The organism is Halorubrum sp. ASP1 (assembly GCF_005435135.1).
Lineage (GTDB): Archaea > Halobacteriota > Halobacteria > Halobacteriales > Haloferacaceae > Halorubrum > Halorubrum tropicale.
Genome location: NZ_SGUA01000001.1, coordinates 272,605 through 327,482, shown reverse-complemented (window position 1 = coordinate 327,482; position 54,878 = coordinate 272,605). Strand labels below are relative to the sequence as shown.

At 71.2% G+C, this 54,878-nt stretch carries 54 protein-coding genes, 1 other RNA gene and 1 pseudogene (2 of these 56 only partly in view); 14 read left to right on the top strand and 42 right to left on the bottom strand.

What is annotated here, in order from left to right; translation table 11 throughout:
- On the bottom strand, nt 1-253 hold the 5' portion of the coding sequence (locus tag EXE48_RS01670) for an NAD(P)/FAD-dependent oxidoreductase (protein WP_137710637.1). Its footprint begins 929 nt before the window's first position; 253 of the gene's 1,182 nt are visible here — the first part of the coding sequence; it begins with the start codon at nt 251-253; its stop codon lies beyond the left edge, outside the window.
- A gap of 80 nt (nt 254-333) precedes the next feature.
- Nucleotides 334-1,152, bottom strand: a complete 819-nt coding sequence (locus tag EXE48_RS01665; RefSeq protein WP_053771538.1) for a nucleoside phosphorylase — start codon at nt 1,150-1,152, stop codon at nt 334-336.
- Between the two features lie 91 nt (nt 1,153-1,243).
- On the opposite strand from EXE48_RS01665, the gene EXE48_RS01660 reads away from it, so the two are divergent.
- Nucleotides 1,244-1,882: an IS6 family transposase gene (locus tag EXE48_RS01660; protein WP_137710699.1), complete on the top strand. Its 639-nt coding sequence runs from the start codon at nt 1,244-1,246 to the stop codon at nt 1,880-1,882.
- Between the two features lie 26 nt (nt 1,883-1,908).
- Here EXE48_RS01660 and cdd read toward each other — a convergent pair whose 3' ends face one another.
- The 5 genes from cdd to ligA all read right to left on the bottom strand — a co-directional run bounded on the left by cdd (nt 1,909) and on the right by ligA (nt 7,663).
- On the bottom strand, nt 1,909-2,313 hold the full coding sequence (gene cdd, locus EXE48_RS01655) for a cytidine deaminase (RefSeq protein WP_053771539.1): 405 nt from the start codon (nt 2,311-2,313) through the stop codon (nt 1,909-1,911).
- A 67-nt stretch (nt 2,314-2,380) separates the two neighbouring features.
- Nucleotides 2,381-3,976, bottom strand: a complete 1,596-nt coding sequence (locus tag EXE48_RS01650) for a glutamate-cysteine ligase family protein (RefSeq protein WP_053771540.1) — start codon at nt 3,974-3,976, stop codon at nt 2,381-2,383.
- A 93-nt stretch (nt 3,977-4,069) separates the two neighbouring features.
- A complete protein-coding gene (locus EXE48_RS01645) occupies nt 4,070-4,804 on the bottom strand; it encodes an MBL fold metallo-hydrolase (RefSeq protein WP_137710636.1) in 735 nt (244 codons plus the stop codon).
- Between the two features lie 35 nt (nt 4,805-4,839).
- Nucleotides 4,840-5,706, bottom strand: coding sequence for a hypothetical protein (locus tag EXE48_RS01640; RefSeq protein ID WP_137710635.1), 867 nt, complete (start codon nt 5,704-5,706; stop codon nt 4,840-4,842).
- A gap of 88 nt (nt 5,707-5,794) precedes the next feature.
- Nucleotides 5,795-7,663 carry an ATP-dependent DNA ligase LigA gene (ligA, locus tag EXE48_RS01635; RefSeq protein WP_137710634.1) on the bottom strand — a complete coding sequence of 623 codons (1,869 nt, stop codon included), beginning with the start codon at nt 7,661-7,663 and terminating at the stop codon, nt 5,795-5,797.
- Between the two features lie 153 nt (nt 7,664-7,816).
- On the opposite strand from ligA, the gene EXE48_RS01630 reads away from it, so the two are divergent.
- Nucleotides 7,817-8,401, top strand: a complete 585-nt coding sequence (locus EXE48_RS01630) for a GNAT family N-acetyltransferase (protein ID WP_053771544.1) — start codon at nt 7,817-7,819, stop codon at nt 8,399-8,401.
- 406 nt (nt 8,402-8,807) lie between these two features.
- Here EXE48_RS01630 and ffs read toward each other — a convergent pair.
- Nucleotides 8,808-9,119, bottom strand: an RNA gene (gene ffs / locus EXE48_RS01625) — signal recognition particle sRNA.
- 100 nt (nt 9,120-9,219) lie between these two features.
- The gene (locus EXE48_RS01620) at nt 9,220-9,633 is read right to left on the bottom strand and encodes a DUF7548 family protein (RefSeq protein ID WP_053771545.1); all 414 of its coding nucleotides are present in this window, start codon (nt 9,631-9,633) and stop codon (nt 9,220-9,222) included.
- Between the two features lie 148 nt (nt 9,634-9,781).
- Between EXE48_RS01620 and EXE48_RS01615 the strand changes: the two genes are divergently transcribed.
- Complete coding sequence (locus EXE48_RS01615) at nt 9,782-10,240, top strand: DUF7992 family protein (protein ID WP_137710633.1); 459 nt, start codon at nt 9,782-9,784, stop codon at nt 10,238-10,240.
- A gap of 82 nt (nt 10,241-10,322) precedes the next feature.
- Here EXE48_RS01615 and EXE48_RS01610 read toward each other — a convergent pair whose 3' ends face one another.
- Nucleotides 10,323-10,967 carry an FAD-dependent oxidoreductase gene (locus EXE48_RS01610; protein ID WP_137710632.1) on the bottom strand — a complete coding sequence of 215 codons (645 nt, stop codon included), beginning with the start codon at nt 10,965-10,967 and terminating at the stop codon, nt 10,323-10,325.
- 426 nt (nt 10,968-11,393) lie between these two features.
- Here EXE48_RS01610 and EXE48_RS01605 point away from each other — a divergent pair, with 426 nt between their 5' ends.
- From EXE48_RS01605 to EXE48_RS01595, 3 genes are all read left to right on the top strand, one after another.
- Nucleotides 11,394-13,151, top strand: coding sequence for a 2-oxoacid:acceptor oxidoreductase subunit alpha (locus EXE48_RS01605; RefSeq protein WP_053771548.1), 1,758 nt, complete (start codon nt 11,394-11,396; stop codon nt 13,149-13,151).
- 3 nt (nt 13,152-13,154) lie between these two features.
- Nucleotides 13,155-14,018 carry a 2-oxoacid:ferredoxin oxidoreductase subunit beta gene (locus tag EXE48_RS01600; protein ID WP_137704822.1) on the top strand — a complete coding sequence of 288 codons (864 nt, stop codon included), beginning with the start codon at nt 13,155-13,157 and terminating at the stop codon, nt 14,016-14,018.
- A 217-nt stretch (nt 14,019-14,235) separates the two neighbouring features.
- A complete protein-coding gene (locus EXE48_RS01595) occupies nt 14,236-15,471 on the top strand; it encodes a digeranylgeranylglycerophospholipid reductase (RefSeq protein ID WP_121599130.1) in 1,236 nt (411 codons plus the stop codon).
- Nucleotides 15,472-15,542: 71 nt separating this feature from the next.
- Here EXE48_RS01595 and citZ read toward each other — a convergent pair whose 3' ends face one another.
- The 5 genes from citZ to alaS all read right to left on the bottom strand — a co-directional run bounded on the left by citZ (nt 15,543) and on the right by alaS (nt 23,225).
- Nucleotides 15,543-16,685: a citrate synthase gene (gene citZ / locus EXE48_RS01590; RefSeq protein WP_137710631.1), complete on the bottom strand. Its 1,143-nt coding sequence runs from the start codon at nt 16,683-16,685 to the stop codon at nt 15,543-15,545.
- Nucleotides 16,686-16,832: 147 nt separating this feature from the next.
- Complete coding sequence (locus EXE48_RS01585) at nt 16,833-18,713, bottom strand: PINc/VapC family ATPase (RefSeq protein ID WP_137710630.1); 1,881 nt, start codon at nt 18,711-18,713, stop codon at nt 16,833-16,835.
- 94 nt (nt 18,714-18,807) lie between these two features.
- The gene (locus tag EXE48_RS01580; protein ID WP_053771553.1) at nt 18,808-19,524 is read right to left on the bottom strand and encodes a type 1 glutamine amidotransferase; all 717 of its coding nucleotides are present in this window, start codon (nt 19,522-19,524) and stop codon (nt 18,808-18,810) included.
- A gap of 95 nt (nt 19,525-19,619) precedes the next feature.
- Complete coding sequence (locus EXE48_RS01575; RefSeq protein WP_121599132.1) at nt 19,620-20,423, bottom strand: alpha/beta fold hydrolase; 804 nt, start codon at nt 20,421-20,423, stop codon at nt 19,620-19,622.
- A gap of 21 nt (nt 20,424-20,444) precedes the next feature.
- Nucleotides 20,445-23,225 carry an alanine--tRNA ligase gene (gene alaS, locus EXE48_RS01570; RefSeq protein WP_137710629.1) on the bottom strand — a complete coding sequence of 927 codons (2,781 nt, stop codon included), beginning with the start codon at nt 23,223-23,225 and terminating at the stop codon, nt 20,445-20,447.
- Nucleotides 23,226-23,426: 201 nt separating this feature from the next.
- Here alaS and EXE48_RS01565 point away from each other — a divergent pair, with 201 nt between their 5' ends.
- The 3 genes from EXE48_RS01565 to EXE48_RS01555 are packed head-to-tail and all read left to right on the top strand — an operon-like array spanning nt 23,427 to nt 25,920.
- Nucleotides 23,427-25,349 (top strand): PAS domain-containing sensor histidine kinase, encoded by a 1,923-nt coding sequence (locus tag EXE48_RS01565; RefSeq protein WP_137710628.1) that lies wholly within the window; start codon nt 23,427-23,429, stop codon nt 25,347-25,349.
- A gap of 59 nt (nt 25,350-25,408) precedes the next feature.
- Nucleotides 25,409-25,687 carry a signal recognition particle subunit SRP19 gene (gene srp19 / locus EXE48_RS01560; protein WP_053771557.1) on the top strand — a complete coding sequence of 93 codons (279 nt, stop codon included), beginning with the start codon at nt 25,409-25,411 and terminating at the stop codon, nt 25,685-25,687.
- 2 nt (nt 25,688-25,689) lie between these two features.
- A complete protein-coding gene (locus tag EXE48_RS01555; protein ID WP_137710627.1) occupies nt 25,690-25,920 on the top strand; it encodes an H/ACA ribonucleoprotein complex subunit GAR1 in 231 nt (76 codons plus the stop codon).
- A 14-nt stretch (nt 25,921-25,934) separates the two neighbouring features.
- Here the strand turns inward: EXE48_RS01555 and EXE48_RS01550 are convergent, their stop codons facing one another.
- The 14 genes and pseudogenes from EXE48_RS01550 to EXE48_RS01485 form a co-directional block, all read right to left on the bottom strand.
- Nucleotides 25,935-26,219, bottom strand: coding sequence for a hypothetical protein (locus EXE48_RS01550; protein ID WP_137704816.1), 285 nt, complete (start codon nt 26,217-26,219; stop codon nt 25,935-25,937).
- Nucleotides 26,220-26,371: 152 nt separating this feature from the next.
- A complete protein-coding gene (locus EXE48_RS01545) occupies nt 26,372-27,874 on the bottom strand; it encodes an NADH-quinone oxidoreductase subunit N (RefSeq protein WP_137710626.1) in 1,503 nt (500 codons plus the stop codon).
- A complete protein-coding gene (locus EXE48_RS01540; protein ID WP_121599304.1) occupies nt 27,867-29,381 on the bottom strand; it encodes a complex I subunit 4 family protein in 1,515 nt (504 codons plus the stop codon). The genes EXE48_RS01545 and EXE48_RS01540 overlap by 8 nt, the downstream gene beginning before the upstream one ends.
- Nucleotides 29,382-29,395: 14 nt before the next feature.
- Complete coding sequence (gene nuoL / locus EXE48_RS01535) at nt 29,396-31,444, bottom strand: NADH-quinone oxidoreductase subunit L (RefSeq protein WP_137710625.1); 2,049 nt, start codon at nt 31,442-31,444, stop codon at nt 29,396-29,398.
- Between the two features lies 1 nt (nt 31,445).
- Complete coding sequence (gene nuoK / locus EXE48_RS01530; protein WP_053771562.1) at nt 31,446-31,766, bottom strand: NADH-quinone oxidoreductase subunit NuoK; 321 nt, start codon at nt 31,764-31,766, stop codon at nt 31,446-31,448.
- The gene (locus EXE48_RS01525; protein ID WP_053771563.1) at nt 31,763-32,122 is read right to left on the bottom strand and encodes a hypothetical protein; all 360 of its coding nucleotides are present in this window, start codon (nt 32,120-32,122) and stop codon (nt 31,763-31,765) included. The genes nuoK and EXE48_RS01525 overlap by 4 nt, the downstream gene beginning before the upstream one ends.
- Nucleotides 32,119-32,385, bottom strand: coding sequence for an NADH-quinone oxidoreductase subunit J (locus EXE48_RS01520; protein WP_017342604.1), 267 nt, complete (start codon nt 32,383-32,385; stop codon nt 32,119-32,121). Before EXE48_RS01520 ends, EXE48_RS01525 begins: the two co-directional genes overlap by 4 nt.
- 49 nt (nt 32,386-32,434) lie before the next feature.
- On the bottom strand, nt 32,435-32,896 hold the full coding sequence (locus EXE48_RS01515) for a NuoI/complex I 23 kDa subunit family protein (protein WP_004596401.1): 462 nt from the start codon (nt 32,894-32,896) through the stop codon (nt 32,435-32,437).
- Nucleotide 32,897: 1 nt separating this feature from the next.
- Nucleotides 32,898-33,971 carry a complex I subunit 1/NuoH family protein gene (locus EXE48_RS01510; protein WP_053771564.1) on the bottom strand — a complete coding sequence of 358 codons (1,074 nt, stop codon included), beginning with the start codon at nt 33,969-33,971 and terminating at the stop codon, nt 32,898-32,900.
- Nucleotides 33,971-35,635: an NADH-quinone oxidoreductase subunit D gene (locus EXE48_RS01505; protein ID WP_053771565.1), complete on the bottom strand. Its 1,665-nt coding sequence runs from the start codon at nt 35,633-35,635 to the stop codon at nt 33,971-33,973. The genes EXE48_RS01510 and EXE48_RS01505 overlap by 1 nt, the downstream gene beginning before the upstream one ends.
- Nucleotides 35,632-36,330 carry an NADH-quinone oxidoreductase subunit B gene (locus EXE48_RS01500; RefSeq protein WP_053771566.1) on the bottom strand — a complete coding sequence of 233 codons (699 nt, stop codon included), beginning with the start codon at nt 36,328-36,330 and terminating at the stop codon, nt 35,632-35,634. The genes EXE48_RS01505 and EXE48_RS01500 overlap by 4 nt, the downstream gene beginning before the upstream one ends.
- On the bottom strand, nt 36,330-36,746 hold the full coding sequence (locus EXE48_RS01495; protein ID WP_053771959.1) for an NADH-quinone oxidoreductase subunit A: 417 nt from the start codon (nt 36,744-36,746) through the stop codon (nt 36,330-36,332). The genes EXE48_RS01500 and EXE48_RS01495 overlap by 1 nt, the downstream gene beginning before the upstream one ends.
- A gap of 198 nt (nt 36,747-36,944) precedes the next feature.
- Complete coding sequence (gene purE / locus EXE48_RS01490) at nt 36,945-37,553, bottom strand: 5-(carboxyamino)imidazole ribonucleotide mutase (RefSeq protein WP_053771567.1); 609 nt, start codon at nt 37,551-37,553, stop codon at nt 36,945-36,947.
- A 76-nt stretch (nt 37,554-37,629) separates the two neighbouring features.
- Nucleotides 37,630-38,120: pseudogene (locus EXE48_RS01485) on the bottom strand (NUDIX hydrolase).
- A gap of 83 nt (nt 38,121-38,203) precedes the next feature.
- Here EXE48_RS01485 and EXE48_RS01480 point away from each other — a divergent pair.
- Both EXE48_RS01480 and EXE48_RS01475 read left to right on the top strand, forming a co-directional pair.
- The gene (locus tag EXE48_RS01480) at nt 38,204-38,473 is read left to right on the top strand and encodes a type II toxin-antitoxin system HicB family antitoxin (protein ID WP_053771568.1); all 270 of its coding nucleotides are present in this window, start codon (nt 38,204-38,206) and stop codon (nt 38,471-38,473) included.
- Between the two features lies 1 nt (nt 38,474).
- On the top strand, nt 38,475-38,726 hold the full coding sequence (locus tag EXE48_RS01475) for a type II toxin-antitoxin system HicA family toxin (RefSeq protein WP_137710624.1): 252 nt from the start codon (nt 38,475-38,477) through the stop codon (nt 38,724-38,726).
- Between the two features lie 18 nt (nt 38,727-38,744).
- Here EXE48_RS01475 and EXE48_RS01470 read toward each other — a convergent pair whose 3' ends face one another.
- Nucleotides 38,745-39,971 carry a 5-(carboxyamino)imidazole ribonucleotide synthase gene (locus tag EXE48_RS01470; protein ID WP_137710623.1) on the bottom strand — a complete coding sequence of 409 codons (1,227 nt, stop codon included), beginning with the start codon at nt 39,969-39,971 and terminating at the stop codon, nt 38,745-38,747.
- A 127-nt stretch (nt 39,972-40,098) separates the two neighbouring features.
- A complete protein-coding gene (locus EXE48_RS01465; RefSeq protein WP_053771571.1) occupies nt 40,099-41,616 on the bottom strand; it encodes a PGF-pre-PGF domain-containing protein in 1,518 nt (505 codons plus the stop codon).
- A gap of 409 nt (nt 41,617-42,025) precedes the next feature.
- On the opposite strand from EXE48_RS01465, the gene EXE48_RS01460 reads away from it, so the two are divergent.
- A complete protein-coding gene (locus EXE48_RS01460; RefSeq protein WP_233561592.1) occupies nt 42,026-42,688 on the top strand; it encodes a DUF7344 domain-containing protein in 663 nt (220 codons plus the stop codon).
- Nucleotides 42,689-42,726: 38 nt separating this feature from the next.
- Here the strand turns inward: EXE48_RS01460 and EXE48_RS01455 are convergent, their stop codons facing one another.
- The 3 genes from EXE48_RS01455 to EXE48_RS01445 all read right to left on the bottom strand — a co-directional run bounded on the left by EXE48_RS01455 (nt 42,727) and on the right by EXE48_RS01445 (nt 45,912).
- Nucleotides 42,727-43,461: a profilin-fold protein gene (locus EXE48_RS01455; protein ID WP_137710622.1), complete on the bottom strand. Its 735-nt coding sequence runs from the start codon at nt 43,459-43,461 to the stop codon at nt 42,727-42,729.
- A 78-nt stretch (nt 43,462-43,539) separates the two neighbouring features.
- Nucleotides 43,540-44,727, bottom strand: coding sequence for an FtsZ/tubulin family protein (locus EXE48_RS01450; RefSeq protein WP_137710621.1), 1,188 nt, complete (start codon nt 44,725-44,727; stop codon nt 43,540-43,542).
- A gap of 81 nt (nt 44,728-44,808) precedes the next feature.
- Nucleotides 44,809-45,912 carry an AI-2E family transporter gene (locus EXE48_RS01445; RefSeq protein ID WP_137710620.1) on the bottom strand — a complete coding sequence of 368 codons (1,104 nt, stop codon included), beginning with the start codon at nt 45,910-45,912 and terminating at the stop codon, nt 44,809-44,811.
- Nucleotides 45,913-46,030: 118 nt separating this feature from the next.
- On the opposite strand from EXE48_RS01445, the gene EXE48_RS01440 reads away from it, so the two are divergent.
- A complete protein-coding gene (locus EXE48_RS01440) occupies nt 46,031-46,528 on the top strand; it encodes a LabA-like NYN domain-containing protein (protein WP_053771576.1) in 498 nt (165 codons plus the stop codon).
- A gap of 52 nt (nt 46,529-46,580) precedes the next feature.
- Here EXE48_RS01440 and EXE48_RS01435 read toward each other — a convergent pair whose 3' ends face one another.
- The 7 genes from EXE48_RS01435 to EXE48_RS19195 all read right to left on the bottom strand — a co-directional run bounded on the left by EXE48_RS01435 (nt 46,581) and on the right by EXE48_RS19195 (nt 53,206).
- Nucleotides 46,581-47,825, bottom strand: a complete 1,245-nt coding sequence (locus EXE48_RS01435) for a M20/M25/M40 family metallo-hydrolase (protein ID WP_137710619.1) — start codon at nt 47,823-47,825, stop codon at nt 46,581-46,583.
- Nucleotides 47,822-48,769, bottom strand: coding sequence for a diaminopimelate epimerase (gene dapF / locus EXE48_RS01430; protein WP_137710618.1), 948 nt, complete (start codon nt 48,767-48,769; stop codon nt 47,822-47,824). Before dapF ends, EXE48_RS01435 begins: the two co-directional genes overlap by 4 nt.
- Nucleotides 48,766-50,133, bottom strand: a complete 1,368-nt coding sequence (gene lysA, locus EXE48_RS01425; protein WP_137710617.1) for a diaminopimelate decarboxylase — start codon at nt 50,131-50,133, stop codon at nt 48,766-48,768. The genes dapF and lysA overlap by 4 nt, the downstream gene beginning before the upstream one ends.
- Nucleotides 50,130-50,969, bottom strand: coding sequence for a 2,3,4,5-tetrahydropyridine-2,6-dicarboxylate N-succinyltransferase (locus tag EXE48_RS01420; RefSeq protein WP_053771580.1), 840 nt, complete (start codon nt 50,967-50,969; stop codon nt 50,130-50,132). Before EXE48_RS01420 ends, lysA begins: the two co-directional genes overlap by 4 nt.
- A 57-nt stretch (nt 50,970-51,026) precedes the next feature.
- Complete coding sequence (gene dapB / locus EXE48_RS01415; protein WP_053771581.1) at nt 51,027-51,845, bottom strand: 4-hydroxy-tetrahydrodipicolinate reductase; 819 nt, start codon at nt 51,843-51,845, stop codon at nt 51,027-51,029.
- Nucleotides 51,842-52,843, bottom strand: a complete 1,002-nt coding sequence (dapA, locus tag EXE48_RS01410) for a 4-hydroxy-tetrahydrodipicolinate synthase (RefSeq protein WP_121599150.1) — start codon at nt 52,841-52,843, stop codon at nt 51,842-51,844. The genes dapB and dapA overlap by 4 nt, the downstream gene beginning before the upstream one ends.
- Before the next feature lie 234 nt (nt 52,844-53,077).
- The gene (locus tag EXE48_RS19195; protein ID WP_274595424.1) at nt 53,078-53,206 is read right to left on the bottom strand and encodes a hypothetical protein; all 129 of its coding nucleotides are present in this window, start codon (nt 53,204-53,206) and stop codon (nt 53,078-53,080) included.
- 113 nt (nt 53,207-53,319) lie between these two features.
- Between EXE48_RS19195 and EXE48_RS01405 the strand changes: the two genes are divergently transcribed.
- Nucleotides 53,320-54,234: an HD domain-containing protein gene (locus EXE48_RS01405; protein ID WP_137710616.1), complete on the top strand. Its 915-nt coding sequence runs from the start codon at nt 53,320-53,322 to the stop codon at nt 54,232-54,234.
- Nucleotides 54,235-54,270: 36 nt separating this feature from the next.
- On the opposite strand, the gene EXE48_RS01400 is transcribed toward EXE48_RS01405, so the two are convergent.
- On the bottom strand, nt 54,271-54,878 hold the final stretch of the coding sequence (locus EXE48_RS01400; RefSeq protein WP_137710615.1) for an aldehyde dehydrogenase family protein. It continues 970 nt past the right edge of the window; 608 of the gene's 1,578 nt are visible here — the last part of the coding sequence; its start codon lies beyond the right edge, outside the window; it ends in the stop codon at nt 54,271-54,273.

The following is a 54,878-nucleotide window of genomic DNA, read 5'->3' as shown; positions in this document are numbered from 1 at the left end:
CGGTGTCGACGTCGACGACCCGGCCCTGAACGAAGTCGGACTCGGGCGACTTGATCTCGTCGACGGGGATCGTGATCTTGTCCTCGACGGCGGGGTTGCGGATCGCGCGGTGGACCTCGTGTAAAACGAGGTGGTAGTCGTGTTCCGAGATCCACGTGAGATCGGCCTCGCCCTCGCCGACCTCGTCTTCGAACGCCTTGACCGCCCCTGCGCCGGCGTATCCCGAGCCGACGACCACGACCTGTGTACTCATGCCTGCCGCTCCGCGGCGCGCGGGTAAAGTCGCTTTGGAACGGTCGCGATCGGCGGTCCGGCCCGCGGCGGGACGGCGCGTTACAGCGAGAGCCCGGCGTGCCAGCGGTCGGCGCCCGCCTCCCGCTTGACCTCGTCCATGCGCGCGAGCAACTTCACCGCGAGGCTCGCCGTCTCGGCCGCGCGCGACTCGCCCTCCGTCCGGAACTCGCCGGTGACGCGGTTGGCGTAGACGGAGCAGACCGCGCCCGCACGGAGCCCGTACACGTTCGCGATCGTCAGGATCGCCGACGCCTCCATCTCGATGTTCTTCACGTTCGCGTCCCGGAGCTCCGCGACGAGTTCGTCCGAGCCGGCGGCCTCGAACCCGTCGAATCCGGGGCGCCCCTGCCCGGCGTAGAAGGAGTCGGCGCTCATCGTCACGCCGGTGTGGTAGTCGTGGCCCAGCCGCTCGGCGGCCGCGACGAGCGCGGAGACGACCTCGCCGTCCGCGGCAGCGGGGTAGTCCTCGCGCACGTACTCGTCGCTCGTCCCCTCCTGTCGGACGGCCCCGGTCGTGATGACGAGGTCGCCCACGTCCATCTCCGGCTGGATCGCGCCGCAGGAGCCGACCCGGATGAACGTGTCGACGCCGACGCGCGCCAGCTCCTCGACGGCGATGGCGGCCGACGGCGAGCCGATGCCGGTGGAGGTCACCGAGATGGGCGCGCCGTCGTAGGTGCCGGTCGCGGTGCGGTACTCGCGGTGGCGCGCGACCTCCTCGTGGCCGTCCCACAGCCCGGTGATCTTGTCGACTCGCTCGGGGTTGCCGGGGAGGAGGACGGCGTCCGCGACGTCCTCGGGCGCGGCCTCGACGTGGTAACCGGCCTCGTCGTTCGGGTCCTCGCTGTCGTCGGTCATGTCTCCGCCCTTCGTCGAGCCGTTTAAAAGTAGTTCCGTCTCGGTCGGTCGCGTTAAGTTAGAGGATGAGGCGCTCGACTTCAGAGTGCTTATGGCCGAAATCGAACGCCTCAGCGAACGTATCACGTGGATCGACTTTTCGTTTGTGGAGCGAGATCGAACGCCACGCTGGGCGATTGAAGTAGGGATCCGCAGTCACTTGGCCGGTATATCACTGCGCGAGGTAAGTAAGCATCTTGAACTGTTTGGAATCAGTCGAAGTCACGTCGCGATCCACAACTGGGTTCATAAGGCCGATCTACAGCCGATCTCGACCGTCTCCGAGGATCAACTCGCGGTTGACGAAAAGATGATCCGCCTCCACGGCCAGAAGTTCTGGCTGTACGCCGCGGTTGATCCACAGACGAACGAGATCCTTCACTTGAGCCTCTATCCGACCGCAAATAAACAGACAACGCGATGGTTTCTCACCGAGCTACACCGGCGCTATCAGCTGAATAACGTCGAGTTCCTCGTCGATGACGCAGACTATCTTGGATCAGTTCTTGCTGAAGACGGGTATCGATTTCAAATCATTCGACATGGAAATCGGAATGCTATCGAACGTGTCTTTTGGGAGATAGAACGACGAACATCATCATTTGCGAATAGTTTCAGCAATGTCGCGCTAGAGACAGCTCGAAACTGGCTCGAAACCTTCGCAGTCTACCACAATTCACGCCAAACTTAACGCGAGCTCTCGGTCGCCCGCCGGCGTCACTCCCGGCTGGCGTCGTCGAGCGTCCCCTCGCTGATCGTGTTCGGGAGGAGTTCGCCCAGCGTGTACTCGGTCACGGCGTCGCCGCCCTCGTCGCAGGCGACGACGAGGTCGTCGGCCGCGAACTCGGCGAGCGTCTGCCGGCACATCCCGCAGGGCGTGACGCCGTCGCGGACGCCCGACGAGACCGCGATCCGGTCGAACTCGCGGTGGCCGTTCTTCACCGCCTCCGCGAGCGCGACCTCCTCGGCGTGGAGGCTGTTGGAGTAGTTGGCGTTCTCGATGTTACAGCCGGTGAACACGGTGCCGTCAGCGGTCCGCAGCGCGGCGCCGACGCGGTACTCGGAGTACGGGACGTGGGCGGCGTCCAAGGCCTCGCGCGCCGCGGCGATCAGGTCGTCCATACCGGCGCGTGACGCGGCGGGCCGATAACTGTACTGTGTCGCGGTCGGGGGCGGGCCCGCGGTCCGGTCAGGCGCGGTCCACCCACGCCGAGAAGCCGCCGTCGATGAGCGTGTCGGCCTGCTGGCGGATGTACTCGCGCTGGGTGTCGACCACGGCCGTCTCGAAGTCGTCGCCGTCGTCGAGGCGGGCGCGGACGCGGTCGCGCTTCCAGCTGGCCGGGGTCGTCCGGTTGGCCACGCGCCACCGGAGCGGCGCGACCCACTCGGCGGCCTCGTCGGCGGCGCAGCCGGCGGTCCGGAGCCCGGCCTCCGCGTGGTCGAGGAGGTCCTCGTACAGCGCGTCCGTGTCCGTGGTGTGCTGGCCGTCCGGACCGATCCACTCCATCTCGGCGTCGAGCCCGTCGGCGACCGCCGCGTAGAAGTTGTCGCGGGCGGTCTCCCAGTCGAGCCCGATGACCGGGTGTTCGCGCTGGGCGAGCGACTGCAGCAGGCCCGCGAACGCCCCCTGGAACGCGATGGAGTCGCGGACCGTGGGCTGGCCGGGGATCGGGCGGAACTCGATGCGCGCGTTCGCCGCCGAGCGGCTCGCCCCCTCGAAGACGGGCCGCACCCACCGCCAGTAGCTGCCGTGTTTGGTCCGGAACGTCGCGAAGTCGTCGTCGAACCGGTCGCTGCCGCCCGGGTCGGGCATCGGGATCAGCGTCTCGTCGGCCGCGATGCGGTCGACCGCGGTCTCGACGTCGCGGAAGTCCCGCGGGAACCGCACCTTGTCCGCGTCGGTGCGGGCGTTGAGGACGGACTCGAACACGTGGACGCGGTTCTCGGTCGCCCCCTCCGCGAGGATCCGCTCGCCGTCCCAGCCGTCGTCGTACAGGTCCGGCGGGAAGAACGGGGAGTTGACGCCGAGCGCGAGCAGGGGGCCGGCGATCCGGAGCGCGTACCGGAAGTGCCGCGGTAGCGTCTCTGCGTGCGCCACCTGGTAGTGCGGCTGGATCGACGTGATGAGGCTCTCGGGCATCACCGTGTCCGCCGCCAGCGACACGCCGGGGGCGGAGAGCTCGACGCGGCTGCCCGCCGACCGCGCGTCGTCGGGTCCGTCCCCGTCCGCCGCGTCGGGGTCCGCGTTCGCCATCGCGTGGTAGCGGACCGCGTCGCTCATGTTGACCGCGACGACGACGCCGTCGACCTCGACGCTGTCGGTGAGGTACCCCTCCGCGGTCTCGCCCGCGGGCGGGATGGTCCAGAGGCCGTCGGAGACGAGCCGCATCCCCTCGACGCCGGCGGTGTTCTCCGCGGCCTCCAGGCGCGCGCGGACCTCGGCGAGCTGCGCTCGGAGCCCGTGGTCGGAGAGCGGCTGCGGGCTCGTACACATCTCGGCGTTGTGGAGCCCGAGCTCCTTCTCGAAGCCCATCAGCTCCAGCAGGCGGCGCGGCACGCGCATCAGCGCGTACTCGCCCGCCCGCGACTCCTCGCTCCACCGCCCGTCGCCGACCGCGTAGAACTCGTACTCGAAGCCGACGATCGACTGGTGGTTGTCGAAGGAGCCGTCGCGGAGCTCCTGTTTGACGATCTCGGCCTCCTCGGCCGCGCGCTCGGCGAACGCCTCGGCGTCGACCGAAAGCGCCTCCCGGACCCCGTCGGCGAGCGCGGACTCGGTGGTCATGCGACCGGGGAAGGAGTCGGCGAGGTAAAAAGGTCACCGGCCGCGAGAGCGTTCGGGTCGAGTTCCCACGACGGCTCCGCCCGGCCCGCGCGCCTACTGGTTCGCCGAGCGCGCGTCGAGCGCGACGGGGATCGAGCGGCTCGCCACGTCGCTCGCGAACGCCTCGCCGTCCGCTTCCAGCAGGTCGAAGGTGTCGTAGTGGACCGGGACGACGAGGTCCGGGGCCATCGCCTCGGCGAGGTCGGCCGCCGCGCGCCGGTCGGCGACGATGCCGCCCCCGCCGATGTTCGCGAGGAAGACGGAGACGTCCAGCTCGGCGAACCCGTCGAGCGCGTCCGAGTCGCCGGGCCAGAAGACGGTGCGGCCCCCGAGCGACAGCAGGTAGCCGCAGCCGAAGCCGGGCGGGTGCGCGACCGAGCCGTCGGCGTCGGCGTTCGGTCCCTCGGGGTCGTTGTGGGCGGGCACGGACCACACCGTGACCTCGCCGACCGGCGTGTCGACGTCGACGCGGTCCTCCTCGCCGACGCGGACCACGTCGTAGTCGGCCGCGAGCGCGTCGATCGGCTCCACGTCGCGGTCGATGCCCGCGGGGTCGACCGCCTCGTAGATGACCACCGTCGCGTCCTCGCTCGCGACCGACCGGATGCCGTCGCTGTCGTAGTGGTGGTCGTGGGTGACGACGACGAGGTCGCCGTCGCGCGCCCAGTAGTCGTCGAGGACGCCGTACCGACCGGGGTCGGTGTAGGCGACCGGCCCCCCGTCCGTCTCCAGCCGCGCCGTCGCGTAGCCGAGCCACTCCACGGTGAGCTCCTCGAATCGGACCGTCATGTCACGGGGTCCGGCCGCGGGCGCCTTGAGGGTGGCTATCGGTCGCGGTCGCCGGCGTCGTCGCCCGCGCCGCGCGTCCCGCCGGCCGCGTCGGGCCCGTCGTCGATCACGACCAGGTCCCACGCCGCGGCGAGCGCGTCGTCCCCGAGCGAGCGCCCCAGCGCGTGCTCGGGGACGAGCGGCATCGGGACCGGGACGTATCCGGCGTCGCGCATCGCCCCGAAGCCGCCGAGCGTCTCGACGACGGCCCCGTCGTCGCCCCGCCGGACCCGGAACCGCTTGTCGTCCGGGTCGCGGCGGTACGCGAACGGGAACGCCTCGTCCGGCGGCGTCCGGAGGCTCTCGACGCCGGCGAGGACCGCGACGGGAGTCCCGTCGACCTCGCAGACGAGCCGCGGGACGACCGGACGGCCCGCCTCGTCGACCGCGGCGGCGTCGACCCCCGAGTCCGCCGTCACCGGGCCGACCGGGGTGTCCGTCTCGCGCCACGCGAACGTCGGGTCGCCGAGCCCCTCGGCGCGAACGCAGGCGTAGCCGCCGCCGGCGACCGGGATCCGGTCCGGACCGAGGTGGAAGGTCCGCCGGCCGTCGCGGCGCGCGGCCAGCAGCGGCGGGTCAGCGAGGAGGTCGCGCACGGCGGCCGCGGTGGCGTCGTCGCGAGCGACGAACAGGACGCTGCGGTTGCGGTCGAGCGCGTGGCCGAGCCGCGAGACGATCACGGTCGGCGTCGCGTCGTCGGGCGCGAGCGGCTCGACCGCGATCCGCTCGTCGCCGCGGGTCGCGACCGCCGGGGGCTCGACGCCGCTCTCCGGGCGGTCGACCGCGAACCCGTCGCCGGCGAGCCGGGCGGCGGCCGCGTCGGTGAGGTCGCGCCGCGTCGCGTCCCCGAACGGGCCTGGCATGGGCGTCACTACGCGCCGAGGGGTCAAGGGGTTTCGCGTGGCGGAACGCCGGGCGCGGTCGCGTCGCCGCCGGCCCGCCGACCGCGGCTCACTCGTCGCCGGCGAGCCGGCGGACCCGCGCGAGCGAATCGGCGTCGCCGACCCCCTTGTCCTCGCGCACGCCGACGAACCGCGGGAACCGGAGGGCGTAGCCGGCCGAGTACGTCGGCGATGTCTGGATCTCCTCGTAGCCGACCTCGACTACCAGTTCGGGGTCGAACGCGACCGTCGTCCCCGTCTCCTCGACGACGTGCGGCGCCAGCCGCTCGGTGAGGTCCGCCAGCGCCTCGTCGGTGATCCCCGTGGCCACCTTGCCGACCGTCGCGTACCCCGCGGGCACGGGGGCGTCGGCGTCGCGGTCGGCCGCGTCACGAGCCGCTGTGTCACGGCCCGCTGCGTCGCTCGCGTCCCCCTCGTCGTCGCGGACGGCGAGGAGGAACGTGCCGAACAGCTCCGCTCGGCGCCCCTCGCCCCACTCGGCGCCGACGACGACGGCGTCGAGCGTCTCCACGTCGGGCTTGCGCTTCAGCCAGTCGCGGCCGCGGTCACCGGGCGTGTACGCCGCCTCCGGGTTCTTCAGCATCACGCCCTCGTGGCCCGCGTCGAGGGCGGTCCGCTCCGCGGCCGCGATCGCGTCGGGGTCGTCCGCGAGCGTGAGCTCCGCGGCCGCGTCCGGCAGGACCCCCCGGAGCCGGTCGTGCCGCTCGCGGAGCGGGCGGTCGAGCAGGTCGTCGCCGGCGGCGTGGAGGCAGTCGAACGCGTGGAGCCGCAGCGAGACCGCCTCGCGCATGCGGTCGACGTCGTGTTTCCGACGGAAGCGGCGCAGCACCTCCTGGAACGGGAGCGGGTCGCCGTCGTCGTCGACCGCGACGACTTCACCGTCGAGGATGACCGGGACGTCGACGCGCTCGGCGACGTGCTCGACGATCTCGGGGAGCGCCTCGGTCACGTCGTCCATGTTCCGCGAGTAGAGCCTCGGGCCGAGCGCCTCGTCGCCGCCGGCCGCGGCGTCGCCGCCGCCCGCTCCGTCGTCGCCTCCGGGGTCGTAGTGGACCTGAACGCGGGCGCCGTCGAACTTCGTCTCGACGGCGACCTCGCCGAAGGCGTCGAGCGCGTCGGTCGCGGTGCCCGCCTGCGCGAGCATCGCCTGGACCGGTCGGCCGACGCGCAGCGACTCCTCGCGGAGCCCCGCGACCCCCTCGTCGCGGGCGCGGACCGCGACCCGGCCGTAGTCGTTCGTCACCTGGAGCGCCCGCTCGACGGCCGCGACCGCGTCGTCGGGCGCGGCGAGTTCCGAACCCGCCTCGTTCGACGACTCCTCGGCGGTCGCGGGCGACGCGAGAAACGCCTCGGCGACCGCGTCGCGGACTGTCCCCTCGCCGACGCCGAGCCGCATCTCGCCGAGGACGAGGCGCGCGAGGAACGCCGCCTCGCTCGGCGAGCAACGCGTGAACAGGCCGAACAGGGCGTCCCGCTTGCGCGACTCGCTTCCCTCCCCGCTCGCGGCCGCGAGGTCGCGCAGCTCCTCGTCGAGCGCGGCCACCGTGAGCGCGTCGCGGCCGCTCCCGAACGCGGCGAGCCCCCGCTGGCCGCCGAGGTCGTACTCGGCCGCGACGGCGCCGATCTCGCCGCGCTCCGCGAGCCGGCCCTCCACGTCGGCGGCCGAGACGTTCTGCCCCGCGGCGCGGGCGATCGCCTCGCGACAGAGCGCGGGCCCGACGTCGAGGGTCCGCGTGTCGTGGGCGGGGAAGACGCGACCGAGGAGGAAGCGGACGACGACCGGGAGGTCGTCGGTCGAGCCGTCGTCCGCGGCGCCGTCGGCGTCCGCGAGCAGGTCGGCGACCGCGAGCGTGGTCTCGATGTCGCCGTCGTTCGCGGCCACCCGTTCCGCCCGTTCGGCCAGCGCGGCGAACTCCATACGCGTCCGGTCGGTGGTCGGGGGGCAAAAGCGGCCCGATGCGCCGTGCGCGGCGGGGCGCGGTGGGCGAGCGGATCCGCGTCGCGGCGGGGGACGCCGGCGGACGGGAGCGGCGGGGAACCGCTTTTCACCTCCGGTCTCGTACGGGCGTTCATGTACGTCCGCGACGCCAAAAACCGTGACGAGGCGTGGTTGTTGGACGCCATCGAGCAGCTGGGGCTCGACGACGTCGCCTTCCGGTCGCGGGACTACGTGATCGCGGTCGACGAGGAGTCCGGCGACCGGGCGGGGTTCGGCCGCCTCCGCCTCCACCGCGGCGACGAGGACGAGGCCAACCGGATCGAGCTCACCGGCATCGGCGTCCTCCCGGAGTGGCGCCGGCGCGGCGTCGGGGCGCACGTCGTCGAGCGCCTCGTCGACACCGCGGCCGCGGACGGGTTCGAGACGGTGTACGTCCTCACCGACCAGCCCGACTACCTCGCGCAGTTCGGGTTCGAGCGCGTCGACACCGACGACCTCCCGCCCGCGCTCTCGGACCGCCTGACGGAGAAGCGGGAGTTCCTCGGGGGCGGGGTCGTCGGCCTCGAACTGGCCGTCGACGCCTTCGAGATGCCGAGTGCCCTCCGGAAGGCGTTCAAAGACGCCGAGCCGACCGGCGACGACGAGCCCGAGGAGTCCGCCGAGGACTTCGGCATCGACCCGGACTCGGCGACGTACAAGTACGACACCGGTCGCTGAGTCGCGATACAACTGCTTTTGAGGTCGCGGTGGCGCGTGCCGGCGAGCGGCCGCCCTCGGCGACCGCGAGGAGCACGCGCGAGGGACGCGGCGACCGTAGGGAGCCGCGAGGCTGGGGAGGCGTGAGGTGCCGTGCGGTGCGGGGGCGGGACTCGAAGCCCCAGTCGCGAGGCCGGCGCACGCGACGCAAGCACCGCAAGGAGTGAGCGAAGCGAACGACTGAGGAGCACAGCGAGCGTGCGCCGGCCTCGCGACCGGGGCTTCGGAGTGGTTCGGTCCGGTAGTGTCGGGTCCGCATCGCCGAGCGACTGGGGCTTCGGCGGTGTTCGCGGTCGTGGTATCGGCGCTCACACCGACGAACGGAACGCCGCAGCGTCGCCACTCCTCGAACGAAACGAAGTATGAATGGCGGACAGGCGGGGTAGCCCGACGTTCCGTCACGGGGTATCCCGATTGCCTCCTCCACCCCGCGACCCGACGAGCGACGGGCGTCCGGCGGTGGGCTGCTCGCTTCCGCGCCTGACCCGGTGTCGCCGACGAACCGCGACGGACCGCTCCTGCGAGCGGGCGCCACGGACCGCTGTCCCCGGCGGACGAGGCTTCCACGTTGGCTCTCGGGGCCCGCGCCGGTCTGACCGGACGTGCCCGCTGTTCGGTCCCCGCTGAAGACTGCCTCACGGGTTACGAGCGGGGCCTAACCGCCCGACCTAGTCCGTTCGACGATATTCGGGTGCGGCATAAGGGCCTTTCGTTCGGCGGGCGCCGTCGAGGCGGGTCAGGGCGGGGCGGGGCGAGCCGTCGCGGAGCCGGGGGCGCGACTACGTCAGCAGGCCACGAGCGTACGCCGCGGCGGCGAGCGGGACGGGGACGGAGAGCGCGACGACGGCGCGCGCGTGCCACACGAGCCAGAGGTGGTCGCGGAACACCGGGCTCGGCTCGACGGCCAGCGCCCAGCTCGCGGCGCTCGCGGTCGTGGCGACGCCGAGGACGACCGCCACGCCCGCGAGCGTTCCGGGGTCGACGTTCCCGCGTTCGACGGAGGCGATGACGACCGCGGACAGCAGCGCGAACAGCGCGATCCCGCCCCAGCCGACGACGCCGGAGGCGTAGTACGTCGCCAGCTGCGACGTGTACTCCGGCCCCGTGATGAGCGCGTACGGCGCGACGAGCGCGACGACGGTGACCACGGCGGCGGCGATCCCGACCCGACGCGAGACGGCGCGGAGGTCCATACCGACCCTCGGGACGGCGCCGCGGTAAAAGGACCGGATCGGTCGCGGCGGGCCGGCGGGGCGGGCCGACGCGACGCGCGATAGAGGAGGGCGGCTCGGTGCGCCCCGTTCCCGTAGGGTTTTGGCTCATCGGCGCCCATCGTATGGCATGACACTCGACGTCGAGCCGCCGGACCCCCCCGAACTCGCCGCCGTCGACCCGAACGAGTACGAGGACGCCGAGGTGGCGGGCGGCGAGTACCGCCGCGACGAGCTCGAGGCGTTCCTGCGCGAGGGCGCGTGGGAGGAGGCGTTCGGGGAGTGGGCCGCCGGCAGCGACATGGACGAAGACGACTGGCGGATCGCCGTCGACCTCGGTCTAGTCTCCCGGTTCGACTTCTTCTGGGACGACTTCGCCGACCGCGTCGGCTACCACGCGCCGGGACTCCCCGAGGACTGGAAGGAGCGCGACCTCCATCCCGACCTCGACTCGTGGGGCACCGTCTCCGCAATCAACGCCGGGCTCACGGAGCTGGGACAGATCGTCTGTGAGACGCTCAAAGAGGAGTACATCGACTGGGAGGCCGACTTCGAGGCGCCGGACGACCTGCCCGACTTCGAGACGTAGCCGGCGGCTCGCGCGGGGTGGCTAAAGCGCGGCAGCACCGGCGGGGAGCGTACGCGGGAGGGCGCCGTCCGGGCAGCCGCGACTACCCGAAGTTCTCGACCTTCGCGGCGTCGGCGTCGCCGCCGGCCGCGTCGACCGCGGTCTCCGCGTCCGCGACGAGGTCGGCGAACCCGTAGACGAACACCGTCTCCCCGGTCGTCCCGGTGAGCACGTCGGCGACGGCGTCGGTCAGGGGCTCGTCCGCGTCGAGGAGGCGGACCGCGGCGCCGCGCTCGCGGAGCGTGTCGATCCGGTCGGCGTGGGCGACGTCGTCGTCGCGGTAGACGACCGCGGCCTCGGCGCCCTCGTCGAGCGCGCGCTCCGCGATGGCGACCGCGGGGCCGACCCCGGGACCCCCCGCGATCACGACGGCGCGGGGCTCGCCGTCGTAGTGCTGGTCGCCGAACGGGCCGGAGAGGGTCATCTCGGTGCCGGCCTCGGCGTCCGAGAGGAACGCCGAGAAGTCGCCGCCCTCGTCGGGGTCGATCCCGACCGTGACCTCGAACGCCTCGCCGACGCGGGGCGACGAGAGGGTGTAGAAGCGGGCGACCGACTCGCCGTCGATCTCGGTGCCGAGCTTCACGAACTGTCCGGGTTCGGCCGTGAACCCCTCGGGCGCGGTGAAGCGGAGGGCGTACGTGTCGGGCCCGACCGACTCGACCGACTCGACCGTCGCTGTCGTGTCCATACTTCGGATCGGCGGGGGAGACACAAACGCCTTCCCGTCGGCGTCGGTCCTGCCCGTGTCGAAACCGGTTCCGGCGGGGCGCCTCAACCGACGCGTCCGGGGCAGCGCGGACGCGCTCGTCCGTCCGAGTCGACGTTCTCGCCGCGCCGACGCGACGCACTCACCTCGCTGACGCGACGGCCCGTCGCGGCGTCGCGGGGGCCGGCCCCGACCGAGAGTATTCGACGGTCGTCGAAAACCGGTCCGACGCGAAGGGTCGATCGTGAGGAATATGGTGAACGTATGTTTGATTATACTCCATTTAAATCCGATATAGCAGCTTAGAGGCGACAATATTCGCGAGAGCGGCCACGTTCGTCCAGAAACGCCTCGGTGGCTCCTTCCAGAAGCCTTTTGATGAGTCCGCCGGAACCTTGCTCATAGCACATGGCTGCGGATTTCAACTGGGCTGTCGGCGGGGAGGCCGGCGACGGCATCGACTCGACGGGGAAGATCTTCGCACAGGCGCTTTCCCGCGCGGGTCGGCACGTGTTCACGTCGAAGGACTTCGCATCGCGGATCCGAGGCGGGTACACCGCCTACAAGGTGCGGACCTCCGTCGACAAGGTACAGAGCGTCGTTGACCGACTCGACGTGCTCATCGCGTTGACGCCCCGGACGATCGAGGAGAACCTCGACGAGCTCCACGAGGGGTCGGTGATCATCTACGACGGCGAGCGGACGACGATGCAGGACGTCGAGATTCCCGAGGGGATGATCGGCCTCGACGTGCCGCTCAAGAGCCTGGCCGAGGAGGCCGGCGGGGCGATCATGCGGAACGTCGTCGCGCTCGGCGCCGCCTGCGAGGTTGCGGAGTTCCCCATCGAGAACCTCGACTCGGCGCTGGAGAAGCGGTTCAAGGACAAGGGACAGAAGCTCGTCGACAACAACAAGGAGGCCGCCCGCGCGGGGCAGTCGTACGTCGCCGAGGAGTACGACCACGAGTTCGACTACTCGCTGGAGACCACCGACGAGGACTACGTCCTCCTCAACGGCGACGAGGCGATCGGCATGGGCGCCATCGCGGCCGGCTGCCGCTTCTACGCCGGCTACCCGATCACGCCCGCGACCGACGTGATGACGTACCTCACCGGCCGCATCGAGCGGTACGGCGGCCACGTCGTCCAGGCGGAAGACGAGCTGTCGGCGATCAACATGGCGCTCGGCGCGGCCCGCGGCGGCGCCCGCGCGATGACGGCGACCTCCGGGCCGGGGATCGACCTGATGACCGAGACGTTCGGGCTCATCGCCACCTCGGAGACGCCGCTCGTCATCTGTAACGTGATGCGCTCGGGCCCCTCGACGGGGATGCCGACGAAACAGGAGCAGGGCGACCTGAACCAGATGCTGTACGGCGGCCACGGCGAGGTGCCGCGGTTCGTCCTCGCGCCGACCACCATCGACGAGTGCTTCTGGAAGACGGTCGAGGCGTTCAACCTCGCCGAGAAGTACCAGGTCCCCGTCTACCTCACCGCCGACCTCTCGATGGCGGTCACCGAGCAGACGTTCTCCCCGGACACCTTCGACATGGACGAGGTGGAGGTCGACCGCGGGAACGTCGTCGACGAGACGACGATCGACGACCACATGAGCGACTCGGGCGGCTTCCAGCCCCACGAGATCACCGACGACGGGATCTCGCCGCGGGCGTTCCCCGGCACGGCCGACGGCGCGCACATGTCCACCGGCCTCGAACACGACGAGCAGGGCCGCCGGACCGAGGACACCGAGATGCGAGTCGCGCAGGTCGACAAGCGCAACCGGAAGGTGGAGACGGCCCGCGAGCGCGAGGACTGGAGCCCGCGCGAGTTCGGCGACGCGGACGCCGACGACCTCGTCATCACCTGGGGGTCGAACGAAGGCGCGCTCGCCGAGGCGGTCGACATCCTCGACGAGGAGGGCCAGGACGTGCGGGTCCTCTCGGTCCCGTACATCTTCCCGCGACCGGACCTCTCTGAGGACGTGGCGGCGGCCGAGACGACGGTCGTCGTCGAGTGTAACGAGCAGGGGCAGTTCGCGGACCTCGTCGAGCACGACGTGCTCGAACGGGTCGACCGCGTGAACAAGTACAACGGCGTGCGGTTCAAGGCCGACGAACTCGCAGCGGAGATCAAGTCGACCCTCGAAGCGGGGGTGGAGGCGTAACCAATGAGCTCAGACATTCGATTCACCGACTTCAAGTCCGACAAGCAGCCGACGTGGTGCCCGGGATGCGGCGACTTCGGGACGATGAACGGGATGATGAAGGCGCTCGCGGAGACGGGGAACGACCCCGACAACACCTTCGTCGTCGCCGGCATCGGCTGTTCCGGGAAGATCGGCACGTACATGCACAGCTACGCGCTCCACGGCGTTCACGGGCGCGCGCTCCCCGTCGGGACCGGCGTCAAGATGGCCCGGCCCGACATCGAAGTGATGGTCGCCGGCGGCGACGGCGACGGCTACTCCATCGGCGCGGGCCACTTCGTCCACGCCGTCCGGCGCAACGTCGACATGACGTACGTCGTGATGGACAACCGCATCTACGGGCTGACGAAGGGGCAGGCCTCCCCGACCTCCCGCGAGGACTTCGAGACGTCGACGAGCCCCGAGGGCCCGAAACAGCCCCCGGTCAACCCGCACGCGCTGGCGCTCGCCTCGGGCGCCACGTTCATCGCGCAGTCGTTCTCCTCGGACGCGCTCCGCCACCAGGAGATCATCCAGGAGGCCATCGAGCACGACGGGTTCGGCTTCGTCAACGTCTACTCGCCGTGCGTCACCTTCAACGACGTCGACACCTACGACTACTTCCGCGACTCGCTGGTCGACCTGAAGGAGGCGGACCACGACCCGACCGACCGCGAGGCGGCGAAGGACGTCATCCTCGACAACGAGAAGGAACACCAGGGCGTCATCTACAGGGACGAGTCGTCGGTGCCGTACCACGAGCAGCACGGCGTCGACGAGGACATGTCCGTGCTCCCGGACGGCGCCCCCGAGGGCGCGACCGACCTCGTCCGCGAGTTCTACTGAGCCGGGTCGCGGGCCCGCCGCCGGGCCACGGACCGACCCTCGCGAACGGGTCCGCCTCCCCCCGCGATCGGAGGGTCGGAGCCGACTTCGAACGCCCGTCGAACCCGCCCGCATTCCGACCTCTCTCGACGGCCAAAACCGGGCGAACGAGCGGGTTCGCACGTATTTTCCGTCGGGTTTCAGCAAGCCTAATTAGGAGGGTCCGCAACTGGCGTGTATGGTTGATCGCTACGACGTCGCTATCGCCGGCGCCGGGCCGGCGGGCGCGCAGTGCGCCCGCGACCTGGCGACGCGCGACTACGACGTCGTCGTCTTAGAGACGGAGTCGGAAGACGAGTTCCCGCGACAGAGCAACAAGTCGACCGCCGGCACGTTCCCGTCGATGATGTCCTCGTTCGGGATCCCCGACGACGTCGTGATGTCCTACACCGACGACGTGGTGCTGGAGTCGCCAAACGAGTACTACGAGAGCTACCAGCCCGGAGCGGTGTTGGAGTTCGCGGAGTTCAAGCGGTTCCTCGTCGAGGACGGCCGCGAGAACGGCGCCGAGTACCGATTCGACGCGCGCGTCTCCCGACCGATCCTCGACGACGACGGCGTCATCGAGGGGGTGCGGTACAACGGCGACGAGGAGCTGTACGCCGACGTGGTGATCGACGCGACCGGCCCGGCCGCGCCCCTCGCGAGCGCGCTCGACGTCGTCGACCTCGAACGCGAGAACCAGGCGATCGGCATCGAGTACGAGATGGAGGGCGTCGAGATGAACCACCCGGAGTACGCGGATCTCCGACGGGCGATGATGCTCCGCCTGGACCACGACATCGCGCCGGGCGGCTACTCGTGGATCTTCGCGACCGGCGAGGACACCGCGAAGGTGGGCATCTGTTACATCCAGAACGACCGCCACCGCGAGTTCGCCGAGGCGGGCAAGACCGTCGACGGCTACCTCGACGACTGGGTGAGCCGCGACCCGCGGTTCGCCGACGCCGAGCGCATCGACGGGAAGGTCCACCGCGGCTCCGCACACATCCAGATGCCCGACGAGATGCACACGGACCGCTTCCTCGCGATCGGCGACACCGTGCCGACCATCGACCCGCTGTGGGGCGAGGGGATCCACAAGGGCATGAAGTCCGCCCGCGCCGCGGCGGCCACCGTCGACCGATGCCTCACGGACTCGGAGCGTCGCCTCGACGCCGAGAGCCTCGCGGTGTACGAGCGGCTGTGGCACCGCGACGTGGCCCCGCGGATGAAGGCGCGGCTGATGCTCACGCGGCTGCTGTACCTGGCGCCCAACGAGCGCTACGACCGGTTCATGCGCGACCTCAAGGAGGCGGAGGAGAACACCCTCGAACGGGCGAACCAGGGCGACAAGCGCGCGATGGCAAAGCTGCTTCACCTCGACGACATCCCGCTGCTCACGAAGTTCGCCCGCGAGCGACTCGACGTCTGAGACGCGTCGGAGAGTCCGCGACGCCGAAGGCGAAAAGTGCGTCGGGCGACGGACCGCGTCGGGCGCGGTCGCTATCGCTCGTCGACGGGGACGAACTCGGCGTCCTCGGGGCCGGTGTACCGCGCGCGCGGGCGAATGAGGCGGTTGTCCTCCTGGTACTCGGCGACATGAGCGATCCACCCGCCGACGCGGCTCATCGCGAAGATGGGCGTGTACATGTCGAGCGGGATGCCGAGCGAGTCGTAGACGGAGCCGGAGTAGAAGTCGACGTTCGGGGCGATCCCCTTCTCGACGAGCCCCTGGTCGGTGAGGTACTCCTCGATGGCGGTGGTGTAGTCGAGCCACTTCGTGTCGCCGGACGACTCGGCGAGGTCGCGGAGCTTCTCTTCGAGGATCTTCGCGCGCGGGTCTTTCACCTTGTAGACGCGGTGCCCGAACCCGGGGATACGGCCGCCGTCGTCCTGCCGGTCTTTCACCCACTGGACGGGGTCCTTCGCGGAGGCGTCGATCTCGTGGAGCACCTCCATCACGTCCTGATTGGCCCCGCCGTGGAGGGGGCCGGAGAGCGCGCCGATGCCGCCGGTGACGCCAGAGTAGACGTCGGCCATCGTCGAGCCGATCACCATCGCGGTGAACGTGGAGGCGTTGAGCCCGTGGTCGGCGTGGAGCGTGAGCGCCATGTCGAACGTCTCCTCGCTCACGGCGTCGGGCTCGGTCCCGGTGAGCATGTAGAGGAAGTTCCCGGCGTGCGAGAGGTCGGGGTCGGGGGCGACCGGCTCCTCGCCCTGACGGACGCGCTCGAACGCGGCGAGGACCGTCGGGATCTTCGCCGTGATCCGGCGGCCCTGACGGAGGGTGGCCTCGCCGCCGTCGCCCTCGGCGTCGGGGTCGTACGCCGACAGCATCGACGTCGCGGTCCGGAGCGCGGCCATCGGCCGCTCGCCGGCGTCCGCGAGCGCGCGGACCGTCTCGATGACGTCGTCGTTCACCTCGCGCTCCGCCGCGAGGTCGGCGGCGAACGAGTCGAGCTCCGCGGCGCCGGGGAGCGAACCGTGCCACAGCAGGTACAGCACCTCCTCGTAGCTCGCGCCGCGCGCGAGGTCCTCGATGTCGTACCCCCGATACACGAGCTTTCCGACCTCGCCGTCGACGTAGCTCAGATCCGACTCCGCGACGAGGACGCCCTCGAGCCCGCGTTTTAACTCATCTGCCATACCCCGAGTTGTCAAGGCCGTCAAAAAAGCGTTATCTTTCAGGAGGGATACGATACGACGATCGTGGTACCCCGCCGCGTCGTCCGACGACGTGACAGCGTTCGGAAACGTTCGGCTCGCGGCGCGACCGACCGGGGACGGCCTCGCTTACCGCGCCGGAACGACCGTCACCGTGCGGTTCCGATCGATCGCGTCCTCCAGTTCCTCGGCGATGGCGGAGCCGCGGGAGACCTGGACCTCGCCGCCGCGGCCGACGGTGGCGGTGAAGAGGTACTCGCCGTCGGCGCGCACCTCCACCGTCTCGCCGACGCCGTCGTCGACGTCGATGACGACGTGACGCGAGGTGATCTCCGGCGCGACCACCGTGCCGCGCTCGGCGCCGACCTGCCCGTCGCCGCGACCGTTGTCGGCGGCGCCGCCCGGGCCCGACCCGCCGGGCTTCTCGTCGTGCGTCCGGACGTCGATGTCGATCCCGAGGCGGTTCTCGATGTCGGCGATGCGGCCGCCGCCCTTCCCGATCACCGTGCCGATGTCGCCCTCGGTGACGTAGACGACCGCCTCGTCGTCACCGTTGAGCTCCACGTCGACGTGGCCGTGCGCGACCGACTTGATCTCGCGTTCGATCTCCTTTTTCGCGATGCGGCCGACGCCGGAGTCCCCGTTCGCCTCGCCGCCGTCCTCGTTCAGCGGCACCGTGACGACCTGGCGGTTGAACGTGTAGATCTCGTACTCGGGCCGGCCCGTCTCGAAGTTCGACACCTGGATGACCGGGCGGGCGAGGTCCTCGGCCGTGAGTCCGGCCGGCACCTTCACCTCGGTGGTCACGTCGTAGACGGTGTGGACCTCGCCGGCCTCGATGTAGACGACGGTGTCGACGATCTGAGGTATCATCCCGAGCTCGACGCGGCCGACGAGCCGCTGGAGCGCGTCGATGGCGCGGGAGGCGTGGACGACGCCGACCATCCCGACGCCGGCCATCCGCATGTCCGAGAACACCTCGAAGTCGTTCGTCTTCCGGACCTCGTCGTAGATGGTGTAGTCGGGGCGGACCAAGAGGAGCGAGTCGGCGGTGTTCTCCATCGCGCCGCCGAGCGCGCCGTACTGCGTGATCTCCGGACCGACCTGGAGGTCTCGCGGCTTCTCCATCGTCTTCACCGCGTAGTCGCTGTCGTTCAGGAACTCGGCGACCGCCTGCGCGAACGTCGACTTCCCGGCCCCGGGCGACCCGGAGATGAGCACGCCGCGCTTGCGCTCTTTGAGCCGCTCGCGGAGCTCATCGGCGAACTCGTAGTCGTCGAGGCTCGTCTTCGCGATCGGTCTGACCGCCGTGATCTCGATGCCGTCCGCGAACGGCGGCCGGGCGACCGCGATCCGGTAGTTGCGGAACTGGACGATGTCCATCCCGTCGTCCGAGAGCTCGATGAAGCCCTCGTTCGACTGGCGGGCCAGGTCGACGATCGAGTTGGCCCACTCGCGCATCTGGGCCTCCTCGCTCGGCTCGTCGGCGATCTCGACGTAGCGCATCTCGCCGAGGCTCCCGCGCTTCGCCTTCGGGACGGTCCCCGTCTTGAGGTGTACCGACATCGTCTCGTCGGTGAAGAAGTCCTGTATCGGGAGCTCGTCGACGACGCCGCGGGCGACCGGCTCGACGTACTCGACGTCGAGCCCCTTCGCGCGGGCGACCTCGGCCTGGACCACGTCGCTCGACAGCAGCGTCGCGTCGTGGTCGGCGGCCAGGTCGCGGATCAGCGCGTCCACGTCGCCCTCGTGGGCGTTCGAGCGGGCGTCGCCGCTCGCGCGCTCGCCGACGTACCGCAGCTCGATCCGCCCGTCGTCGGCGTAGTCGGCGAGCCGCTTCAGCTCGCTCAGCCCGTCCCAGCCCGATTCGAGCCCGTCGTTCGCCTGCGACTCGAGCTCGCCGACGACCGCCTCCGGGACGAACACGGCGACCGACTCGTAGGTCCCGTCCGCGACGCGTTCGGACACGCGGCCGTCGACGACCGCGCTCGTGTCCGGTACTACGTTCATACCGAGGTTCGGGACGGGAACCGTATAAGCGTGTTCGACCGGGGGCCGCGTCGGCGACGGGGAGGAAGAGACCGACCGCGGCCGCCCGTCCCGGTCAGTCGTCCGCGGCGGCGGCGTCCGCGCGCTCGGCCGCCAGCCGCTCGGCGGAGGCGGTGAAGTTCTCGAACAGCGCCTTCGCCTCGCAGGCGGCGTCGTACGCCTCGGGGGTGATCGCTTCCAGGACGGCGTCCACGCGGGCGTCGCCGATCTGGTCCCGCTTGCCGTCCGTCACGTCGCGGGCGGTCTCGACGTCGTACTCGGGGTGGAACTGGACGCCCCAGCAGTGCCCGTCGCGGAACGCGTGGACGCCGCGGTCGTTCTCGGCCAGCAGCGTGGCGGACGGCGGCAGTTCGACCACCGCGTCGCCGTGGGTCGTGAAGGCCGTGAACGACTCGCCGATCCCCTCGAACAGCGGGTCGTCGCGCACCTGCCGGATCTCGTTGTAGCCGATCTCGAAGCCGTCCATCCCGGCGACGCGGCCGCCGAGCGCCTCCGCGAGCACCTGATGGCCGTAGCAGACGCCGAGGACCGGGACGCCGGCGTCGGCCGCCTCGGCGACGTAGTCGACGAGCGGGGGGATCCACGCCTCGTCCCAGTAGACCGACGAGCGCGATCCGGTCACGACGACGCCGTCGAACTCGGTGTGGTCGGGGAGGTCGCCGTCGACGGCGTCGAACTCGACGAGGTCGGCGTCGATCTCGCGGCGGAAGTTCCGACGGGTGTTCGCGCCGTCGTGGGCGGCGTTCAACAGGGCGAACCGGAGGCGGGTCATCGACCGAACGGAGAGCCGAGAGTCACAAAACGGTTGCGGCGCCGGACGTGCCGGCCGCCGACGCGGACGCCGCGCTCGCTCGCCGACGCGCGGCCCTACGCGAACGGGTCGCCCGCGTGTTCGGCGAGCCACCCGACGAGCAGGTCGTTGACCGCGGCCGACGCCTCGACGCCGACGAGGTGTCGGGCGCCCTCGATCGAGTGGAACTCCCCGCGCGGGAGCCCCTCGGCGAGCGTCTCGCCGGCCGTGACCGGGCAGGCGGTGTCGTCGGTCCCGTGGACGACCAAGGCCGGGGTCGTGACCTCGAAGAGGTCGTCGGTCAGGTCGAACCCCTCGACCGCGGCGCGGTGGGCCGCGTACGTCTCGCGGTCGGCGTCCTCGGCGAGGCGCCACTCCGCGATCCGCGAGAGCGCGTCCGGGTGCGCCTCCCGGAAGTCGGGCGAGAGCAGCCCGGAGAGCGACCCCTCGACCGCGGCCGGGTCGCTCGGGTCGGCCCAGACGCCGGCGGGGTTGTACGCGTCGCCCGCGGGCGGCGTCCCGATCAGGGCGAGGCTCGCCGGCCGCGAGGAGGCCAGCGCCGCCGTCAGCGCGACCATCCCGCCGAGGCCGTAACCGACGAGGTGGGCGTTGCGGATCCCCTCGGCCGCACAGACCGCGTCGAGGTCGGCCGCGAGCGCCTCGACCCCGTAGGGGGCGGGCGGGGCGTCCGACCGGCCGACGCCGCGCGTCTCCGGCGTGACGACCGTGTGCGGGCCCGTCAGCGCGGCGTGTTGCCAGCCGAACTGCCACGCGCCGAGGCCGACGTCGCCGCAGAACACGACCGCCTCGCCGGAGTCGCCCGCGTCGGGCGCGTCGACCTCGTAGCGGATCTCGACGCCGGCGTTGGTCGCGTGGGGCATGGTGGAGTCCGTGTGGGGCCGTCAGGCCTCTTGGAGGTTGCGAAGGACGTCCGGCGCCGCGTCGAGCGCGTCGTCCAGCGCGTCCGCGTCCGGACCGCCGCCCTGCGCGAAGTCCGGCGGGCCGCCGCCCCCGCCGCCCACGCGGCCGGCGAGCTCCGAGACGACCTGTCCGGCGTTCACGTCGACGCCGTCCGGGACGCCGACGACGAAGCTCGCGGAGCCGTCGGCGCCGCTGCCGATCACCGCGACCTTCCCGCCGTCGACGTGGGCGTTCGCGGTCGCGCGCAGCTCGTCGGCGTCGCCGTCGAGCCGCTGGATCACCGCCGTCGTCCCGGCGACCTCGACCTCCTCGGCGTCGGCGCCGCCCGACGCGCGCGCGGTCGCCAGCTCCTCTTTGAGCGACTCGATCTCCTTCCCCCGCGCCTTCCACTCCTCGAAGAAGCGCTCGGCGGTGTCGGGCACGTCGAGGGGGTCGACGTCCAACACCTCGGCCGCGTCGTACAGCGCGTCCTCGGTGCGCTGGGTCGCCTCGACCGCCGCGGCGCCGGCCGCGAAGGCGATCCGCTCGACGCCGTCCTGGACGGGCTCCGTCTTCAGCACCTTCACGGCGCCGATCTCGCCGGTCCGGTCGACGTGGGTGCCGGCGCAGGCCTGGACGTCCGCGTCGCCGACGTGGATCAGGCGGACGTTCGTTCCCGGCGGGACGCCGCCTTGGTACAGGTCGAAGCCGTGCTCGGCCTCCGCCTCGTTGCGGTCGGGCCACTCCTGCCGGACGGGCACGTCGTCCCGGATCAGCTCGTTCGCGACGCGCTCGATCGCCTTCACGTCCTCGCGGGTGACGCGCTCGAAGTGGCGCACGTCGAGCCGCGCGGAGTCCGTGCCCTTCTGGGCGCCCGCCTGTCGGACGTGGTCGCCGAGCACCTGCCGGGCGGCGTGGCCGATGAGGTGCGTCGCGGTGTGGTGCGCGCGGAGCCGCTCGCGGCGGTCGCCGTCGACCTGCCCCGTGACGAACTCGCCCTTGCCGGGGTCCGCGTCCGCGCGGTGGAGGACGACCCCGTCGACCTCCTGGACGTCGGTGACGTCGACGGTGGTCTCGCCGACCGTCAGCTGGCCCCTGTCGGCCGGCTGGCCGCCGCCCTCGGGGTAGAACATCGTCTGGTCCAAGACCACGTCGTACCCGTCCTCGGCGTCGAGCACGTCGAGGACGACCGCCTCGAACTCGGTGCGGCCCTGGTCGTCGTAGAACAGCTTTTCCGTCTCGGGGAGGTCGGCGAGCCGCTCGTCGCGCTCGTCGGCCGCCGCCGCGGCGTCGCCCTCCTCGTGCCGGTCGGCGACGAGCGCGTAGAAGTCGTCGGGCACGTCGACGGTCGCGCCGCGCTCGTCGGCGATGTCGGCGACCATGTCGGGCTGGATCCCGTGGGAGTCGTACAGCTCCAGCAGCTCCTCGGTCGGGATCGGCTCGCCGGTGCCGGCGTACTCGTCGGCGAGCTGCTCGACCTTCCGGGCGCCGCGCTCCAAGGTCCGCTCGTACTTCCGCTCCTCGCTGCGGACGATCTCGCGGATGGTGTCGCGGTTCTCGTAGCCGAGGCGGTCGGCCTGCATGTCGACCAGCTCGTCGAGGGGCGCGTCGACGCCCACCTCGTCGACGAGCCGCTTCATCCGCCGCAACACCATGCGGGCGAGGTAGCCAGTGCCGACGTTCGAGGGGACGATCTCGTCGCCGAACATGTACGCGAGCGTCCGCGAGTGGTCGGCGATGGCGTAGATCGATTCGAGCGGCTCCACCAGCTCGCGCAGCCGGTCGACGTCGACGTCGAGCCGGTCGGCGATCTCGCCGCGGGCGGCCTCCACGTCGTCGACGTCGTCGATGTCGAGCCGCCCGGAGAGCTTCGCGGCGCGGTGGACGATCTCGCGTTCCGCCTCGGTGTGTTCGATCCCGGCGTTGTCCTTCAGGAACTCGATGGCGTCGGGGTAGATCGCCTCGTACACCGTCGCGGTCCCCTGGCTCATCCAGGTCCACCGCTCTAACCCGTACCCGGTGTCGACGATGTAGGTGTCCATGAACGAGTACGAGTTCCCGTCTTTCATCTCGTAGTCGCCCTCGGGGTCCTGTTCCATACACATGAAGACGAGCGTCGCCAGCTCGGCGCCCTTGTAGATGACCTCGATGGCGGGGCCGGCGTTGCCGCCGCCGACCCACGGGTCCTCGATGTAGGTGATCTCCGAGAGGTCGGCGCCGAGGCTCTCGAACAGCTCGTCGCAGTACCGGACCGTCTCGTCTTTCCAGTACACCTCGCCGTGGTAGGCGTACTCGTCCTCCTCGACCTCCTCGCGCGTGTTGAACGCGTGGTGGGCCATCATCTCGAACGCCATCGTGTGCCGGCCCGTCTTGCCGACGTTGTCGATGTCCTGCATCCGGATACAGGGCTGTGAGATGGTGAGGGGGTTCGCCGGCGGCGGCGTCTGCCCGGAGGTGACGAGCGGCTGGAAGTCGTAGATGGACGCCTGGGTCAGGAGGACGTCGTCGCGCCAGCGGTTGGCGGCGACCGGGTACGGGTCGATCCGCTCGTGGCCGTGCTCCTCGAAGAAGGAGAGGAACGCCTCGCGCATCTCCGACAGCGACCGGGCCTCCGGGAAGCCGGGATCGTCGATGAAGCTGTAGTCCTCACAGGGCGGCTCGCCGCAGAGTTCTCGCTCCGCGTCGCGGGTCCAGAAGTGCGCGCCACAGGAGGGACACTCCTTGCGCTCGAACCCCTCCTCCTCGAAGTAATCGAGACGGTACTCCGCTTCGAGATCGCTCATTACACGATCGTGGCCCGTGTTGCTCCAAAAGGGTTCCGGGGTCGCTCGTCGGCCGCGACGCGCCGTTCGCCGCCGCGAGCCGGCGCCGACCGACGGTCCTCAGGGGGAACGCCGCTGACCGGTCGGAAATGGCCGACCGCGTCGGGATTCGTCGATCGGTAAGAAGATTTATACTCTCGGCGGTGCGTATCACGTACAATTGTGACTTCTGCGCTGGGCGAGCGCGCGTCGGTTCTCGTCCTCGGCGGTGCGTCTGGACTCGCCGACGACCTCGAGGCCCGACTCGGCGCCGACGCCCCCGGCGGCGAGGACGGTGAGGCGGTCGAGACGCACGCCGCCGACGCGGCCGCCACCGACGGTTCGCGCCTCGCCGGGGCCGACGTGACGGTCGTCGCCGACGAGGCGGGGCTCGGACGGGTCCGGTCCGCCGACCGCGTCGGTTCCGTGGTCGCCTTCGTCGACGACCCGGCCGACCGAGTCGCGACCGACCCGCTCGTGGACGCGGTCGCGCGGACGCCGGAGTCGCTCTCGGAGACGGTGTCGTGGCTGCTCGCCCGGGAGCGGCGGTCCGTCGTCCGGACGGACCCGACGCGGACCCCGTCACGGATCGAACAGCTCAACGCCGGGATGACGGAGCTCGCGGCCGTCAGGTCGGTCGACGAGGCGTACCGGGCCGCCATCGCCGTCGCCGAGCTGGTGTTCCCGGAGTACCGGGCCGTGGTCGCGGTTCGCGACGGCGAGTGGGTCGAGCCCGTGGTCACCTCCAGCGGGACGCCCGTCGAGGACTGTAACCGGGTCCGGGTGGGGACCGGCGTGGCGGGGCAGGCGGTCCAGACCGGCGACGTCTCCGTCGCGCCGAACCCGACCCCCGAGAGCCGGTACGACACGCTGCTCACCGTCCCCGTTGGCGAGGACGTGGTCTTCCAGCTCGCGGCCGACGCGAGCGACGGCGCCGACGCGTTCGACGACGCCGACCGCCGGCTGGCGGAGCTGCTCGGCTCCCACCTCGAAGAGACCCTCGACCGGATCGACGTCACCGAGACGCTCAGGGCCGAGCGAGACCGCCTGCTCGCGCTGTTCACGAACGTGCCTGACCCCGCCATCGCTTACGACTACACCGACGGCGACCCGGTCGTCCGACAGGTGAACGAGGCGTTCGAGGCGACGTTCGGGTACGACCCGGAGACGGTGATGGGCGAGTCCATCGACGACTACATCGTTCCCCCGGAGGCCGACGCGGAGGCGGAAGAGCTCAACGAGCAGCTCCAGCGCGGCGAGAACGTCCGACGGGAGGTCACGCGGGTCACCGCCGACGGGCCGCGACACTTCATCCTCCACGTCATCCCGATCCACCTCGACGCCGCGAACGCGGCCGGGTACGCCATCTACACCGACGTCACCGACCGGCGCGAGCGCGAGGAGACGCTGCGGCGACAGAACGAGCGGCTCGACGAGTTCGCCTCCATCGTCTCCCACGACCTCCGGAACCCGCTGTCGGTCGCGGACGGGTACGTCGACCTCGCCCGCGAGACGGGCGACGTTGACCACCTCGACAGGGTCGCCGACGCCATCGGGCGCATGGACGAGCTCGTCGAGGACCTCCTGTCGCTGGCCAGGGAGGGGCGGTCGGTGGGCGAGACGGAGCCGGTCTCGCTGGCCGCGGTCGCGCGCGAGGCGTGGGAGGGCGTCGACACGGACGTCGCGACGCTGACGGTCGAGTCCGACGCGACCCTGAAGGCGAACCGCACGCGGCTGCGCGAACTGTTCGAGAACGTCTTCCGGAACAGTGTGGAACACGGGTCCGCGAGCAGTCGGGCAGAGCCCGACGACAGCGTCGAACACGGTCGCGACGCCCCCGACGAGCCGCTCTCGGTCCGGGTCGGGGCGGGTACCTTCGAGGGGGGCGACGGGAGCTCCGCGAGCGGCTTCTACGTCGAGGACGACGGCGTCGGGCTCCCGGAGGCGGACCGCGAGCGCGTGTTCGAGAGCGGGTTCACGACCGACGAGTCGGGCACGGGACTCGGGCTCGCAATCAGCGAGCGCATCGCCGAGGCGCACGGCTGGACCGTCGAGGCGACGACCGGCGAGGACGGCGGGGCCCGGTTCGAGTTCCGAACCGACTGAGCGGCGCCGAGCGCGCGGCGGTCCGAAACGACCTTACGCCGCGCGCGAGGGGATCCGGTATGGTCGAGAACGTCGTCTACCCCGCCTACTTCGACGCCGAGCTGTCCCGCTCGGAGGGGCGCCGCGTCCCGACGGATCTGGCGGTCGAAGCGCCGACCGTCGACGAGATAGCGAAGGCCGTCCAGCAGGTCGGCTACGACGCGGTCGTCGAGCGCGACGCGACGTACTCCCGGGAGTTCGAGGCCCGCGGGTACGTGGCGGTCCAGGGCACCGACGACACCGCGAAGAACGACCTCGTCCAGGCGATCGCCGCCTACCTCGGCGTGCTCCGGGAGTAACCGTGCGGCGCGTCGGTACCGTCGTCCGCACCGCCGGCGGGCTCGCGATCGCCCGCGGCGATCCGGGCGCCGAGCCTCCGCGGATCGGCGCGAGCGTCGTCGACGAGTCGCTCTCGACGGTCGGCCGCGTCGTCGACGTGTTCGGGCCGATCGATCGCCCCTACGTGGCCGTCACGCCCGGCGACGGCGTCGGGCTCGCGGACCTCGTCGGCGGCAAGCTGTACGCGCGGTAGCGCCCCGAGCGGCGCTACGCCTCCGTCGCGTCGGTCACGTCGAAGTCCGCGAGCGTCTTGTCCGTGCGAGCGATCCGCTCCGCGACCAGCAGCTTCTCCCGGCGTTCCAGCCGGTCCCAGTCGAACTCCGACGGCGGCGACGCCTCGAGCGACTCGAACTGCTCGATCACCGCCTCGTTCGCGAACCGCTCGAACGACTCGCAGTTCGGACAGGTCATCGAGAGGTGAGAGGTGTCGAACGAGCGCGTGACGGTCTCGTCGAGGCAGTTCAGACACCGGTAGGTGCGAGTCCGGGACACGACCGTACCGAGGGGCCGAACGGACGAATATCTGTGGGCGCCGGCGCGCGGGTCGCCGACCGAAAGCCGCCGCGTCGGTCCGACGCCGCGACGGTCGGCGCCGTCGCTGGGGGCGTGAGACGTGTGGAAAGAAGAGCGGTTCCGCGGCCGCTCTAAAACAGCGCGGAGGCCGCCGCCTCGGCCGTCTCGATGACGGGGCCGAAGCCGGGCAGGAGCAGCACCGTCGCGACCGCCGCGAAGACGACCGCGGCGTACAGCGCCGTCGGTCGCACGTCGATCGCGTCGAGCGCGCTCGGCGACTCGGGGTCGTCGAGGAACAGCGCCTTCACGACCCGGCTGTAGTAGTACAGCGACACGACGCTGTTCACCGCGCCGAGGCCGGCCAGCCACAGGAAGCCGTTGTCGATGGCCGCCTGAAACAGGAAGTACTTCGAGAAGAACCCGGCGAACGGCGGGAGCCCGGCCAGCGAGAACATGAACACGGCCATCGCGACGGAGGCGACCGGCGCGCGCCGCCAGAGCCCCGCGTAGTCAGCGAAGGTCCGGCCGACGCCCCACCGCTCCGCCATCGCGACGAAGAGGAACGCGCCGGTGTTCATGAACCCGTAGACGAGCAGGTGCGCCATCGCGGCGCCCATGACCGTGCCGTTGGCGGGGCCGTCGACCGTGAGCGCGGCGACGCCGATGAGCGCGTACCCGGCGTGCCCGATGGAGGAGTACGCGAGCATCCGCTTGACCTCTTCCTGGACCGCGGCCGCGAAGTTGCCGAGCGTCATCGTGACGGCCGCGAGGACCGCGAAGGCGAGCATCCAGTCCACGTTCGCGGACACCGCCATCTCCAGCGGGAACGCCTCGGTGAACACGCGGAACGCGACGACGAACCCGGCGGCCTTCGAGGCCGACGAGAGGAACGCGCTCACCGGCGCGGGCGCGCCCTCGTACGCCTCCGGCGCCCAGAAGTGGAACGGGACGGAGGCGGTCTTGAAGGCGACGCCGCCGATCATCATCACGACGCCGACGCCGAGCACGCCGGCCAGGCCCTCGATCGACGCCGACGCGATGTCGGCGAGGATGAGCGACCCGGTCGCGGCGTACACGAGCGAGATGCCGAACAGGAAGACCGCGGACGAGAGCGCTCCGACGAGGAAGTACTTCATCCCCGCCTCGACGCTGCCCCGGTCCTCCTTGAGGTACGCGACGAGCACGTACGACGGCAGCGACACCATCTCCAGGGCGACGAACACGACCGCGAGCGAGTTCGCGACCGCGAGCAGCGCCATCCCGGTCGCCGCGAACGTCACGAGCGAGTAGAACGCCGCCGGGTTGGCGTGGTCGTGGAAGTAGTCGTGCGCGGCGACTAACACCAGCGCGGTCACCGACGCGAAGATGGCGGTGAAGAACAGCGCCAGGGTGTCAACCTTCACCGCGTCGGCGAACAGCAGCACCGCGCCGCCGTCGGGGCTCACGCCGCCGCTGGCGGTGAGCCAGACGGTGGCCGTCAGCGCGGCGAGCGACCCGACCGCACCGACGACCGCCATCGACGTGTTCGAGCGCGCGTCCGGCCGCACCGTGTCGATCAACAGCAGCGCGAGTCCGGTGACGGCCAACAGCAGCGCCGGCAGCAGCGCCGTCACGGCGGGCAGTCCGTTAACCATCGATCGTCACCCCCTCGACGACCGGCAGGGCAGCGTCACGGATCATCTCGAAGAAGATGTCGGGCGCGACGCCCAGCACGATGATCGCCACCAGAAGCACCGCGAGCGGGGCGACGTCGTGGAACGCCGCGGGCCCGACGTCGTAGTCGGTCTCCAGTTCGAAGGGACCGAACAGCGTGCTCTGCATCGCCGACAGCAGGTAGCCGGCGACGATGACGATACCGAACATCGCCAGCGCCGTGAACACCGGTGCGTACGGGAGCGCCGGCGCGGACAGGGAGCCGACGAAGATGAAGAACTCGCCGGCGAAGCCGGCCATCAGCGGCAGCCCCATGTAGCCGAAGGCGCCGGCGACGAGGATGCCGACGGTGACCGGCATCCGGTCGGCCATGCCGGCCATGTCGCCGACCATCCGGGTGTGGGTCGCGTTGTAGATGACGCCGACCGCCATGAACATGAGCCCCGAGATGAGGCCGTGCGCGACCATCTGGAACGTCGCCCCGCCGATCCCGTACTCGGTGAACACGATGAGCCCGAGGATGACATAGCCCATCGACGAGACGGACGAGTAGGCGACGATCCGCTTGAGGTCCTTCTGTGCGAGCGCCAGCATCGCGCCGTAGATGACGCTGATGACGGCAATGGCCGCGATCGGGACCGCGAGCATCGACGCCTGCTCGGGGAGCATCGTGAAGTTGAACCGGAGCAGCGCGTACGTTCCCATCTTCAGGAGGACGCCCGCCAGGAGCACCGACGCCGGGGTCGGCGCCTGAACGTGGGCGTCCGGCAGCCACGTGTGGAACGGCACGATCGGGACCTTCACCGCGAACCCGAGGAACATCGCGAGGAACGCGGCCATCGCGATGCGGTCCGCCGGGATGCCGAACCACGCGCTCAGGTCGCCCGCGGCGATCGCCTGCGCGATCTCCGGCAGGGCGAACGACGACACCGAGTCGCCGAGCGCGAACACGAGGCTCATGAAGCCGATGAACATCAGCAGCGACGCCGCGTTCGTGTAGACGAAGAACTTGATCGCGGCGTACTTGCGGCGCGGACCGCCCCAGATCCCGATGAGGAAGTACATCGGGACCAGCACAGCCTCCCAGAAGACGAACCACAGGAAGAAGTCGAGCGCGGCGAACACGCCGAGCAGGTTCGCCTCCATGAACAGCATGAGCCCGTAGAACTGGCTCTGTCGCGTGTCGACGGGCGTCCACGCGCTGAGGATCGCCAGCGGTACGAGGAACGTCGTGAGCACGAACAGCGGGAGGCTGATCCCGTCGAGCCCGACGAACCACGAGACGCTCCGGCCGCCCACTTCGAGCCATTCCATCCGGGTCGCGTACGCTATCTCGCCGCCGAGCAGCGCGTTGCCGCCGGCTTCGAAGCCGGACCAGAGGTAGAGGCTGCCGACGAACGGGATCAGGCTGATCGCGAACGCCAGCCGACCGGCCCACTCGTCGGGCGCGAGGAACACCGTCAGTGCGCCGACGAACGCGGCCGCCATGAGCGCTTCGAGTATCACAGGAACCACCCCCCGGTCGCGCCGAGCACGAGCAACAGCGCGACGAGTCCGAAGGTGAGCAGCGCGGCGTACTGCGAGACAACTCCCGACTGGAGCTTGCGGATCCGGCCGCCGCCGGTCAGGCTCACCGAGGAGACGCCGTTCACGACGCCGTCGATGATTCCCTGGTCGAAGGTGTTCGCGCCGCCCGCGACGTCTTCCGTCCGATACGCGAGCCAGACCTGCAGTTCGTCGAGGTAGTAGTTGTTGTACAGCACGTCTTTGATCCCGCCGAGTTTGGCGGTGTGTTCCGTCGGCGACGGCACGTTGTACAGCCGCCAGGCGAGTCCGAGTCCGAGCAGCGCGAGGCCGAGCGAGACGGCCGCGCCGACGAGGACGGTCCCGGCCTCACCGCCGACGAGGTACGCGCTGCTGTACGGACCGATGTCGGCGTAGTGGTGCGAGGAGAGCCCCTCGATGCCGCCCCACTCGTTGTCGAGCCAGCGGTGAAGCACGTCGATCCCCTTGATTCCGAGCACCTTCTTCACGGGGACCATGTTGATGAAGCCGGTGACGACCGCGAGCGAGCCGAGGACCGTCAGCGGGCCCTTCACGTTCCAGCGGACGGACTCGGGGTCGCGGGCGGTGTCGCTGCGGGGCTCGCCGTGGAACGTCAGGAACACCATCCGGAAGGTGTAGAACGCGGTGACCGGCACCGCGAGCAGCCCCATCAGGTAGCCGCCGAGCAGCAGCGGGTCGTTGAGCCCGTGGACGAGCGCCTCGTAGAGGATCTCGTCTTTCGACCAGAAGCCGGCGAACGGGAAGATTCCCGCCAGCGCCAGCGAGCCGGCGAGGAACGTGTAGTAGGTGACGGGGAGCTTCGACTTCAGCCCGCCCATGTCCCACATGTCCTCGTTGTGGTGCATCGCGATGATTACCGACCCGGCGCCGAGGAACAGCAACGCCTTGAAGAAGGCGTGGGTGGTCAGGTGGAAGACGGCGGCCACGTACCCGCCCGCGCCGAGCGCGAGCATCATGTAGCCGTACTGCGAGATGGTCGAGTACGCGAGCACCTGCTTCAGCTCGTCTTTCACGAGCCCCATCGTCGCCGCGAACAGGGCCGTGAAGCCGCCGACGAAGGCGATGACCGCCATCGTCGTCGGCGTCAGCACGTAGAACCCGTACATCCGCGCGACGAGGTAGACGCCGGCCGCGACCATCGTCGCGGCGTGGATGAGCGCGGAGACGGGCGTCGGGCCCTCCATCGCGTCGGGGAGCCACGTGTGGAGCGGGAACTGCGCGGACTTGCCGACGACGCCGCCCAGGACGAGCAGGCCGACGACGGTCAGCCACGTGCCGAGGTCGAGGCCGCCGGGAGTCCACGCGGCCGACCCGGAGCCGTTGAGCGCCGCGTCGGCCAGCGCCGGGAACGAGTCGGGACCGGCGAACTGCGCCGTGCCGAAAGTGGCGAACACCGCGACGACGCCGACGAGGAAGAAGTAGTCACCGAAGCGGGTGACGAGGAACGCCTTCTTCGCGGCCGACGGCGGACCCGGCTCCCGGAAGTGGAAGCCGATGAGCAGGTACGAGCAGAGCCCGACCAGCTCGAAGAACATGAACGCCATCAACAAATTGTCGGCGACGACGAAGCCGAGCATCGACGCCGTGAAGAGGCCGAGCCCGGCGTAGTAGCGCGGCAGCCCGGTCTCGCCCTCGTCGTTCATGTAGCCGAGCGAGAACACGTGGACGAGCAGCGCCACGAGGGTCACGATGACCAGCATGAGCGCCGACAGCGGGTCGATCAGGACGCCGAACGTGAGTTCGATGTCCGTCGGACCGATGCCCGCGCCGCCCTCGCTCGCCCAGTGGTACAGCGTCTCGTTGTACGCCCGTCCGCCCGCGACGGTCGCGGCGACCCAGATCGACAGCAGGAACGAGCCGGCCGTCGCCGCGATGCCGCCGAAGGCGCCGCCCTTCGGGAGGTACCTGCCCGCGCCGAGCGCGACCAGGAACGAGAAGAACGGGAGGAGTACGATCGCCGGAACGTATGCGAATGCGTTCACCATCTTACCACCTCATCTCCGCGGGAACAGTCACGTCGGTCGTGCCGAAGTTGCGGTATAACACGAGTATGATGCCGATACCGATCGCGACCTCGGCGGCGGCGAGCGCGATGACGAACAGCGCGAACACCTGCCCCGTGAGGTCGCCGTAGTACAGCGCGAACGCGACGAAGTTGATGTTGGCCGCGTTCATCATGAGCTCGACGCTCATGAGGAAGTACAGCGCGCTCCGCCGCGTCAACACGCCGAACAGGCCGATACAGAAGATGGCCGACGCCAACAGCAGGTACCACGACGGCGGGATCGAGGACGCGAGCGCCGTCATCGACGGTCACCCCCGTCGCGTCCGCCGTCGGTGAACGCCTGTCCGACCGCCGCGACGACGGAGCCGTCCTCCTCGCGTTTGGCCAGGTAGACGGCGCCGTCGACCGCCACGTCGAGCGCGACCGCGGCGATCAGGAACGCCGCGAGGAACCCCTCGGACGGAACCGCGCCGAGGTCGTACTCGGCGAGGTTGAAGAGGGCGTACCCGATGTTGTGGACGACCGAGGCGTCGGCCGGGAAGCCGACCTCCTCGAAGCCGAACGTCGCCCCGTTGACGGTCGCGGCCAACACCGCGAACAGTCCGCCCACGGCGATCGCGGGCGCGATCCGGGAGCCGCGGCTCTCGTCGCTGCTCACGCGCTACTCACCTCCGTTTCCGAATCCGATCGCGTGAGCATCACGGCGAACGTGACCAAGATGAGGACCCCGCCGACGTAGACGAGGATCTGCATGGCGGCGATGAACTCCGCCCGCAGCATCACGTAGTGCACCGCGACGCTCGTGAGGGCTCCGCCCAGAAGCAGCGCGGCGTGGAACACGTCGCGCGCCAGGACGACCCCGAGGGCGAACGCCAGCGTGACCGCGGCGAACAGCCCGAACGCGATGGTAGCATAAACCATTGTGTTTGTCTCCTATGAGAACCCCTTTGAAGATTTCGAGACGTGCCCGCTACTGGTAGTCGACCTCGCCGTCGCCCTCCCCGATCCACGCGCCGCGATCGGGGTTGCGGGACTCCAGCGGGTCGATGCCCTTGTACCACGGGACGTTCTTGAGCTGTTCTTTGTTGAACACGAAGTCGTCCTTCGTGTCCGCGGTGAACTCGAAGTTCTGGGTCAGCAGGATGGCGTCGACGGGACAGACCTCCTCGCAGAGCCGGCAGTAGATGCACTGCCCGATATGGAGGTTGTACTGCTCGCCGTTGCGCTGGTCGTCCTGAACGATCTGGATCGTGTCGTTCGGACAGACGTTCTCGCACTGCCGACACCAGATGCACCGCTCCTGGCTGAACTTGTGGACCCCGCGGAACCGCGGGCTCACCTCGGGCGCGTCCTCCGGGTATTCCACCGTGAACGTCGACCCGTCCAGCGCGTGTTTCATCGTCGTCGCCATGGATTTCATCAGTCCGATCATATCAAGCGATCACCCCCACGATTACGGCCGTGAGAACCAGGTTCGCGAACGACAGCACCAGCATTCCCTTCCAGCCGATCTCGATCAGCTGGTCGATGCGGACGCGCGGCAGCGCCGAGCGGGCCCACTGCGTGAACAGGAAGAAGCCCCAGATCTTCACCACGAACCAGATGAAGCCGATGCTCTCCGGGCCCGGGCCGGACGCCCCGCCGAGGAACGTCACGGCCAGGATCGCGCCGCCCAGGAAGATGTGGACGAACTCCCCGAGGTAGAACAGGACGAAGTAGGCCGAGGAGTACTCCGTCTGGTACCCCGCGACGATCTCCGTCGGCGCCTCGGGGATGTCGAACGGGTTCCGACCGATCTCGGCCATGTTCGCGGTGAGGAACAGCACGAACGCGAACGGGTTGACGAACGCGTACCACGACGGGATCGCGAGCCCGCCGATCGTCACGAGCGTCTGCGTCTGCGCGCCGACCACGCCGCTCATCTGGAGCGTGCCGGCGAAGATGACGACCGACATCGCGGTGACGATGAGCGGGATCTCGTACGCGAGGTTCTGCGCGACGGCCCGCAGCCCGCCGAGGAGCGAGTACTTGTTGTTCGACGCGTAGCCGGCCATCACCAGCGAGACGGAGGCGATGGAGGCGAACGCGAACACCAGCGCGAACCCGACCTCGGGGTCCGCGAGGTGCAGGTTGATCGGGCCGAGGTGGCCCATCGGGATGACGGAGAAGCCGAGGAGCGCCGACGCGGGCAGCAGGATCGGCGCGATGTCCCACGAGGGGCGGTCGACGCCCTCGGGGATGATGAGCTCCTTCGCGAGGAGCTGGACCGCCGCCGCCGGGATGATGAGGAGCCCGAAGGGACCGATCCGGTCGACCGCGATCCGGTCGGTGAACGCGGCCGTGATCTTCCGTTTCGCCCACGGGCCCGCGACGCCCGTGAACGCCAGGATGATGTTGCCGACGACGAAGGCGGCGACGAGCGACGCCGCCACCTCGCCGATGACGCTGTCGAGGCCGAGCGTGTCGACGATGAACTCGGGGAACAGCTGCGCGGGCGCCGTGCCCATCAGCGGTCCACCTCCCCGAGAACGACGTCGAGGCTACCGAGCGCGGCGATCACGTCGGGGATGTACTCCCCGTTCGCCATTTCCGGCAGCGTCTGGAGGTTCGAGAAGCACGGCGACCGGATCTTGAACCGGGCGGGCTTGTCCGTCCCGTCCGACCGGATGTAGATGCCGAGTTCGCCCTTGGCGCCCTCGACGGCGCGGTAGATCTCGGTGTCGTCGTCCGGGCGCAGCGTGCGCGGCACGTTCGCCTGAATGTTCCGCTCGTCTTCGGGCCAGTCTTCGAGCAGGTCGACGCACTGCTCGATGATCTTCGCGGACTCCTCGACCTCGCGCATCCGGACGAGCAGGCGGCTGAAGTTGTCGCAGCCGTCCTCGGTCACCACGTCCCAGTCGAGCTCGTCGTAGTAGCCGTACGGGTCGTCGCGGCGCAGGTCGTAGTCGACCCCGGAGCCGCGGGCGACCGGGCCGGTGGCGCCGTAGTTCTTCGCGACGTCCGGCGGGAGGATCCCCGTGTCGATCGTCCGCATCTGGAAGATCTCGTTCGAGGTGATGAGGTTGTGGTACTCCTCGACGGACTCGGGGAGCTGGTCGAGGAAGTCCCGCGTCTTCGAGAAGAACTCCTCGCGCGGCTCCGGCAGGTCCCAGACGACGCCGCCGAGCCGGAAGTAGTTGAACATCAGCCGCTGGCCAGTCAGATCCTCCAAGAGGTTCTGGACGCGCTCGCGGTCGTTGATGGCGTACATGAACGTCGCCGTAAAGTCGCCGTTGATGTCGAGCGCGAACGTCGCCAAGGCGAGCATGTGCGCGGCGATCCGACACATCTCGGCGCCCATCGTGCGGATGACCTGCGCGTACTCGGGCACCTCGATGTCCGCGAGGTCCTCGGCCGCGCGGGCGTACGCCCACTCGTTGAGCAGCCCCGCCGAGATGTAGTCCCAGCGGTCCGGGTACGGCATGATCTGGTGGCGGTACGTCCCGGACTGCGCCATCTGCTCCTCGCTGCGGTGGAGGTAGCCGATGTCCGGCTCGACGTCGGCGACCTGCTCGCCGTCGAGGACCGTCTTCAGGTGGAGCACCCCGTGGGTCGCCGGGTGGTGCGGCCCGATGTTGAGGAACATCGTGTCGGACTCGGAGTCCTTGTGGTGGTCCTCCAACGGGTTCGCGTGCTCCGGGAGCGTGGCGATCTGCGGCCGGTCCTTGTCGTAGTCCATCGACAGGGGGTGGCCCTGCCAGGTCTCCGGCAGGAGGATCCGGCGCAGGTCGGGGTGGTCGTCGTACTCGATCCCGATGAGGTCGTACGCCTCCCGCTCGTGCCAGTCGGCGGTGCGGAAGACGGGCTCGCCCGACTCGGAGACGGGGTCGTCCTTGTCGGCGGGGACGACGACGCTGACCTCCTGGGTCGGGTCGTCGTACTTCTTCAGGTGGTAGATCGACTCGTATCGGTTCTCGTACTCCTGTGCGGAGACGACGGAGAGGTGGTCGTACCCCGCCTGCTCTTTCAGGGTCCGAAGCGTCTCCTGAACGGTGTCCGGGCGGATGACGAAGCCGGGCGCGTTCAGGTGGTCGTCGCGGTCGACGACGAGGTCACCGAGCAGCGCCTCAAGCTCGTCGGGCGTCTGCTCGACGGTGCCGTCGTCGACGGTGTCTGGTCGTTCGAGGCTCATGGCGAATCAGCGAAGTTGTACCGCATGACGAGCTCATCGTCGTCGATCTGGTCGGCCAGCTTGTCGACGAGTTCGTCGCGTTCGAGGTCCGAGAACTCCTCCAGCTCGTACGGCTTGACCGTGACGGGCGCGGCCTCGCCGTTGGCGACGCGCTCCTGTAGCTTCACGACGCCGTACACGAGCGCCTCGGGGCGAGGCGGGCAGCCGGGGACGTGGATGTCGATCGGGATGACTTCCTCGGCGCCTTTGATCACGTTGTACCCCTCCTGGAACGGGCCGCCGGAGATGGTACACGAGCCCATGCCGACGACGAACTTCGGCTCGGGCATCTGGTCGTAGACGCGCTTCATCCGCGGGGCGAACTTGGAGACGATCGTCCCGGGGACGATCATCACGTCGGCCTGCCGCGGCGAGGCGCGGGGGACGCCCGACCCGAAGCGGTCGAGGTCGTGTTTCACCGCGTAGGTGTGCATCATCTCGATGCTGCAGCAGGCGATGCCGAACTGCAGCATGAACATCGAGGATCCCCGACACCAGTTCAGGAACTTGTCGAACTTGGTGAGGATGAACGGCGAGGAGCCGAACGCCTCACGCAGGCGGGAGTTGAACCGGTCTCCCTGCCCGGTCATCCGGGCGTCTCGGGTCTCGGTTACGACTTGCGAATCGTCGGTGATAAACGGTTGATCGCTGCTCATTAGTTGAGGTCCTCCGTCGTCTTTCTGCTGGTCGCGCGGGGGCTGCGGGCCCAGCTGATCGCCCCCGACCGCCACGCCCAGACGAGCCCGACGGCCAGGATCCCGACGAACGCCAACATCGGCCACAGCAGGTCGGCCATCGGCACGCCGGCCTGGACGGCCGGACGGTAGATGACCGCCCACGGGAACAGCAACACGGTCTCGATGTCGAACACGACGAACAACAACGCGACCATGTAGTACTGGATGTTGAACCGGATCCGCGTCCCGCCCGTCGGGGTCTCGCCGGACTCGTAGGTGGTACTTTTACCGGTCTCAGGCACGCTCGGGCGGAGCAGCGCCGACACTGACATCATCGCTACCGGGATGAGCAGGCCGACGACCGCCAAGGCGCCAATCGCTATCCAATCGCTCATATAGGTCTCCGTAACGTGCTGTGGTTTGGACCGCCCCCTCATAAGCGTTGAGTCTTGTGCGTCCGCGTGCGTGCGGGCCGGTACCGGCCGTTCGCGGTCGAAGCGCCGGAAATGTCACCGAGAGCCGCCGAACGGGTTCGTCGCGGAATGAAAGGGCGACGCGTCCGGGGCAAGCCGGCCGAACGCGACGCGTTCCCGCTACCGCTCGCGGAACCCGTCGAGTCCGCGGTCGTGGAGGGCCGCGGAGACGTCCGCGACGTCCGCCCGCTGCTCGTCGTGGAGTTCGACCAGTCGTTCCTCGACCGCCTCGTGTTCGCGCGCGAGCACCTGCGCGGCCGACAGCGCGGCGTTGTACGACTTCCCGGCGTCGACGGCGACGATCGGCGCGCCGGTCGGCATCCCGATGACGGAGTCGACCGACTTCTCCTGAACCGGCACGCCGATGACGGGCACCGGGTACGCGATCGACGCGGTCATGTTCGGCAGGTCCGCGGACTTCCCCCCGGCCCCGGCGATGATCACGTCGAGCCCGCGGGCGGACGCCGTCTCCCCGTACGCGTACATCAGCTCCGGCGTGCGGTGCGCGGAGACGACGTAGCTCTCGTAGGTGAACCGGGCGTCCGGCGGCTCGTCGAAGTCGGTCTGTTCCGCGAAGCCGAGGTCGTCGAGCGCCTCGTAGGCGTCCTCCATGACGGGGAGGTCCGAGTCCGAGCCCATGATGATCCCCACGTCCGGGGTAGTCGCCGGGTCGGCGTCGGCCGCCGCCTCCGCTTCGAGCCGGTCGATCAGGTCGTCCACCGTGGTCATGGGCAGGGATTCGGCGGAGGCCGGTAAGGAAGTGCCGGATGCGGCGAGCCGGAGGGAACTTCCCCTCGAAGCGCGGTCAGAGGAGCCCCCGGAGCAGATCCCCGTCGTGGAGGTTCGCCGGGACTTCGTCGAACCACCTCGCGGCGCGGATCTCGTCCGGATCGACTCCGAGATCGGCCGTGTCGGGAATCCACCCCTCGGCGCGCGCCGCGAAGACGACGTACTCGGCCTCGAACGCGAACACGTCGCGCTCGGCGTCGACGTACGACTGCTCGAAGACGACGACCGGGTCGCCGATCGCCGCGTCGAGTCCGGTCTCCTCGCGGACCTCCCGCGCCGCCGCGGCCGCCGGCGACTCCCCCGGTTCGACCGCGCCGCCCGGGAGCACCCAGCCGTCCGACCACGAGGTCCTCACGAGCGCGAGCCGACCGTCGGGTCGCAGACGCGGACCGCAGCCGTCAGGGCGGTTCCCTCCTCCGCCCACTGGCGGAGCGCCTCGATCCGGTCCGGCGGGAGCCGGATCGACTGGCGTTCGCGTGGCGCGTCGGGTGCGAGACCGTCCGGCATCGAGTCGTCACTTGGTCGGCGCACCGGTATCAGTCGTTCGTCTGCCCAACCCTTATCAACGAAATCGGACGAAAGATACGGTAATGCCGAGCTCGACGGAAGACGGAGCGGACCGCGACGGGGAGATCCGCCTCTGGCGAGACGAGGGGTGGTGGATCGCCCGAGACGTCGGGACGGGCGTCACGACGCAGGGAGAGTCCCGGTCCGACGCGCTGGAGAACCTCGACGAGGCCGTCGCGCTCCACCGAGGAGAGATCGGTCGCGAGCCGACCGACGAGGAGCTTCGGGAACACGGGATCGACCCCGAGGAGAACGCGACCGGAGACGCGGAACCGCCCGACGTCCTCGAATAGCGTGGCGAGGCGCACGTTCTATGGGCGGGAGGTCGTGAAGGTCCTCGTCAACCGCGGCGGTTTCGAGTGGCGACGAACGACCGGCGACCACGCGCAGCTGTACTACGAGCATCCGGCGAACGAGAGGGACAGACGGCACGTCACGGTTCCGCTACACGACGAGCTTCGGGAGGGAACCCTCAGCGGTATCGCGGACGACGCCGGCGCGCGTGACTTCGACGCCTTCTGCGCGTGGATCGACCGAAACTCCTGAAGACCGGACGGTCCACGGCTACGCGTCTCGGAAGGTCAGCCCGTCGCGGAGCTCTCGCGCCCGAGAGAGCAGCGCGTCGGGGTCGGCTTCGTCGGTCGCGCCCCGGTCCGTCACCGTCAGGTGGCCCATCTTCCGGAGCGGGTACACGTCGTCTTTGCCGTACCAGTGGAGGTCGGCGTCGGGCGCGTCGAGGACGGACTCGACGTTCCGGAGCGTCGCCGCCCCCCGCTCGTCCACGTCACCGGAATCACGCCGTGATTCCGGTTGGCTCACGAGAGCCCTGCTCTCGTGAACGTCGCCGAGCACGTTCACCGTGACCGCGGGCGCGACGAGGTCGGTCGGGCCGAGCGGCCAGCCGAGGACGGCCCGGACGTGGTTCTCGAACTGCGAGGTGCGCGCGCCCTCGATCGTCCAGTGGCCGGAGTTGTGCGGGCGCGGCGCGATCTCGTTGACTAACACCTCGCCCTCGCGCGTCTCGAACAGTTCGATGCCGTAGACTCCCCGGCCGTCGAGCACGTCGAGCACGTCGCGCGCGACCGACTCGGCCTCGGCGACGACCGCGTCGTCGGCCCGGGCCGGACTGACGCTCTCGCGGAGGATCTCCTCGCGGTGGACCGTCTCCGTGACCGGGTAGGTCCGCGTCTCGCCGTCCGCGCCCTTCAGACCCATCACGGCGACCTCGCGCTCGAAGTCGAGGAACTCCTCGGCCATCGCGGCGCCGCCGATCTGATCGAGCGCGTCGGCCGCCTCGTCGGGCGTCTCCACCGAGACGTTGCCGCGGCCGTCGTAGCCGCCCTGGCGGGCCTTCAGCATGACGCCGCCGAACTCCTCGACGACGCGTTCGAGCCCCTCGGCGGTCGCGACCGCGACGAACTCCGGGACGGGGATCCCGGCGTCCGCGAGCGCCTCCTTCTGGACCAGCTTGTCCTGTATCGTCTCCAGGGTGCCGGGGTCCGGGTGGACCGGCACGCCGTGCTCCTCGCTCGCGGCCGCGAGGCGGTCCGGGTCCGCGAGCTCGATCTCGAAGGTCAGGGCGTCGACGCGGGCCGCGAGCTCGTCGAGTGCGTCCGCGTCGTCGAAGTCGCCGACGATCTGGTCGGTCGCGACCGGCGCCGCCGGACAGTCGGGCGTCGGGTCCAACACGACGAGGTCGACGCCGAGCGGCGCCGCGGCTTCGGCCAGCATCCGGCCCAGTTGTCCGCCGCCGACGACGCCGAGCGTCGGCCCCGGAAGGGTGATCGACATGTGCGAGTCGGTACCCAACAGAGATGAATAAGTATTGCCAAAACACGATCGAGATAGGCACGAACGCGCATCGATCGAGCGGGAGGAGCGCCCGACGACGTCGCCGAGAGCCGAGGCGACCGGTCGGTCACTCCCGGCGCAACAGGAGGAACCCGCCGGCCACGACCAGCAGCAGGCTCACGAGCCCGACGACCTGCGTGAGGCCGACGCCGAACCCTTCGAGCGGCGCGCCGTCGTCCGAAGCGTCCCCGCTCCCGTCGCCGGTCGCGCCGGCGCCGCCGCCGTTCCCGGAGTCGGCGTCGTCGGTGGACTCGACGACCGAGACGGTTCCGACCTCGGTCGAGCCCACGGCCACGTCGTACTCGCCGACCTCGGGGAACCGCGGCGTGAACGTGACGCGCCGCGTCGCGTCGGCGGGGACCGTGATCGTCCGGTCGGCGACGAGCTCGCCGTTGATCCGCAGGCCGACGTTCGTCGTCCCCTCGGCGTCGCCCGCGTTCCGCAGCCTGACCGCCACCTCCGTCTCGCTCTCGGGGGACACCTCGGCCGCGCCGAGCGAGGCCTCGGCGACCGTCACGTCGGACTGCGGGCCGCCGACCGCGAAGTAGGAGAACCCGGGCGTCTCGGCGACGTAGACGCCGTCGCCCTCGTACGTCGTCGGGAGCTCGCGCCACCGGTTGTTGACGTAGCGGTACAGGGCGACGCCCTCGGGCGACTCCGCGTCGGAGAACGCCGACATCTCCGTCTCGAAGCGGATCTCGGCGGACTCGACGGCGCCGGAGTCGAAGGTGGTCGGCTCGATCTCGAAGACCGACACCGTCTCCGCACCCTCGTGGTCGCGCACGCCGTCGGGCAGCTCCGAGGGGGCCATCGCCGTCGCCTCGACGCCGAACGAGAGGATCTCCGAGGAGGGGGCGACCGAGAGCGCGGCGAGCGTCGCGTTCGGCGTCGCCGTCCCGTTCGGCAGGTCGGCCTCGACGACCTCGTCGGTCCCGACGCTGCCCGCGGAGAGGGTCGCGGTGCCGTTCGCCATCTCGACCGAGGCCGCGGTCGTCTCGACGGCGTCGCCGCTCGGCGGAGGCGCGACGGCGCCGCCGCCACCGCCGCCATCGGTGTCGGCGCCGTCCGACCCGTCTCCGCCGCCCGAACCGTCACCGCCGTCCGACCCGTCCGAACCGTCGCTGCCGTCGGCACCGTCTGATCCGTCGCCGCCGTCCGACCCGTCCGAACCGTCGCCGCCGTCGGCGCCATCGCCGACCGCGAGGTCGACGCGGCGGACCTCGCCCGGCTCCCACTCGATCGCGTCGTCGGTCGAAGCGACCTCGCCGTTGACCCGGAACTCGACGGTCGCGCCCGCGTCGGCGTCGGTCCCCTCGACGACGAGCTTCCGGTCGAACGCCGAGGAACCGCCGTACGCGCCGATCTGGGTCGTGGTGAGGCTCCCGCGCAGTTCGCCGTCGACGTACGCCGTGACCTCGACGCCCTCGGGGGCAGGCTCGCCGTCGACGGTTATCTCGCCGAAGTAGGCGGCCGGCGTCGGAGGCGGCCCGTCCTGCGCGACGGCCGCCGGGGCGCCGGCGACCGCGGAGACGACCAGCAGCGAGGCGATGACGACCGTGAGCGATTTCGAGGGAGTTCGTGACATGAGGGATCGTCCCACGCCGGTCCGAACGGAGCGCCCCTGTGGGGCGTCCGAGCGTCGCGGGGGGAGGGACGTGAGACACCACGCCACCGAGGATAAGTAGGTATTAACCGATTGCTACGACGGATTACCGCGGCGGCGCCGGCGGTAACGAGTCGTTTCGCCGGCCGACGGCGTCGCGCCGTCGGCGGGACCCGGATCCGCTCCGGGCGGCGGCGACGGACCGGCGGACCCGCGCAGCGTTCCCGGCCGGCGTGACGCGACCGACTGAGGCAATCACTCATGTTCGTGATCATATCGGCCAATACATTAGTCGGCCGTCGCCGTAGAAAGTGGTATGTTACCAACAGACACGAGACGCGACGGGGAACGGGGTGGGAGACGCGGATTGCGCGCCGACGGCGGTGCGTCCGTGGGAGACGACGGACGTGGCCGCCGTGGGGACGCGACCGGAGACGACGGCGTCGGATCCGCCGACTCCGAGAGTGGCGACGACGGGCGGAGACCGCTCGGCCCGGCGGACTCGGAGTCGGTCGTCGACCGGGACGACCTGCTCGGGATCCTGGGGAACCGCCGGCGCCGGCTCCTGTGGGCACTGCTCCACCGCCGCGACGGCCCCGTGAGCCTCGCGGAGGCCTCTCGCCGGGTCGCCGCCCGCGAACGGGGGATCGATCCGGCGGCCGTCGCAAGCGAGGAGCGGAAGAGCGTGTACGCGTCGCTGTACCAGCACCACTGCCCGGTGATGGCCGAGGCCGGGGCCATCGAGTTCGACCGGGAGGCCTCGACCGTCGCGGCGGTCCCCGCCGCCGAGCGACAGCGGTTCCTCGACCTCGAGATCGACTCGCGGGCCGTCGCCCGAGCGGTCGCGGGCGCGCTCGCCGCCGCCGCGGGGCTCGTCGGCGTCGGGTGGGCCCTGAACGCGCCGGGGCTCGCCTCCCTCTCCCCGGTCGGGTTCGGGGTCGCCGTCGCGGTGAGCGCCGGGGTCTCGGCCGCCGTGTACGCGGCGGTCGTCTCGCGGCGGTACCCGGTTCTGCTCGGCGACCTCCTGAGCGCCGCGGACGGGACGGAGCGGTGAGTGCGCGAAGAGGCCGGCCGGTCGGTCGAGACGGAGCCTCAGACGGAAATCCGTTCGAGGTCGCTTTCGAGGCCGTCGACGAACTCGTTGTACGCCGCGACGAAGCCGCGGAACCCGTCCGCGTACTCCCGGACGTCGGCCGCGGAGGGCGCGCCGTACTGCGAGAGGAGGTAGAGGCCGCCCGACCCGCCGATCCGGAGGTACGAGACGCTCCCCTCGTCGTACTTCAGTTCCCAGCGGTCGCCCTCCACGCGCGCCGTGAACGTCCCGTAGTCGTCGCCCTCGTACCGGTGGATCTCCCCCGCGATGACCGCGCAGGTCTCGCGGATCGCGTCGAGGACGCGGTCGCGCTCCGCCACCACGCCCTCGGTGGTCGCCGGGTCCGGGAACTCGGCGCTCACGTCGTCGAGGACGCCGGACAGCGAGTCGACGTGGTCGTTCCAGGCCGCCACGAACGCCGCGTAGTCGTCGAGCGCGACCGCGAGGTCGGCGGGGTCCGGCGGCTGCTTCGTCGAGATGACGTACGTGTCCGAGCCCGACTTCGGCGAGAACAGGAGGAACTCCAGTTCACCCGCCTCGTGTTTCACCGTCCACTCGCCGCCGCGCGTCGACAGCGTCTCCCGGCCGTAGTCGCCGCCCTGGAGCCGCGCGAGCTGGTAGGCGATCGCCCCGGCGTGGTCGCGCACGGCGGCGACGAGCTCGTCGCGCCGCTCCGCGACGGCCGCGGCGTCGCGCACGTCGAGGTCGATCCCGAGGTCTGCCTGCGTCGTCACGGGGTTACTGGGCGCGCCACCCGGTTAACCGGTTCGGGTCGCCCGCCGGGCGTCGGCCGCCGGCCCGCGCCGGCGCGGTCACTCGATCGTCTCGCGGATCTCCCGGACCCGGTCCGGCTCGTCGATCCCCGACCGGATCACGACGGCGAACACCTCGTCGCCCTCCGGGACCGGCGCGTCGCCGCTCAGGATCGCGTCCGAGCCGGCCTCCTCGGCGAGCCAGCGCCGCCCGTCGGCGATCGCCTCGCGGTTGAGCCACGCCGGCGGGCCGCCGACCACGAGCAGGGTCCGGTCGGCGCGCCCGTCGGGGACCTCGACCGTGTTCTTCCCGCGGGTCGCCTTCCGGATCACCGTCTCGATTGCCGACACCGCGGCGCTCGTGTCGACCTCGGCCGGCTCCGAGGAGCCGAACAGCCCGAGCCCGAACTTCGAGCCCGAGTCGGGCGCGTCGACCGCCTGCGTCGCGTGCCCGATCGCCGCGATTTCGCCGTCACCGCCCGCCGCGCGGGCGACGTCGCTCGCGTCGAGCACCTGCTGGGGCGTCTCCGTGCCCTCCGGCGTCTCGCCCGCGCCGAACAGGGCCGCGATCCGCTCGGCCGCGACCCCGTTGAGCCGGTCTCGCGCCCCGCCGAGCGTCTCGCTCGGACGGAGCCACGCCGCGTTGTCGAAGGGGAAGACCGCCGCGCACTCCTCGGAGAGCGCGTCGAGCGTCCGGGCCGCGTTCCGCTCGGCGAGCGGGCGGTGCGGGGTCGGCGGCGCGGGCCCGTCACCGGCTCCCGCGCCCGCCCCCGCGCCGCTCGCCCCGCCGGCGGACGCGCTTCGCGGGGCGTCGTCGTCCGGTTCCTCTGTCTCGTCGCGGGTGGGGAGGAAGCCGAAGGCGTAGACTGGGGCGTCGTAGAGCCGCGAGAGCTCCGCGGCGAGCGCGGGCGCCGCGCCCGCGCCGGCCGCGCCGCCGAGGCCGACGACGAGCAGGAACGCCTCCGCGAGCGACGGCCGCTGGTCGTCCATGGCCCGCCCGAGCTCGCTCGCGTGCGCCTCGCCGAGGCGACGCCCGGCGTGGAGGTCGCCCTGGAGCCCGTCCCCGCCCGCGGCGTCGCCGAACCGGTACCGACGCTCCTCGCCGAGCGCGTCCAGCGCCCCGAGCGCGTCCATGTCGGTGTCGAAGGCGTTGACGCCCCCGAGGAACGGGTCGTCGCCGTGCGCCGCGGCGAGCCGGTCGGCGACCCGCCCGCCGGCCCCGCCGAGTCCGATGACGTGGAGTCGCATACGTGGCCCGGTCGTCGACCGAGGATATATGACTTCGGCTCGCCGCGAACCGTTACCGAACCGCCCTGCGCCCGCGACGGCTCAGAACTCGTCGAGCTGACGCTGTCCGGCGGAGATCTCGGGCCCCGAGTCCGGCTCGACGCCGAGCAGGCGCAACAGCGCGGTGTCCGCGAACGTCAGCGCCAGCACGAGGATGATCGGCGCGAGGAACAGCCCGTGGAAGCCGAACACGGCCGGGCCGAAGATGTACGCGAGCATCAGCAGCCCGACGTGGGTTGTCTTGCCGCTGAAGTACGGCCGCAGGACGATGTCGGGGATGGTGTCGACGACCACGACCGCGACCGCGAGGAACCCCGCGACGTACACGAGCAGCGAGAGGTCGCCGTCGAGCGCGAGCGGGACCGACATCGCCGCCGCGATCGGGATGTAGACGATCTTCATCCCGATCACGGGGATCAGGCTGGCGACGCCGGTGAGCGCGCCGGCGAGCGTGGGGTACGGGATCTCGACGGCGGCCGGGGCGACCGCGTTGTACCCGAGGTAGGTGACGACGGCGATGATGCCGATGGCGATGACGTTGAGCAGGTTCCCGTACAGCACCGCCTCCAGCTCGTCGTCGGCGGTCTCGAGGTACTCGCGGACGACCGCGTCGTCGTCGAACGAGAGGAGCCAGCTGTGGAACCGGGACCCGTCGATGAGCAGGTAGTAGGTCACGACGATGGTGATGAGGAGGTTCAGGGCGAGCCCCGAGAGGGTGCTCGCCAGCAGCGACGCCTGTTCGGAAACGAGGTCGATGAGGGGGTCGAACTGCCCCGACCGGTACGCCGCGAGCAGCTCGTCGGCCGTCGGGTTCGACAGCTCCGCGAGGTCGCCGATCACCGAGTTCTCCGCGCCGATGGTGTCGGCCACCGGGTACGTCTCGATGAACCGGCGCGCCTCCAAGATCAGCAGCACTAGGGTGTAGCTCACCAGGCCGATGAGCGGCACGCCGATGAGCGACAGCGACATCACGGCGCGCACCCGAGCCGGCAGTCGGAAGCGTTCGAGCCGGTGGTAGAACCGCCGCGTCGAGTAGTAGAGGAAGACGGCGACCGTGAGCGGGGCGACGAACCGGTAGGCCACGTAGCCGGCGACGAACGCGACCGCGAGGCCGAAGAGGGCGACGACGAACCGCTTTTCGTCCATGGGCCACGGTCGCCATCGTCTGACATAAACCATGGTGGTCGCCGCGGCTCGCCCGCGCCCGGGACTCGCCGCCGCGCGGATCCCAAAGCCCCTAACGGCGGGCGGTGAAGGAGGGCCTATGAACGACATTCACCCGGACCAGCGCGTCGCGGTGTTGGCGGACTCGCAGAACCTGTACCACTCCGCACAGAGCGTCTACTCGCGGAACATCGACTACTCCGGCCTCCTCGAAGAGGCCGTCGCGGACCGGTCGCTCGTGCGCGCCATCGCGTACGTCATCCGCGCCGACTCGCCCGAGGAGGAGAGCTTCTTCGAGGCGCTCCGCGACATCGGCTTCGAGACGAAGATCAAGGAGATCAAGACGTTCGCCGACGGGTCGAAGAAGGCCGACTGGGACCTCGGGATGAGCCTCGACGCCGTCTCCTTAGCCAGCCACGTCGACACGGTCGTCCTCTGTACCGGCGACGGCGACTTCGCCCGGCTCTGCTCGCACCTCCGCCACGAGGGCGTCCGCGTGGAGGCGATGGGGTTCGGCAACTCGGCCGCCGACGAGCTGATCGCGGCCGCCGACGACTTCGTCGACCTCGCGGAGAAGGAGGAGACGTTCCTGCTGTAGCCGGCGAGCGTCCAGTCCGGCGTTGCGAGCGGGCGCCCGAGCGCGGCCGCGCTCACCCGAGCAGCGCGGCGACCGTCTCCTCGACCGCCGCCGCCGCCGCCTCGACCTCGCGCACCCGGACGTACTCCCGCTCGGCGTGCGCGACCGCGCCTGCCTCGTCGGCGAGGTCTCCGGGCCCGAACACGACCGTCGGCGCCGGCGCGAAGTAGGAGGCCTCCGTCGCCGCGCCGAACGGCCGGACGCCGCCCCCGCGCTCGTCCGAAAGGCCGACCGCGTCGCTCGCGTCGCGCGCCGCGTCGGCGACGGTTCGGACGAGGTCGTGGTCCGGGTCCGTCGCGAACGCCTCCAGGAACGGCGACTCGCGGTCGGTGAGCGCGACGGCGGCGTCGACGCCCCGGTCGCCGGCCGGGCCGCTCGCGAGCGACTCCCGCACCGCGTCCGCGAGCGACGACCGGAACTCCTCGGCGGTCTCCGGCGGGACGCTCCGCCGGTCGACCGTTATCTCGCAGTCCGCCGGCACCTGGTTCGTCGCCGCGCCGCCCTCGACGACCGTGGGAGTGAGCTTCGGCGGCCCCAACTGCGGGTGGGCGGTCGCGTCCGCGTCGAACGTCCGGACCGCTGCGAGCGCGTCCTCGGCCGCCGCGACCGCGTTCGCGCCCGCGAACTCGGCGGCGTGCGCGGCGACCCCGGACAGCTCGACGGTCGCCTGGAACCGCCCCTTCGCGGCGGTGCAGGCGTCGAGCCCCGTGGGCTCGCCGACGAGGTACAGGTCCCCGTCGAGCCGGTCGTCGGTCCCCGGCAGCCGGCCGGTCAGGGCCGCAGCGCCGAGCGACAGCGCCTCCTCGTCGGGGGTGAGCGCGAGCGTGAGCCGCCCGCGGTCGGGGTCGGCGGCGAGGAAGCCGGCGAGCAGCGCCGCGAGCGGCCCCTTCGCGTCGCAGGCGCCCCGGCCGCGGATCACCTCGTCCGGGTCGTCCCCGGCCCCCGTCTGAGCGCCGCGCTCGCTGTCGCGCGCCGGCCCGCGCTCGAACGCGACGTGCGGCGTCACCGCGTCGAGGTGCGTGTTCAACACGAGGTGCGGCCCCGCCTCGGGCGCCGGCGAGCGCTTCTCCGCGAGGACGCAGCCGTCCGCGACGACCGCGGGGTCGGCGCCCCGTCGGTCGAGGAGGTCGACGACGGACTCGCGCATCTCGTCGGGCGACTCGTGGGAGGGGATCCGGACCGCGTCTTCGAGGAACGAGACCGGGTCGAAGTCGGGCCCCGCGTCCGAACCCGAGCCGGCATCGCCGTCGCCGCTCATCTGGGGTCGGCGGGGAGCGCCCCCGAGAACTCGTGGGCGACGGGGCCGGCGAGCGTGGCGTGGCCGCGGTCCGGTACCGTTATCCGCAGTTCGCCGCCCGGCGGCCGGCTCACGGCCGACTCGCCCTCGATCAGGCCCAGGCGGCGGGCGGCCGCGACGACCGCGACCGCGCCGGTGCCGCAGGAGCGCGTCTCGCCCTCGACGCCGCGCTCGAAGGTGCGCTGGTCGAGGACCGCCGGTCCGTCGCCGCCGCCGTCGTCGACGACGGCGGCGAGATTAACGTTCGCGCCCTCGGGGAAGACGTCGGCGTGTCGGACCGGCGGCGCGACCGCGTCGAGGTCGACCGCGTCGATCCCGTCGGGGTCGTCGCGGCCGCCGTCGACGAACGCGACCGCGTGCGGGACGCCGGTGTGGACGGCGGTGACGGGCAGCCCCGCGACCGGCTCGTCGACCAGCGGCTCGTCAGCGAGCGCGCCCTCGCGGGCGACCGGGACGCGGCGGGGGTCGAACGTCGGCTCGCCCATCTCGATGGTGGCGGCGCTCCCGTCCGCGGTCACCGTGGCGCGGCGGGTGCCCGCCTGCGTGTCGATCATGAACTCGCGGTCGCCAGTCCGGTCGTGAGCCCAGCGCGCGACGACGCGGGCGCCGTTGCCGCACATCGTCGCGGTGGAGCCGTCCGGCTGGACCAGCGTCATCACGACGCGGGTCGGGTCGAACCGCTCCTCGATCGACAGGAAGAGGACGCCGTCCGCGCCGCGTCGGCCCGACGGCGCGCCGCGGTCGTCCGCAGCGGTGAAGTCGCCGCCGTCGACGCCCGTCTCGCGGTCGCAGTGCGCCCGCGCGAACGCCGCGCGGTCGCCGACGTTCTCGTCGGCCGCGTCGACGACGAGGAAGTCGTTGCCCGTGCCGTGGTACTTCTCGACCGGGACGGCGTGGGTGCTCATCGGCCGCCCTCCGTCCGGTCGGCGCGGGCACGCGCCGCCTCTCGCTCGACCGTCGTCAGATCGTCGAGCGCCTCTCGGCGCCGGACGACCGTCGCGGTCCCGTCGTCGAGCGCGACCTCCGCCGGCCGCGGTCGTGAGTTGTATTGGCTCGCCATCTCGTACCCGTACGCGCCCGCGGTCCCGACCGCGAGGAGGTCCCCCCGGTGCGGGTCGGCGAGCGCGCGGTTCGTACCCAGCGTATCGCCGGTCTCACAGATAGGTCCGGCGACCGTGACAGGGGTTGCCTCCCGCTCGGCAACGGGGGGCGCGTCGCCCCCGTCGCGGTCCCGCCCGCCGCCCAGGTTGCGGATCGGGTGGTAGGCGTCGTACATCGCCGGGCGGAGCAGGTCGGTCATCCCCGCGTCGGCGCCGACGACCGTCTCGTCCGGCGTCGGCTTCACCGTGTTCACCCGCGTCAGGAGGACGCCGGCGTCCGCGACGACGTAGCGCCCGGGCTCGACGGCGAGGTCGATGCCGTCGGGCAGCGGCGCGACCGCCTCGCGGGTGGCCTCGGCGACCGCCGGCAGGTCGAGCGGCGGGGCGTCCTCCTCGTAGGGGACGCCGAACCCGCCGCCCACGTCGACGTAGTCGAGGTCGACGGGGGCCGCGTCGCCGTCCGGGTCGGCCAGCTCGCGCGCCAGGTCGCCCATCCGCGCGACCAGTTCGCGGTGGCTGTCCAGCTGCTCCGGGTCGATCCCCGAGCCGGCGTGGGCGTGGACCCCGACCACGTCGAAGCGCTCGGCCGCGTCTCGCGCCGCGTCCGCGGCCCGGTCGTACGGGATTCCGAACTTCGCGGCGCCGCCGGTGGTGACCTTCTCGTGGTGGCCCGCGCCCACGCCGGGGTTCACCCGGACGCAGACGCGGCCGTCGTAGCCCCGCTCCAGGAGGCGGTCGAGCGTGTCGACGGCGCCGACGGTGACGGTGAGGTCCGGCTCCGCCGCGGCGACGCCGGCGACGTAGTCGAGGTCGCGGGCCGGCGGGTTGACCGCGGTGTAGTGGAGCCGCGAGCCGTCGAAGCCGGCGGCGAGCGCGCGGTCGACCTCGCCCGCCGAGGCGCACTCGGCGTCGAGGCCCGCGTCGCGGACCGCCTCCAGGACGGCGCGGCCGGTGTGCGCCTTGACGGCGTACCGTACGTCGGCGTCGGGGAACGCCGCGAGCAGCCGCTCGCAGTTCTCGCGGACGCGGTCGAGGTCTTGGACGTACAGCGGCGTCTCGTGCGCGGCCGCGAGGTCGCGGAGGCGGTCGGCGTCCCAGTCGCTCACGCGGCGGACCGGGGGGTTCTCGTCGGGGGCGGTCGGCGCCGCGCTCGCGTCCGCGTCGCTCATTCCCGGAGCGCGTCCTCCCGCCGCGTCGCCTCCAGCGTCTCCTCCTCGACGTGCGTCGCGACGACCGCGGGCTTGTACGCGCCGCCCTCGAAGAGGTCGTGGTCGCCGACGGACGACTCCACCATCCGGGTGAACGCGCGGCGCTCGGCCGGGAGGTGGCCGTAGACGACCTCCTCCTCGACGAGGTCGTAGACGGGGATCCGGGGCGTGAGAAGCGTGTTCTCCCCGACGATCGAGTCCTCGCCGACGCGGAACCCGCTGGTGACGCGACAGCCCGCGCCCAGCGAGACGCCGTCCTCGATGATCACCGGCGCGTCCTCGACCGGTTCGAGGACGCCGCCGATCAGCGTGTTGGCGCCGAGCTTGACGTTCTCGCCCAGCTGCGCGCAGGAGCCGACCGTGTCACAGGAGTCGACGAGGGTGCCGTCGCCGACGTACGCGCCCACGTTGACGAACGAGGGGCTCATCATGATACAGTCGCTGCCGAGGTACGCGCCGCGGCGGATCGTCGTCCCGTCCGGGGTGTTCCGCGTGCCGCGCTCGGCGAGGTCGTCGGTGTCGCGCAGCGGGAGCACGTCGTGGTAGGTGACGCCGCCGTACTCTCGCGGCTCCGTCTCGCGCAGGCCGAAGTTCAGCAGGATCCCCCGCTTGACCCACTCGTTGGCCTCCCACGAGGTCACGTCGTCGCCGGTCTTCTCGGCGGCGCGGACCTCGCCGGCCTCCAGGGCGGCGAGGAACTCGTCTATCACGGCCGCGTCCGCGTCGGTCGCGTCCGCCGCGGTCAGCCCGTCCTGATAGCGGTTCCACAGGTCGGCGACGTCGGCTTCGAGGCTCATTGGCTGGAGTATGGATGAGTGTCGGTATTTACTCGTCGATATTCAGATGTTCTGAGGTTATTCATCGGCGCCCCCGTCGGTGCGGTCGGTCCCGTCGTCGGCCGCGTCGAGCACGTCGTCGAACCCGTACCAGCCCGGGTCGCGGCCGGCGAGCCACGCGGCGGCGTCGAGCGCGCCCTCGGCGAACACCCCGCGGTCGCCGGCGCGGTGCGTGAGTTCCAGCGTCTCGCGGTTGCCGGCCAGCAGGACCTCGTGTTCGCCGGTCACGTCGCCCGCCCGGCGGGCGTGGACGCCGACCTCGCCCGGGCTTCGGGGCGCGTCGCCCTCGCGGCCGTGGACGCGCTCGTCGAGGTCGCCGCGCACGGCCGCCACGTCGTCGAGGATCGACTTCGCGGTCCCCGAGGGGGCGTCGCGCTTCGCGTTGTGGTGCGTCTCGGTCAGCTCCGCGTCGTAGCCGGGCAGCGCCGCGGCGGCCTCGCGGACCGCGCGGCGGAGCGCGGCCACGCCCCGGGCGAAGTTCGACGCCTTGAGCACGGGCACCGCCTCGCTCGCGGCTCGGAGGTCGGCGACCTGGGCGTCGGCGAACCCCGTCGTACCGGTGACGAGCGGGACGCCCGCGTCGGCGCAGGTCTCGGCGTACGCGACCGCGGAGTCGGGGCCGGTGAAGTCGATCAGGGCGTCGGGCGCCTCCCTCGCGAGCAGATCGTCGAGGTCGGCGGCGTCGGCGACCGGGACGCCCGCGACCGGCTCGGTCTCGGTCCGGTTGACCGCGACCGCGACCGCGACGCCCTCGCGGTCGGCGGCCGCCTCGATCACCTCGCGGCCCATGCGGCCGCCCGCGCCGGTGACGGCGAGCGAGAGCGCGTCCGCGCTCATTCCGCGCCCTCCGTCGCCGCGGGGTCGACGGCCGTCGGGTCGATCGCTCCCGGCGCCTGCTCCTCGTACGCGGCCAGCAGGTCGCGGAGCGACTCGCGTCGCTCGGCCGAGAGCCGCGAGAGCGGCGAGCGGACGCGGGGGCCGCCCCGGCCCCGGATGTGCATGGCCTCCTTCACCGGGATCGGGTTCGTCTCGGCGAACAGCTCGCGGACGAGCGGCGACAGCTCGTGGTGGAGCGTCCGCGCGCGGTCGTAATCGCCCGAGAGCGCGGCACCGACCATCGCGCAGGTCCGCTCGGGCTCGACGTTGGCGACCACGCTGATCGTCCCCGTGCCCCCGATAGAGAGGACCGGCAGCGTGAGGCCGTCGTCGCCCGACAGCACGGCGAACGCCTCGTCGCGGGTGCGCTCGATCACCTCGCTGATGAGGTTGAGGTCGCCCGAGGCGGCCTTGTACCCGCGGACGTTCGGGTGTTCGGCGAGCTCGGCGGTCACGTCGACCGGGATCGACTGGCCCGTCCGGCTCGGCACGTTGTAGACGATCTGCGGGAGGTCCACCTCGTCGGCGATGGTGCGGTAGTGGTCGAGGAACCCCTGCGGCTCGGGCTTGTTGTAGTACGGCGAGATCAGGAGGAGGCCGTCGGCGCCCGCGTCGGCCGCGCGCCGCGACAGCGAGAGCGCCTCCGCGGTGTTGTTCGAGCCGGTGCCGGCGATGACGGGGATGTCGTCGAGGGCGTCGCGGACCGTCTCGATCACCGCGACGTGCTCGTCGTGGCTCATCGTCGCCGACTCGCCGGTCGAGCCGACGGGGACGACGCCGTCGACGCCCGCGCGTTCGAGGAACCGGGCGTTCGCGGCGAGCTGGTCGTGGTCGACCGCGTCGCCGTCGGTGAAGGGGGTCGTCATCGCGGGGTACACGCCCTCGAAGGGCGCGTCGGTCGGTTCGCCGTCCGTCGCGTCGTGCGTCGCGTAGGGTGTCGTGGTGGTCGTGTCTGTCATGGGTGCTGCGGTGAGTCCGGGTCGGTGAACGGGTCGATGCGCGCGAGCCGGGGGTCGTCCGGGACGGGGTCGCCACTCCCGCCGGCGGACGGCTCACGCGCGTTTTTTCGAGAAGAGCCGCGCCGCTGGCGTCGACTGCGGGCCGCGTGCGGACGCGGGTCGGGTCACATCGCCATATGGATCGGTCGCGCGCTTATACGTTGTGTCTCGGGTCGAAACTGCCGCGGCGGTCGCTCACGGACCCGCTCCGCGGCCGTCGCGGCGGACGGCGGGCCGCGTCGCGAGCGCGACCGCCGCGACCGCGGTCGCGAGGTTCAGCCGGAACGTCGGCCTGTCGAACCCGGCCACCGCCTCGACCGCCACAGCCGCGACACCGGCTCGCGGTCGGCGACGCGGTTCGCGAGCGCCGCCTCGGCGGTCCGGACGGGGACCGAGGGCTCGCACATTTATGCCGGCCGGGCGACTCTGGGAGACGCATGAGCGACCCGTCCGACGACGCCCGCGACCCGATCGACGGCGACGACGTCCCCGACCCGGCCCCACCGGACGAACCGACGGCGGCCGACGAGATCAGCGCCGACACCGACGCCGCCCGCCACGAGTACGACCCGGACGCCGAGCACGCGTTCCCCGACGAGCGCCTCAACGAGGTCCTCGCGCGGCTCGAATCCGACGAGGAGGTCGTCGCCTACCTGGAGGCGCAGAACGTCAACCCGGTCGCGCGGAAGGGGTACAACGACCACGGCGCCAAGCACGTCGGGATCGTCCGCGACCGAGCGCTCCGGCTGTACGACCTGCTCAAGTCCGGCGGCGTCGAGTTCAACGGCGCCCGCCAGCAGGGGCTCGACGAGGCGGACGAGCCCGTGATCGTCGCGCTGGCGGCGACGCTCCACGACATCGGCCACGTCGTCCACCGCCACGACCACCCATACTACTCGATCCCGCTGGCGGCGGACCTGCTGGACGACCTGCTCCCGGCGTTCTACGGCGTGGCGGACCGGGTGCGCGTGAAGGCGGAGGTGCTCCACGCGATCCTGTGTCACCACACGGAGGAGCAGCCGCTCACGCTGGAGGCCGGCGTGGTCCGGATCGCCGACGGCCTCGACATGGAACGCGGGCGCTCGCGGGTCCCCTACGAGGAGGGCGGGCGCGGGATCAACACCGTCTCCTCGCAGGCGATCGAGCGCGTCTCGCTCCGCGAGGGCGACGAGACCCCCGTTCAGGTCGTGATCCGGATGAACAACGCCGCCGGCGTCTACCAGGTCGACTCCCTGCTCAAGGCGAAGATCGAGGGCTCGCTGCTCGAAGACCGGATCCGGACCGTCGCGATCAACACCCACAGCGACGGGCGGGACGGGAACGGCTCGATCGTCGACCGGATCGAGCTCTGAGCCGGCCGACCCCCCCCCCGATCCCGACGACGCGGCTCAGGGACCGCGGAGCGTGTCGCCGGCCCCGTTCCGGTGGGACGCCTCGTCCGCGACGCTCGTCGCCGCGACGGTCGCGGTCTGCGCGAGGCGGTCGGGCGTGAGCCCGCCGCGGAGCTGGCTCCCCTCGGCGGCGCCGCCCCCCAGCACGGGCGCCGCCTCGAACCCGTTGGAGCGCGCGCCGGTCGCCGCGATCCCCGGCTGGTTGACGACGAGGCGCCCGGGCGCGAGCCGCTCCGCGGCGCGTCGCGCGCGGCGCTGCTGGGTGGTGTGGACCGCCGCGGCGTGCGGGGACCCGATCTCCGCGGCGAGCGCGAGCGCGCCGTCGAACCCGCTCCGACCGTGGACCGCGACCGCGGGGATCCCGGGCAGCGCCGCGAGCCGGTCGTCGACGCCGTCGGGCTCGGCGACGAGGAACGCCGCCTCGCGGGCCGCGCTCGGGAGGTCGAGTTCGGCCGCCAGCCACCGCGGCGAGTTCCCGCGGGGGTCCGTCGCCCCGTCGTCGGCGTCGCCGAGGAGCGACCGCAGCCGGTCGCGCTCGGCCGCGTCGAGGACGTAGCCCCCCTCCGATTCGAGCGCGGAACACAAGGAGTCGACCGCCGGCGACA

What these genes read in the sequence shown, in the direction of transcription:
- EXE48_RS01665 (WP_053771538.1), bottom strand. Translation starts at nt 1,152, where the DNA reads ATGACCGACGACAGCGAGGACCCGAACGACGAGGCCGGTTACCACGTC.
- EXE48_RS01660 (WP_137710699.1), top strand. Translation starts at nt 1,244, where the DNA reads ATGGCCGAAATCGAACGCCTCAGCGAACGTATCACGTGGATCGACTTT.
- cdd (WP_053771539.1), bottom strand. Translation starts at nt 2,313, where the DNA reads ATGGACGACCTGATCGCCGCGGCGCGCGAGGCCTTGGACGCCGCCCAC.
- EXE48_RS01650 (WP_053771540.1), bottom strand. Translation starts at nt 3,976, where the DNA reads ATGACCACCGAGTCCGCGCTCGCCGACGGGGTCCGGGAGGCGCTTTCG.
- EXE48_RS01645 (WP_137710636.1), bottom strand. Translation starts at nt 4,804, where the DNA reads ATGACGGTCCGATTCGAGGAGCTCACCGTGGAGTGGCTCGGCTACGCG.
- EXE48_RS01640 (WP_137710635.1), bottom strand. Translation starts at nt 5,706, where the DNA reads ATGCCAGGCCCGTTCGGGGACGCGACGCGGCGCGACCTCACCGACGCG.
- ligA (WP_137710634.1), bottom strand. Translation starts at nt 7,663, where the DNA reads ATGGAGTTCGCCGCGCTGGCCGAACGGGCGGAACGGGTGGCCGCGAAC.
- EXE48_RS01630 (WP_053771544.1), top strand. Translation starts at nt 7,817, where the DNA reads ATGTACGTCCGCGACGCCAAAAACCGTGACGAGGCGTGGTTGTTGGAC.
- EXE48_RS01620 (WP_053771545.1), bottom strand. Translation starts at nt 9,633, where the DNA reads ATGGACCTCCGCGCCGTCTCGCGTCGGGTCGGGATCGCCGCCGCCGTG.
- EXE48_RS01615 (WP_137710633.1), top strand. Translation starts at nt 9,782, where the DNA reads ATGACACTCGACGTCGAGCCGCCGGACCCCCCCGAACTCGCCGCCGTC.
- EXE48_RS01610 (WP_137710632.1), bottom strand. Translation starts at nt 10,967, where the DNA reads ATGGACACGACAGCGACGGTCGAGTCGGTCGAGTCGGTCGGGCCCGAC.
- EXE48_RS01605 (WP_053771548.1), top strand. Translation starts at nt 11,394, where the DNA reads ATGGCTGCGGATTTCAACTGGGCTGTCGGCGGGGAGGCCGGCGACGGC.
- EXE48_RS01600 (WP_137704822.1), top strand. Translation starts at nt 13,155, where the DNA reads ATGAGCTCAGACATTCGATTCACCGACTTCAAGTCCGACAAGCAGCCG.
- EXE48_RS01595 (WP_121599130.1), top strand. Translation starts at nt 14,236, where the DNA reads ATGGTTGATCGCTACGACGTCGCTATCGCCGGCGCCGGGCCGGCGGGC.
- citZ (WP_137710631.1), bottom strand. Translation starts at nt 16,685, where the DNA reads ATGGCAGATGAGTTAAAACGCGGGCTCGAGGGCGTCCTCGTCGCGGAG.
- EXE48_RS01585 (WP_137710630.1), bottom strand. Translation starts at nt 18,713, where the DNA reads ATGAACGTAGTACCGGACACGAGCGCGGTCGTCGACGGCCGCGTGTCC.
- EXE48_RS01580 (WP_053771553.1), bottom strand. Translation starts at nt 19,524, where the DNA reads ATGACCCGCCTCCGGTTCGCCCTGTTGAACGCCGCCCACGACGGCGCG.
- EXE48_RS01575 (WP_121599132.1), bottom strand. Translation starts at nt 20,423, where the DNA reads ATGCCCCACGCGACCAACGCCGGCGTCGAGATCCGCTACGAGGTCGAC.
- alaS (WP_137710629.1), bottom strand. Translation starts at nt 23,225, where the DNA reads ATGAGCGATCTCGAAGCGGAGTACCGTCTCGATTACTTCGAGGAGGAG.
- srp19 (WP_053771557.1), top strand. Translation starts at nt 25,409, where the DNA reads ATGGTCGAGAACGTCGTCTACCCCGCCTACTTCGACGCCGAGCTGTCC.
- EXE48_RS01545 (WP_137710626.1), bottom strand. Translation starts at nt 27,874, where the DNA reads ATGGTTAACGGACTGCCCGCCGTGACGGCGCTGCTGCCGGCGCTGCTG.
- EXE48_RS01540 (WP_121599304.1), bottom strand. Translation starts at nt 29,381, where the DNA reads ATGGCGGCCGCGTTCGTCGGCGCACTGACGGTGTTCCTCGCGCCCGAC.
- nuoL (WP_137710625.1), bottom strand. Translation starts at nt 31,444, where the DNA reads ATGGTGAACGCATTCGCATACGTTCCGGCGATCGTACTCCTCCCGTTC.
- nuoK (WP_053771562.1), bottom strand. Translation starts at nt 31,766, where the DNA reads ATGACGGCGCTCGCGTCCTCGATCCCGCCGTCGTGGTACCTGCTGTTG.
- EXE48_RS01520 (WP_017342604.1), bottom strand. Translation starts at nt 32,385, where the DNA reads ATGGTTTATGCTACCATCGCGTTCGGGCTGTTCGCCGCGGTCACGCTG.
- EXE48_RS01515 (WP_004596401.1), bottom strand. Translation starts at nt 32,896, where the DNA reads ATGATCGGACTGATGAAATCCATGGCGACGACGATGAAACACGCGCTG.
- EXE48_RS01510 (WP_053771564.1), bottom strand. Translation starts at nt 33,971, where the DNA reads ATGGGCACGGCGCCCGCGCAGCTGTTCCCCGAGTTCATCGTCGACACG.
- EXE48_RS01505 (WP_053771565.1), bottom strand. Translation starts at nt 35,635, where the DNA reads ATGAGCCTCGAACGACCAGACACCGTCGACGACGGCACCGTCGAGCAG.
- EXE48_RS01500 (WP_053771566.1), bottom strand. Translation starts at nt 36,330, where the DNA reads ATGAGCAGCGATCAACCGTTTATCACCGACGATTCGCAAGTCGTAACC.
- EXE48_RS01495 (WP_053771959.1), bottom strand. Translation starts at nt 36,746, where the DNA reads ATGAGCGATTGGATAGCGATTGGCGCCTTGGCGGTCGTCGGCCTGCTC.
- purE (WP_053771567.1), bottom strand. Translation starts at nt 37,553, where the DNA reads ATGACCACGGTGGACGACCTGATCGACCGGCTCGAAGCGGAGGCGGCG.
- EXE48_RS01480 (WP_053771568.1), top strand. Translation starts at nt 38,204, where the DNA reads ATGCCGAGCTCGACGGAAGACGGAGCGGACCGCGACGGGGAGATCCGC.
- EXE48_RS01470 (WP_137710623.1), bottom strand. Translation starts at nt 39,971, where the DNA reads ATGTCGATCACCCTTCCGGGGCCGACGCTCGGCGTCGTCGGCGGCGGA.
- EXE48_RS01465 (WP_053771571.1), bottom strand. Translation starts at nt 41,616, where the DNA reads ATGTCACGAACTCCCTCGAAATCGCTCACGGTCGTCATCGCCTCGCTG.
- EXE48_RS01450 (WP_137710621.1), bottom strand. Translation starts at nt 44,727, where the DNA reads ATGCGACTCCACGTCATCGGACTCGGCGGGGCCGGCGGGCGGGTCGCC.
- EXE48_RS01445 (WP_137710620.1), bottom strand. Translation starts at nt 45,912, where the DNA reads ATGGACGAAAAGCGGTTCGTCGTCGCCCTCTTCGGCCTCGCGGTCGCG.
- EXE48_RS01440 (WP_053771576.1), top strand. Translation starts at nt 46,031, where the DNA reads ATGAACGACATTCACCCGGACCAGCGCGTCGCGGTGTTGGCGGACTCG.
- EXE48_RS01435 (WP_137710619.1), bottom strand. Translation starts at nt 47,825, where the DNA reads ATGAGCGGCGACGGCGATGCCGGCTCGGGTTCGGACGCGGGGCCCGAC.
- dapF (WP_137710618.1), bottom strand. Translation starts at nt 48,769, where the DNA reads ATGAGCACCCACGCCGTCCCGGTCGAGAAGTACCACGGCACGGGCAAC.
- lysA (WP_137710617.1), bottom strand. Translation starts at nt 50,133, where the DNA reads ATGAGCGACGCGGACGCGAGCGCGGCGCCGACCGCCCCCGACGAGAAC.
- EXE48_RS01420 (WP_053771580.1), bottom strand. Translation starts at nt 50,969, where the DNA reads ATGAGCCTCGAAGCCGACGTCGCCGACCTGTGGAACCGCTATCAGGAC.
- dapB (WP_053771581.1), bottom strand. Translation starts at nt 51,845, where the DNA reads ATGAGCGCGGACGCGCTCTCGCTCGCCGTCACCGGCGCGGGCGGCCGC.
- dapA (WP_121599150.1), bottom strand. Translation starts at nt 52,843, where the DNA reads ATGACAGACACGACCACCACGACACCCTACGCGACGCACGACGCGACG.
- EXE48_RS01405 (WP_137710616.1), top strand. Translation starts at nt 53,320, where the DNA reads ATGAGCGACCCGTCCGACGACGCCCGCGACCCGATCGACGGCGACGAC.